The sequence below is a fragment of the Parafrankia sp. FMc2 genome (genome assembly GCF_041008525.1).
Classification (GTDB): Bacteria; Actinomycetota; Actinomycetes; order Frankiales; family Frankiaceae; genus Parafrankia.
Genome location: NZ_JBFLUG010000054.1, coordinates 1 through 50972, shown reverse-complemented (window position 1 = coordinate 50972; position 50972 = coordinate 1). Strand labels below are relative to the sequence as shown.

At 72.5% G+C, this 50972-nt stretch carries 32 protein-coding genes and 4 pseudogenes; 26 read left to right on the top strand and 10 right to left on the bottom strand.

The window, feature by feature from the left end:
• A partial coding sequence (locus AB1460_RS19335; RefSeq protein WP_368963040.1) for an IS30 family transposase occupies window positions 1-296 on the top strand: 296 nt, incomplete at its 5' end.
• Here AB1460_RS19335 and AB1460_RS19330 read toward each other — a convergent pair.
• Window positions 276-1325: a hypothetical protein gene (locus AB1460_RS19330; protein ID WP_368963039.1), complete on the bottom strand. Its 1050-nt coding sequence runs from the start codon at window positions 1323-1325 to the stop codon at window positions 276-278. The genes AB1460_RS19335 and AB1460_RS19330 overlap by 21 nt on opposite strands.
• 205 nt (window positions 1326-1530) lie before the next feature.
• Here AB1460_RS19330 and AB1460_RS19325 point away from each other — a divergent pair, with 205 nt between their 5' ends.
• Both AB1460_RS19325 and AB1460_RS19320 read left to right on the top strand, forming a co-directional pair.
• Window positions 1531-1725, top strand: coding sequence for a hypothetical protein (locus AB1460_RS19325; RefSeq protein WP_368963037.1), 195 nt, complete (start codon window positions 1531-1533; stop codon window positions 1723-1725).
• A gap of 64 nt (window positions 1726-1789) precedes the next feature.
• Entirely contained in the window at window positions 1790-2347 is a 558-nt protein-coding gene (locus AB1460_RS19320) for a hypothetical protein (protein WP_368963035.1), read from the top strand.
• A 91-nt stretch (window positions 2348-2438) separates the two neighbouring features.
• Here AB1460_RS19320 and AB1460_RS19315 read toward each other — a convergent pair whose 3' ends face one another.
• Complete coding sequence (locus tag AB1460_RS19315; protein ID WP_368963033.1) at window positions 2439-3650, bottom strand: hypothetical protein; 1212 nt, start codon at window positions 3648-3650, stop codon at window positions 2439-2441.
• Window positions 3651-4176: 526 nt separating this feature from the next.
• Window positions 4177-8928, bottom strand: coding sequence for an Hsp70 family protein (locus tag AB1460_RS19310; RefSeq protein WP_368963032.1), 4752 nt, complete (start codon window positions 8926-8928; stop codon window positions 4177-4179).
• Between the two features lie 225 nt (window positions 8929-9153).
• Between AB1460_RS19310 and AB1460_RS19305 the strand changes: the two genes are divergently transcribed.
• The 5 genes from AB1460_RS19305 to AB1460_RS19285 all read left to right on the top strand — a co-directional run bounded on the left by AB1460_RS19305 (window position 9154) and on the right by AB1460_RS19285 (window position 15285).
• Window positions 9154-10209, top strand: a complete 1056-nt coding sequence (locus AB1460_RS19305; protein ID WP_368963030.1) for an alpha-hydroxy acid oxidase — start codon at window positions 9154-9156, stop codon at window positions 10207-10209.
• Between the two features lie 262 nt (window positions 10210-10471).
• Complete coding sequence (locus tag AB1460_RS19300) at window positions 10472-11656, top strand: LLM class flavin-dependent oxidoreductase (RefSeq protein WP_368963029.1); 1185 nt, start codon at window positions 10472-10474, stop codon at window positions 11654-11656.
• Between the two features lie 20 nt (window positions 11657-11676).
• The gene (locus AB1460_RS19295) at window positions 11677-12051 is read left to right on the top strand and encodes an ABC transporter transmembrane domain-containing protein (RefSeq protein ID WP_368963028.1); all 375 of its coding nucleotides are present in this window, start codon (window positions 11677-11679) and stop codon (window positions 12049-12051) included.
• Window positions 12048-13427, top strand: coding sequence for an ABC transporter ATP-binding protein (locus tag AB1460_RS19290; protein ID WP_368963026.1), 1380 nt, complete (start codon window positions 12048-12050; stop codon window positions 13425-13427). The genes AB1460_RS19295 and AB1460_RS19290 overlap by 4 nt, the downstream gene beginning before the upstream one ends.
• A gap of 229 nt (window positions 13428-13656) precedes the next feature.
• Window positions 13657-15285, top strand: coding sequence for an ABC transporter ATP-binding protein (locus AB1460_RS19285; RefSeq protein WP_368963025.1), 1629 nt, complete (start codon window positions 13657-13659; stop codon window positions 15283-15285).
• Here the strand turns inward: AB1460_RS19285 and AB1460_RS19280 are convergent.
• Window positions 15233-15940, bottom strand: coding sequence for a TetR/AcrR family transcriptional regulator (locus AB1460_RS19280; protein WP_420497316.1), 708 nt, complete (start codon window positions 15938-15940; stop codon window positions 15233-15235). The genes AB1460_RS19285 and AB1460_RS19280 overlap by 53 nt on opposite strands.
• Window positions 15941-16188: 248 nt before the next feature.
• On the opposite strand from AB1460_RS19280, the gene AB1460_RS19275 reads away from it, so the two are divergent.
• Window positions 16189-17241, top strand: a complete 1053-nt coding sequence (locus AB1460_RS19275) for an aldo/keto reductase (RefSeq protein WP_368963021.1) — start codon at window positions 16189-16191, stop codon at window positions 17239-17241.
• A 79-nt stretch (window positions 17242-17320) separates the two neighbouring features.
• On the opposite strand, the pseudogene AB1460_RS19270 reads toward AB1460_RS19275, so the two are convergent.
• Window positions 17321-17947 (bottom strand): annotated as a pseudogene (locus AB1460_RS19270) (NAD(P)H-binding protein); the annotation flags it as partial.
• A gap of 315 nt (window positions 17948-18262) precedes the next feature.
• On the opposite strand from AB1460_RS19270, the gene AB1460_RS19265 reads away from it, so the two are divergent.
• From AB1460_RS19265 to AB1460_RS19245, 5 genes are all read left to right on the top strand, one after another.
• On the top strand, window positions 18263-19945 hold the full coding sequence (locus AB1460_RS19265) for an ABC transporter substrate-binding protein (protein ID WP_368963019.1): 1683 nt from the start codon (window positions 18263-18265) through the stop codon (window positions 19943-19945).
• Entirely contained in the window at window positions 19942-20877 is a 936-nt protein-coding gene (locus AB1460_RS19260) for an ABC transporter permease (protein WP_368963017.1), read from the top strand. Before AB1460_RS19265 ends, AB1460_RS19260 begins: the two co-directional genes overlap by 4 nt.
• A gap of 13 nt (window positions 20878-20890) precedes the next feature.
• Window positions 20891-21712, top strand: a complete 822-nt coding sequence (locus AB1460_RS19255) for an ABC transporter permease (RefSeq protein ID WP_368963015.1) — start codon at window positions 20891-20893, stop codon at window positions 21710-21712.
• Window positions 21699-23684 carry a dipeptide ABC transporter ATP-binding protein gene (locus AB1460_RS19250; protein WP_368963013.1) on the top strand — a complete coding sequence of 662 codons (1986 nt, stop codon included), beginning with the start codon at window positions 21699-21701 and terminating at the stop codon, window positions 23682-23684. Before AB1460_RS19255 ends, AB1460_RS19250 begins: the two co-directional genes overlap by 14 nt.
• Window positions 23685-24301: 617 nt before the next feature.
• Window positions 24302-26344 (top strand): protein kinase domain-containing protein, encoded by a 2043-nt coding sequence (locus AB1460_RS19245; protein ID WP_368963011.1) that lies wholly within the window; start codon window positions 24302-24304, stop codon window positions 26342-26344.
• A gap of 117 nt (window positions 26345-26461) precedes the next feature.
• On the opposite strand, the pseudogene AB1460_RS19240 reads toward AB1460_RS19245, so the two are convergent.
• Window positions 26462-26782, bottom strand: a pseudogene (locus AB1460_RS19240) (IS6 family transposase); the annotation flags it as partial.
• A 230-nt stretch (window positions 26783-27012) separates the two neighbouring features.
• On the opposite strand from AB1460_RS19240, the pseudogene AB1460_RS19235 reads away from it, so the two are divergent.
• The 3 genes and pseudogenes from AB1460_RS19235 to AB1460_RS19225 form a co-directional block, all read left to right on the top strand.
• A pseudogene (locus tag AB1460_RS19235) lies at window positions 27013-27420 on the top strand (DDE-type integrase/transposase/recombinase); the annotation flags it as partial.
• A 132-nt stretch (window positions 27421-27552) separates the two neighbouring features.
• Complete coding sequence (locus AB1460_RS19230) at window positions 27553-28038, top strand: hypothetical protein (RefSeq protein ID WP_368963009.1); 486 nt, start codon at window positions 27553-27555, stop codon at window positions 28036-28038.
• A gap of 136 nt (window positions 28039-28174) precedes the next feature.
• Window positions 28175-28339: a hypothetical protein gene (locus AB1460_RS19225; RefSeq protein WP_368963042.1), complete on the top strand. Its 165-nt coding sequence runs from the start codon at window positions 28175-28177 to the stop codon at window positions 28337-28339.
• Between the two features lie 53 nt (window positions 28340-28392).
• Here the strand turns inward: AB1460_RS19225 and AB1460_RS19220 are convergent.
• Window positions 28393-28548: pseudogene (locus AB1460_RS19220) on the bottom strand (DDE-type integrase/transposase/recombinase); the annotation flags it as partial.
• A 490-nt stretch (window positions 28549-29038) separates the two neighbouring features.
• Here AB1460_RS19220 and AB1460_RS19210 point away from each other — a divergent pair.
• From AB1460_RS19210 to AB1460_RS19200, 3 genes are read left to right on the top strand one after another with little or no spacing between them, the layout of a single operon-like run.
• Window positions 29039-29464: an allene oxide cyclase barrel-like domain-containing protein gene (locus AB1460_RS19210; protein WP_368963007.1), complete on the top strand. Its 426-nt coding sequence runs from the start codon at window positions 29039-29041 to the stop codon at window positions 29462-29464.
• Window positions 29465-29468: 4 nt separating this feature from the next.
• Window positions 29469-30512 carry a 3-oxoacyl-ACP synthase III family protein gene (locus AB1460_RS19205; RefSeq protein WP_368963005.1) on the top strand — a complete coding sequence of 348 codons (1044 nt, stop codon included), beginning with the start codon at window positions 29469-29471 and terminating at the stop codon, window positions 30510-30512.
• Window positions 30509-32554: an HAD-IIIC family phosphatase gene (locus tag AB1460_RS19200; protein ID WP_368963003.1), complete on the top strand. Its 2046-nt coding sequence runs from the start codon at window positions 30509-30511 to the stop codon at window positions 32552-32554. The genes AB1460_RS19205 and AB1460_RS19200 overlap by 4 nt, the downstream gene beginning before the upstream one ends.
• On the opposite strand, the gene AB1460_RS19195 is transcribed toward AB1460_RS19200, so the two are convergent.
• Window positions 32465-33106 carry a TetR-like C-terminal domain-containing protein gene (locus AB1460_RS19195; RefSeq protein WP_368963002.1) on the bottom strand — a complete coding sequence of 214 codons (642 nt, stop codon included), beginning with the start codon at window positions 33104-33106 and terminating at the stop codon, window positions 32465-32467. The two genes, AB1460_RS19200 and AB1460_RS19195, sit on opposite strands and share 90 nt — an antisense overlap.
• 121 nt (window positions 33107-33227) lie before the next feature.
• Here AB1460_RS19195 and AB1460_RS19190 point away from each other — a divergent pair, with 121 nt between their 5' ends.
• Both AB1460_RS19190 and AB1460_RS19185 read left to right on the top strand, forming a co-directional pair.
• Window positions 33228-34904, top strand: coding sequence for an MFS transporter (locus AB1460_RS19190; RefSeq protein WP_368963000.1), 1677 nt, complete (start codon window positions 33228-33230; stop codon window positions 34902-34904).
• 99 nt (window positions 34905-35003) lie between these two features.
• Window positions 35004-36077 carry an LLM class flavin-dependent oxidoreductase gene (locus tag AB1460_RS19185; RefSeq protein WP_368962998.1) on the top strand — a complete coding sequence of 358 codons (1074 nt, stop codon included), beginning with the start codon at window positions 35004-35006 and terminating at the stop codon, window positions 36075-36077.
• Between the two features lie 165 nt (window positions 36078-36242).
• Here the strand turns inward: AB1460_RS19185 and AB1460_RS19180 are convergent, their stop codons facing one another.
• Together AB1460_RS19180 and AB1460_RS19175 are read right to left on the bottom strand one after the other, a co-directional pair.
• Window positions 36243-39353, bottom strand: coding sequence for a helix-turn-helix transcriptional regulator (locus tag AB1460_RS19180; RefSeq protein WP_368962996.1), 3111 nt, complete (start codon window positions 39351-39353; stop codon window positions 36243-36245).
• A gap of 370 nt (window positions 39354-39723) precedes the next feature.
• The gene (locus AB1460_RS19175; RefSeq protein WP_368962995.1) at window positions 39724-40494 is read right to left on the bottom strand and encodes an AfsR/SARP family transcriptional regulator; all 771 of its coding nucleotides are present in this window, start codon (window positions 40492-40494) and stop codon (window positions 39724-39726) included.
• Between the two features lie 308 nt (window positions 40495-40802).
• On the opposite strand from AB1460_RS19175, the gene AB1460_RS19170 reads away from it, so the two are divergent.
• From AB1460_RS19170 to AB1460_RS19155, 4 genes are all read left to right on the top strand, one after another.
• Entirely contained in the window at window positions 40803-41030 is a 228-nt protein-coding gene (locus tag AB1460_RS19170) for an acyl carrier protein (protein ID WP_368962993.1), read from the top strand.
• A gap of 53 nt (window positions 41031-41083) precedes the next feature.
• Window positions 41084-41962, top strand: coding sequence for a 2-oxo acid dehydrogenase subunit E2 (locus AB1460_RS19165; RefSeq protein ID WP_368963041.1), 879 nt, complete (start codon window positions 41084-41086; stop codon window positions 41960-41962).
• Window positions 41959-43035, top strand: coding sequence for an alpha/beta hydrolase (locus AB1460_RS19160; RefSeq protein WP_368962991.1), 1077 nt, complete (start codon window positions 41959-41961; stop codon window positions 43033-43035). The genes AB1460_RS19165 and AB1460_RS19160 overlap by 4 nt, the downstream gene beginning before the upstream one ends.
• A 7-nt stretch (window positions 43036-43042) precedes the next feature.
• Window positions 43043-50972: type I polyketide synthase (locus AB1460_RS19155; protein WP_368962989.1), on the top strand; the 7930-nt coding region annotated here is incomplete at its 3' end.

Below are 50972 nucleotides of genomic sequence, written 5' to 3'. Positions count from 1 at the left end.
TCCGGTCGATTACCTGGGACCAGGGTACCGAGATGGCCGAGCATGCTCGGTTCACCGTCACGACTGGTATTCCTGTCTACTTCTGCGATCCGCATTCCCCGTGGCAGCGTGGGAGCAACGAGAACACCAATGGATTGCTCCGTCAGTACTTCCCCAAAGGTACCGACCTGTCGGAGCACACACAGGCGGAACTCGACCGTGTCGCTGACCTGCTGAACCGTCGCCCGCGGCAGACGTTGAACTGGGACACGCCCGCCGAAAGGCTCAATCAGCTGCTACTGTCGCAGAGCGGTTGATGCACTGACGGGTTGAGCCCGCCCCTTGCTGGATTTATAGTAGTCATAGAGCGCCTTGATGATTATCGAAAGCATGATCAGGCCCTGTATCGGAAAGGCTATGGACATGAAATGACCATGCGACGTACCGACGTCGATTCCGTCCGGTTTCTGAAAAACCGTGCGGTAGGCCAGCCATAGCACTGCCTCGAGGTACGACTCCGGGCGCCCTTCGCATTTATCCGGGTTGCAGGCATCCCGTTCGACGGAGGCAAGCGGCCACGCGAACGCCAGTATCGGAAGCGCCATCAACAACAGCACCTGCACCGTTCCCTGCATCTGCTGCAGAGGCTTCCTGAGCGGAGTTGCGTGACCCCGCGCGCGCAGCACCAGGATGCCCTTCAGGTCACCGTCCAATCGGGCGACCTCCTCGATGCCGGCGGCCGCAGCCCGGGCAGCGGTGGTCGTGATGCCCCGCTCAACGCACAGGAACAGCTCGGTATCGGCGATCTTCCGACGCGCGGCCCCGAGAACCTGGGGCACATCGAGCGGGTCCTCGACGTGCAGCAGGAGAAGCGTCCAGTTCTCCTGGCGGTACAGGTCAATCGCCCGGCTCTCCACGACCTCAAGTTTGTGCTCGAGAATCCCAAGAAAGGTGATAAACGCGATCGGAATATGCATGATCATGTGCATCAGGGCCCAGCACATGATCGCCACGCAGATAAACAAAGCAGAATAGCCGAACAGCCAACTCGGCTGGACACCCGCATGGTACGCCAGAGCACACACATAGGCAAGCATGGTCGCGATCAACGGAATCGTCGTGAAAACGACGAGTTCCCAGTTTCGGAGAGCCAGCCGGACCACGCGAGCTCGCCAGCCCGGCGAACCGGCCCCATGAGTGACCAACGGACCTTCGACGATCGCGAACGTGCCAACACCGAACCAGAGCAGACAGCCTGAGTACGCCGCCGCGGAGAGGCGTAGAGACAGCCACATCCTCTTCCCCACCAGCAGAGAGAAGAGCCATGGTCGAACGAACCGCAGCACCTCGCGGCCCCGTTCCGACCGCCGGACTGCTCGTGCGGCCATCCAACAGGCACGAAACGTTGGCTTCCTCTCGCTGGCCTCACCCATCGGTTCCCCAGCCATCCACCCAACCATCCCGGCTGTGGGGATCCGTCGACGAGGCCATCCCACCCAGCCATCCCCGCGGGCCAGGCACGACGGCACGCAGTCTACTCTCTGACCTTTCTTGGACAAGCAGCAAACGCGGCGCCAACGGCCAGCCGAGCCGTTCGGGCACGTCACCCCGCGGATACCCGATCCGCATCCGGTGCATCTTCCAACGCCGTTGCGTCAACGTCACAATGTCGACCGCATGACCTGGCTCGATCCCGTCGAATTCCGGGCTGCCGTGCCCGGCACCGAGGCTATGGTCAGCGCCTGAACGGTCGACGCCTGAATGCACGGTGTCGAGGCGACCGCGACGGGATGTCCCAGGAGGAGGGCTGATGGAGTCGCAGGCGCGGCCCACAGGCAGAGATGTCGACCTGCTCGAGTACGAGCGCCTCAAGGACGAGCAGCTCGGCCGCATCAACGTCCGGGACAATCTGGTCTACGCAACGCTCGCCGCCAGTGGCGGAGTTATCGCGATCGCGTTCGGCGGCGGTACGCCTCGGTTTCCACTGTTGCTGCTCCTCCCGCCGGCCTGCCTGGTGTTGGGGTGGACCTACCTGGTCAACGACCAGAAGGTGTCCGCCATCGGCGAGTACATCCGACATGAGCTGTCACCGCGGCTGAGTGCCGCCGCCGGGCACGAGCTGCTGCGCTGGGAGTCCGAGCACCGTCGCGACGCCGACCGTACACGACGCAAGATCACCCAGGTCATCGTGGATGTCCTGCTTTTCTGCGGGTCCGGCGTGGGTGGTCTGGGAGTCTTCTGGGCGCTCTCGCCACGGATACCCTGGCCGCTTCTGACCCTGTCACTCGTCGAGATCGGCGCGCTGCTCCTGCTCGCGGTCGAGATCATCCGCTGTGTCGACGCCTCTCGTCCGGCCGAGGTCACCTGATCCGGCGGGGACCAGCCGAACCGGCATCAAAGGACGTCTGGCGCGCGGCGGCGAACAGGGTGAAAGGTGTCTGGGCCTCGACCTCGGAGGCCTACAGCAGGCGCTGGATCGTGCTGGGTGCGGCACATGCCATCACCAGATCCCGAACTTTGCCGTACAGCACGCTGGCCGCATCGGAGACCAGATAGTGCGGCGTGTCCGCACGGGCGGTCCGGCCTGCGGCCGGCAACGTGAGCCCTACATATGGAGAATACATGATCATACCTTCGTCCGTCTCCGGATCAAGCGCGAGTGCGTGCAGCCCACCGAACGAGTCCGTTTGATGGACGCGGAAACCGGAGGCAGCAGCTCCATACCGACTCTTGAATTCGGCGAACCGATCGAGCGCACGACTGATCTTCATCGGAATATCCTCCTCCCACTGGGCGGTGAGCTCCTCTGCCGCGCGTGACTTCGGGTTGAGCAGAACGCAGTCATAGCCGCCCCCGCGGTGCAGGAAATCCAACACCGCCGCTCGATACCAGTCCGGTCGCTCTGTCGTGGTCAGGTATCGCGAGCAGGTGTTCAGTGCGGTGCCGACGTCGAGAATCCGCTGCGAGGCCGAGTCGACGAGACCTGCCTTGATCTCCTGGCTCGGCCGCTCCGGAAACGCGTGCACCGCCTGCCAGCCCGGCGGGCCGTGCAGGGCGCGCCAGGCTCTCCGCGCCGCCGCGGGCGGGCCAGAGGGCGCCCGGACGTACACCTTGCGCCCCTCATGCAGGCCTACGAGGGTCAGGCTTTCCGCGTGCGGCCCGGCCACCTGGAACGCGTCCGCCGACACGACCAGGCAGTCGCGCGGCGCAGCCTCCTCCAGATGCGCGCCGAAATTCACGTCCGCAGAATGGACCGAACGCTCGTGGTGGTCGCCCAGGTAGTGGAAGACACCCCGATGGATCGCCATACGCATATGCAGGTCGCCGGAAATCCCCATCTGCCGGAACTCGTCCCGCAGATAGGGCAGGTCAAGCCGGAGAAATGTCTCGGCGGCCTCCATCGCCACGTCCCGGGCGACACTCTCGTCGTCGTCGTGAATCACGAAGAAGCCGCCGTCACCACGCCACTGCCAGAGCTCGGACCGCTGACAGCGGTGGCTCACCGCAACCCGGCGAACACGGCTGATCGCCCGCTCACGAAAAAGATTGAACGCCTCGCCCGCGCGGTCCTGGGGATTAAACGCCACGATGGTCGAATAACCGGAGGCATCGAGGAAGATGTAGTAGGCGTACTTGTAGGCCCGACCAGTCTCGAATTCACTCGGCGGCACCGGTACCCCCGCTTGTCCGCGCGATTGTATCTATTCATCGTAGCCGCGTACGACTCGTCCCGCGGGGGATCGGAGGCAGGCCGGTCCCGGGGCAGGCGCACCGGTCTCCCGTGCCAGGTGGCCACCCGACCGGTCAGGGAGCAGCGGGCCGCCGCGCGGCTGCCCCGGGACGTGTACGACTACTTCCGGCAGGGCGCCGGCGCCGACCACGCACTCGACGAGGCGACCCCGGCCTGACCGCCATACGGCTGCGCCCACGGGTGCTGCGCGACGTCACCGAGGTCAGCACCGCCACCATCGTCCTCGGAAGCGCCGTCGACACCCCGATCCTCGGTGATCGCCCGTACCCCTGGCCGGGTGTCGACGCGTCCTGGTACGGCGGACGCCTGCTGACCGACATCGCGCCCGAGGGCATCGCCGCGGCCACCAACGTCACGTTCGACGACATCGGGCGGCTGCGGAAGATCATCAGCCATCAGTTTCTGGTAGGGCCTTCCTGGAGCCTTCGTGATGCCCGCGCGTCGGATCAGGTATCGGTCGCGGGGGTCCCGGAGGTCCCACTGGCACCGGTCCCGGCCGTGAGCCGGCTGAAGCCGGCACGTTCCAGCAGCGGGTCGAGGATCTCGACGGAAAGGGCGAAGACCCCGGGGGCGGCCTCACCGGTCGCGGTGGCCGCCCCGGTGGCGGTCGGCATGCCGCCGATCGTGAGAACGCCGATGACCTCCCCGAGGTCGTTGAAGAGCGGGTTGCCACTGTCCGTGGACGGCACGGCGAGACTGGTGCGAACTACCCGGAGCCGCTGTTCGGGGAAGGTCTCGAACCGTTCGATGATGCCGCGCGACACGGTCCGGGCCTCGCCACCGGCAGCGGCCGTCACGGCGGCGATCTGGTCGCCGATATGGGCGAGGTTCGGGTAGCCGAGGCGGAGCGGGGGCACCTGCGCTGCTTCCGCGAGTCGGAGCAGTGCGACGTCGCAGTGCGGCGCGTCGGGTAGAAGAACATCCTCGACGCGATGGGTCCCCGCGGCAGAGACGATGGTGACGCGAGTCGGGTCGAGATCCTCGGGGCGGCCGCCGGCATGGTCGACAAGCCAGTGCCTGCTGGTGACGGCAAGCCACGCGGAGATCAGGAAACCGCCACCCAGAACCTGGATTTTACCGGCGTGGGTGCCGGCCACCGCCACCTGCGCCAGCCCGATCTCGCGGTGGAACGACTCCGCCTCCAGCGAGCTGCCCGGGCCGAGCGGCCTGGCGGGCCGGACCGGCAACCGGTCCGCGCTGTCGGCGAGAAGCTGCCGGTAACGGGAGGTGTCGCCGACCGCCGCGAGGCACTGCAGGAGCCGCTCGACGTCTTCGGGCTGGTCGGGGGTCCCGGCGCCGAGCACTGCCAGGGCGTGCGCATGATCGCCGGCGGCGTGACGTTCCCGGAACAGCCGCAGCGGGTCGACGGCCGTCACCGCGAATCGCACGAGGGCCGCGTTGTACTGGGTGAGCCGGCCGAGCAGGGGACGTAGGCGATCCAGCTCACGCTCGAGTCTGGACGTCAGGTGTTGCAGCGGGGCCGGATCGACGGCGCTGGCGGCCGTCTCCTGCCCCAGGTGATCCTTCGCGTTCACCACCAGGTCTCTGAGCGTCTCGGCGGTTTCCGCCAGCTCGCGCTCGAGTTCCATCCGACTGATCGGGTTGAACATCTCGGCGAGCAGCGTCTCGGTCTGCGGGTCGCGTGCCTCGCTGGTCGGCCGGAACGTGGCGAGCCGATCCCGGAACTCGGCCAGCAGGGCCACGGCGTCGTCCTGCTCCGCCTCGATCACCAGCTCGTGCAGCTGGTTACGCAGCTCCGCAACCATGGTCTGCCGGTGGATGCGTTCCTCCTGCTCCTCGCGGCGCCGGGCCATCGTGTCCAGCTCGGCGGGTGACAACAGGGTGGCGTCGTCGACCTGGATCGACTGTCTCCGCCCGGTTCCCAGGTCGTGGGCGGTGACTGTGAGCAGGCAGTTCGCGTCGATCGCAAAGGTCACCTCGATCTGCGGCACGCCCCGCGGCAGCGGAGTGATGTCGCTCAGGCGGAACTGCCCGATTCGCGCCGACGCGTCGAGGTCTCCGTTGAAGATCTCGACATTGATCGCGGTCTGGTTGTCGCTGTACGTGGAATAGGTCTCCTTCCGCTCCACGGGAATACGGGTGTTGGGGTCGATGACGACCGAGAAGGTCGCCTGGTCCTTTTCCATCGCCCGGATACCCAGTGGGAGCGGGGTGACGTCGAGGAGAACCTGTTCCCTGAGGACTCCGGCGAGAACCGCGCCCTGGATGGCCGCGCCGGAGGCCACGGCGGTGCGCGGGTCGGCCACGACCGTCGGTTTCAGGCCGAAGGCCTCCGCCACCATGCCCCGTACCTGGGGGGAGAGCATCGGGCCGCCGATCAGCACCAGATGGTCCGGCCGTGCACTGATCTTCGGGTCGTCCACCAGTGTGCTTCTGAACGTGCGGCAGATATCGCGCAGCCGGCTCAGCGGTTTGTCAAGAACGGCAGCGAGGCTGTCCCGGTCGAGGTCCACGCGGACGTCCCGGTTGTCCACGAGGCCCGGCAGCCAGTACTCGGCATGATCCTGCGACGACAGGCAGACCTTGAGGTGTTCGGCGGCGACAGCAAGCCGCCGGCGCGCGGTGCTTTTCGGCTCGACAGGTATGCCGTCCCCGCGCAGCCGCACGCTCAGCGCCTCGGTAACAGCCTCGTCCAGCTCGTTTCCGCCGTAGTTGTTGTCGCCGAGTACCCGGTGCACCTCGTACAGATCCTCGTTGACCTCCACAAGGCTGACGTCGAGGGTGCCGGCGCCGAGGTCCACCACGACCACCCCGCCGGTGAGGCGCCGTTGCCGGGCCACGCTCATGCAGGCCGCCGTCGGTTCGTGAATGAGCCGGACGGCCTGCACCCCGGCGATCCGGCAGGCGTCCCGCGTCGCACGTTTCTGGTTGTTGCGGAAGTAGGCGGGAATGGTGACGACAACCTGTTCCCGGGTGATCCGCAGGTCGTGGTTTCGTTCCGCCCAGGTCAGCCATTCGTCGCGGACCTCACCGAGAGCAGCGCGAGCCAGCTCGCCGACGCGTTCCCTCACCTGGTCGGCCAGGTGGCCTTCGACCAGCCCCCGGGCGTGCCGGATCAGGCGGGCCGCGACCTCCTCCGGCCGGTAGGAACGGTCCCGGATCCGGTAGGTCTGCCGGGTTCCCATCCGCCGCTTCGATCCACTGATGTGGCCGCGGATTCTGCCGCCGAGGATCTCCTCGCCGCGGAGTCCGACCAGCTCGTTGCCGGCGCTGTCGAGGCTCAGCGTCGACGGGAACTGCGTCTCGCCTTGGGCCCGGCACAGGACGACCTGCTCGGTCCGCCGGTCGTAGATGGCTGCGGTGCAGGTGGTGGTCCCCAGGTCGAAGCCCCAGATGCCGGCGAAGCGCTGGTCGGTCTCGCCTCGAGCGGTAGCCACCCACTGGGCCGCGCGTGCTTCGAACGGACGCCGGGCCGTCCGGTCCGCGGCTGCCAGCACGGCGTCCACCTCGGGCAGCAGATAGGAGGGCACCAGCGCGTCGGCCCGGAGCCGGCGCAGTTCGTCGGTGCCCAGGCCGGCGGACCTCGCAGGTGTGCCGGCCGCCGCCGACGATCCGGCTGGCCTGCCCCGTCCCGTGACGTCGGCGGCTTCGGAGGCGCCGTCGGCTTCGGCTGCCTGCAGGCAGCGGCGGACGAGCTGCTCGATGTCGCCCGTGCGGCGCAGGCAGTCGATCAGCCGCGGATCCTCGAGAGCCTCGTCGCCCCGCCACCGGACGAGGCAGCCGGCGGCGGCCGTGAAGTCACCTGCCGCGATGAACAGCCCGGTGGCCTCCTCGAACCGCCCCGCCTCCTCGAAGAGCCGGGCAGCGGCCACCAGATCCCCACCGGTTTCGAGGGATGCGGCCCGGGTGGCGAGGGCTTCCGGTGAACGCTCGTCCTCGATCACCCGGTCGGCCTGCCCGAACTGACCGGCCCGGCAGTAGAGGCGGTGGGCCCGGTACCGGTCGCCGGCGTCCTCGGCCCGCCCGGCCGCCTCCGTCCACGCACCAGCCGCCTCCTCGAAGCGGCTCCAGCTCTGGAAGGCCGCGGACCGGTCGGCTGCCGCCGCCTCCCGTACCCGATCGGCGAAGTGCCGGCGACCGGTGGCCATGATGGCGGCCCGCTGGCGGCTGATCTCCTCCCGGCAGGCGGTGAGGCCGGCGGTCGACACGCGTGCCCGGTCCAGGTGGTGGACAAGCTCGTCCACCTGCCGCAGGGCCTCATCGAGGTCCCGTCGCTCGACCAGTTCGTCGATCTGCGGCAGGCGCAGCCCCGCCAGCCGGATCAGACGGTCGGGCTCGCCGGCAGGACAGGCCGCCAGTGCCGCGCCGATGTCGCCGAGCCGCTCGTGGCATTCACTCGCCCGGCCCGCATGCCCGGCCGCCTGGTGGTGAGGCAGCGCCTCGGCGTACCGGCCCGCATCGAACAGCAGCTCGCCGGCACGACCGTGCAGCACCGGGGCCAGCGTGGAGGCGACCTGTTCCGCCAGCTCCAGACCGGCGATGACCTCGCCGAGCTGTCCTGACCGCAGGCAGCATTCCAGCGCCGTCTGCTGACGGGCTGGCGTGTCAGCCAGCCGTACCGCGTCGGCGCCCCGGTCCAGGAAGAGCCTGACCTCGAAGATGTCGGGGAGCAACGCGACGGGGAGGTGCGCGAACAGGTCCGACCAGGCGGCCGCGTTCTGCTCCAGCGAGGAATGCCGGAGGTGGTCCCGGACAACCGTCTCCAGTACCCGGACGTCCAGCAGCCGCATGTCCTGCCAGGCCAGCAGCTGCCCGACCAGCTTTCCGGCGTCTTCGTGCCGGCCGAGCAGGCCCGCCAGCCGGTCACGTGCGGCGACCAGCGGGGCGTGCAGGCTGAGCCGCGCCGACAGCCCCATCACGAGCCGCAGCGCATCCTGGTCCTCCTGGTCTGCCAGCCGACGCAGCCAGCCCTCGTCATCGGGGCGGAACGCGAGCGGGTAGCTTTCCGCGGGGAGACGGGTGTCGAAACACCGGAACAGGCAGAGCGCCAGCGCCGGCCGTGCCTCCACGGCGGCCCGCACCACCTCGCCATACAGAGTGGCCGCCTGCCGGAGGTCCTTCTCCGTGCGCAGGTCCGTACGGAAGGCGGCCTCGACCTTTCCGACCTTCCGCCGTAACCGCCACCCGACCCCCTGGGTGACCGCCGCGATCACGGCCGCGTTTTCCTCAGACGACATCGCAGAACCCCCGGCAGGCAGATCCGGACTACGGCCGTTCCGTGCTCGACCCCAACATAGATGATCTATCGGACAGCGTCCGGGTCCACCACAAGGACGCGGCGACAGATACCGGACACTCACCGATCTCGGTCATGCCAGAAGCTCGACCCACGGTTCTCGGTTGCGGTGGCACCCGAACCACATGCTCTCCACAAACTCGGTAGAGAAGTGAATAATTGGCCGGTGACCTGGGTTGACGAACTCGAGCAGCGGGCCGCCGCACGGCTGCCCCGGGACGTGTACGACTACTTCCGGCAGGGCGCCGGCGCCGACCACGCACTCGACGAGGCGACCCCGAGCTGGGCCGCCCTACGGCTGCGCCCACGGGTGCTGCGCGACGTCACCGAGGTCAGCACCGCCACCACCGTCCTCGGAACCCCCGTCGACACCCCGGTACTGGTCGCCCCGACCGCCGCCCAACACGTGATCGACACCGGCGGCGCGGCGCCCGGCGACATAACGTCCGGCGGGGTGATCGCCACCGCCCGGGGCACGGCGAAGGCGGGGTCGCTGATCTGCGTCTCCTGCCTGACCGCCACGCCCTACGCCGAGGTGCGCGACACCAGCCCCGCCTGGTGGGCGCAGGTGTACCTCCTGCGCGATCGGGCCGTCACCCGCGAGCTTGTGGCACGAGCTGTGGACGCCGCCGCCGGCGCGCTGGTGCTCACCGTCGACACCCCGATCCTCGGTGACCGCCCGTACCCCTGGCCGGGTGCCGACGCGCCCTGGTACGGCGGACGCCTGCTGACCGACATCGCACCCGAGGACATCGCCGCGGCCACCAACGTCACATTCGACGACATCGGGTGGCTGCGGGAGATCAGTGGTCTTCCTGTCGTCGTCAAGGGGATCCTGCGGGCGGATGACGCGGTGGCCGCCGTGCGGGCGGGGGCGGGCGCAGTTGTCGTCAGCAATCACGGCGGCCGTCAGCTGGACGCCGCCGTCCCCACCGCCGTCGCCCTACCCGAGGTCGCCCACGCCCTGGCGGGCACCGGCGCCGAGACCTATGTCGACGGCGGGATCCGCGGGGGCGTGCACACCCTGGCGGCGCTCGCCCTCGGCGCCCGGGCGGTGCTGCTCGGACGTCCGACCCTGTGGGCGCTCGCGGCGGGCGGCGCGGACGGCGTCCACCAGCTGCTGGAGACGGTGACAGGGGAGCTTCGGCGGGCGATGGCGCTGGTCGGAGCCCGGCAGGTCGGCGAGATCACCGCGGACCTGGTGGCACCGCGGAACCGGTAGGTAGTGCCGGAGCGCCTGCCGCTGCGCGTCGAGTCCGTGACCGATTGTCCGCGTGTTGACAAAAGTGTCCAGGTCAGCGAGCCTGCAGCCTTAAGTTCACTTTTCCCATCGACTTATCGGGATGTAGGCGGGCGCCGCCCCACGGCTCCCCCTTCGTCCCCGTCGCCATGCCGTTGATCGCCATGCCGCCGCGCCGCCGGGCCGCCACGTCGCCACACAGCCACGTCGCCGCCAGGTCACCAGCGTGGAGAGAGGTACCGCCATGCCGGTCGAGTTCATCGGTCTGATCGCCACCCGCCCCGGTTCCGAGGCAAGCCAGTTCACCGCCGGCCCGGTCGTGGACCGCGAGTTCACCCGCCGGTTCGCCGTCGCGCACGAGGACGCCGGCTTCGACCGCGTCCTCATCGGATACAGCAGCGGGTCGGTCGACAACCTGCAGGTCGCCGCGTATGCGGCGGCGCACACCGAGCGGCTCGGCTATCTGGTCGCGCACCGGCCCGGGGTCGTGTTCCCCACCGTCACGGCACGGTACTTCTCCACCCTCGACCACTTCTCGGCCGGCCGGGTGGCGATCCACATCATCACCGGCGGCAGTGACACCGAGCAGCGGCGCGACGGCGACTACCTCGACAAGGACGAGCGTTACGACCGCACCGACGAGTACCTGGACGTGGTGCGACGGACGTGGACCGCGACCGAGCCGTTCTCCCACCACGGCCGGTACTACCAGCTCGACGACCACGTCTCCGGAGTGCTGCCGGTGCAGCAGCCGCACCTGCCGATCTACTTCGGCGGCTCCTCCGAGGCCGCCTACCGGGTCGGCGGGAAGCACGCGGACGTGTTCGCCCTCTGGGGTGAGCCGCTGGCCGAGACCGCGCAGCAGATCGCGGCCGTCAACGCCGCCGCGGCCGCCGCCGGGCGCACCACACCGCCGCGCATCAGCGTGTCGTTCCGCCCCATCCTCGGCGCGACCGAGGAGGAGGCCTGGGAGCGGGCGCATCGCATCCTGGCGTCGACCACGGAGAACGTGGGCCGCGCCGCCGAGTACTTCAAGGAGTTCCGTGGCTTCACCGGCACCGCCGGCGCGCCGCAGAACGTCGGCTCACAGCGGCTGCTCGCCGCCGCGGCCAGTGGTGAGCTGCACGACCGCGCGCTGTGGACGCCGCTGGCCGCGGCGATCGGCGGCGGCGGGAACTCCACGGCGCTGGTCGGCACGCCGGAGACGGTCGCCGCGGCACTGCTCGACTACGTCGACATCGGCGTCACGACCCTGCTGATCCGCGGCTACGACCCCTACGACGACGCGATCGACTACGGCCGCCACCTCATCCCGCTGGTGCGCGAGGAGGTCGCCCGGCGTGACCGCGGTGAGGCTGCCAGGCGTGACGACATCGCGCCGGTCCCGGCAGCTCTGGCCGCCACGCTGTCCCGCACCGCTGGCGGGTGAGGGGCGGCCCGGGACTGGCGTTGATCACAGCAGCGGTGGGCCGCCGACGGCGGCTGATGGCCGCCGGGATCGGTGCCGGCCTGCTCTGGACGGGCACGAAGCTGGCCGCGCCGCTGCTCGTCGCGCACACGGTCGACGCCGGCGTCCTCGGCGGTGGCTCGGGCCAGCTGTGGCTCGGGGTCGCGCTGTTCGCCGGTCTGGCGGTGGTCGGCGACGGGTTCGCCGGGCTGCGCCGTTACTACGGACAGCGCCTTGCCTTCGTCGTGGAGGCGGATCTGCGGGACCGGCTGCTGGCCCGGGTGATACGGCTGCCGGCGGCGTTCCACGACCGCCATCCCAGCGGAGTGCTGGTCGCCCGGGCCACGACCGACCTGCAGCAGGCCCAGCAGCCGTGATCAACGTTGCGATCATGGTCTCGAACCTGGTGATGCTGATCGGCGCCGCGGTCCTGCTCGCCTGGATCGACGCGGTGCTGGCGGTGGTCGCCCTGGCGCCAGCCGTCGCGGTGTTCGCGATCGCCGTCCGGTTCACCCGGGCGCTGGGGCCGCGCGCGCTGGATCTGCAGTCCGAGCTCGGCGGGCTGGCGAGCGCCGTCGAGGAGTCGATCTCGGGGATCCGCACCGCGAAGGGTCTCGGCACCGAGGACGACACCCGGCGCCGCGTCCACGACCAGGCCGGTCAGGTGCAGAGGGCGGCGGTGCGGCTGAACTCGGTGCGGGCCGCGTACCTGCCGCTGATCGAACTGCTGCCGGCGTTCGGGCTGATCGGCGTGCTGTGGATCGGTGGCCTGCGGGTCGCCGGCGGGGCGCTGGCCGTCGGCGAGCTCGTCCAGTTCAGCTATTTCGGCCTGATGATCGTCAGCCCGCTCCGGATCGCCGGCATGACCGCGTCCCAGCTGAAGCGCGCCGTGGTCTCGGCGGGCCTCATCGCCACGGTCCTCGACGAGCCGCAGGAGGCCACGTCGCCCACGCCCCTGACGCCCCCCACGCCACCCACCTCACCGGCGGAGCCGACGTCGCTGGAGGAGCCGACGTCGCTGGAGGAGCCGACGGCGGCGCGAGAGCCGGCGGCGCGGCCCGCCGGCCTCGCCGCCCGCGGGCCCGGCGGCGGCCTTGAGGTGCGGTTCGAAGCGGTCACCTTCGGCTACGCCCGTGGCCGGGACGTCCTGCGCGGGCTCGACCTGGTGGTGCGGGCCGGCGAATGCGTCGCCGTGGTGGGTGCGACCGGCAGCGGCAAGAGCACTCTCGGCGCGCTGGTTCCCCGGTTCTACGACGTCGGTGGCGATCGGATCCTCGTCGGCGGCCGCGACGTCCGGGAATGGCCGCTGCCCGAGCTGCGGGCCCGGCTGGTGGTCGGCTTCGAGGATGCGTTCCTGTTCAGCGGGACGGTCCGCGACAACCTTCGGTTCGGCGCGCCGGCGGCCGGCGAGGAACAGCTGCGGGCGGCGGTCCGGCTGGCCGGCGCGCAGGACGTGGTGGACGGACGTCCCGGCGGCTACGACGCACCGGTCGGTGAGCGCGGCCTCGGCTGTCCGGCGGCCAGCGCCAGCGGCTGTCGCTGGCCCGCGCACCGGCCCGCCGTCATCGGTCTCGCCGACCGCGTCGTGCTGCTCGACGACGGCCGGGTCGTCGCCACCGGCACCCACGATGATCTTCTCGCTCGCTCGCCGCACTACCGGCAGGTGCTGGCCACCCAGCCCGCCGGTGTGTCCCGTCAGGATGTGCCGGGCCTCGGCGTGCCCGTGGACAGCGCCGTACCGGCGGTGCCGTGATGTCGCGTCCCGGCGGAGCGGCTGCCGGCGGCCCGCGCGGTCTCGTTCCCAGGCCCAGAACGGAGCAGGACACGGCCTCACCGCAGTCGGCGCGGCCTCCGCGACCCGGCAGACCCGGCAGACCCGGCAGACCGGGCAGACCGGGCAGACCCCGGAGACCGCCGCGACCGGGGCGACGCGACGGACGGCCCGGCCGCCGCGCCACGACGGGCTGCTGGGACGGACGCTGGTGGTGCTGCGGCCGCGCTGGCCGGCCGTCGCGCTGGCTGCGCTGCTGCTGGTGACGACCACGGCGGCGGCGCTGGCCGGCCCGTGGATCCTGCGCTACGCCGTCGACGAGGGGCTGGTGGGTGACAGGCCCGACACCGGCGTCATCACGCGGGCCGGTGCCCTCTACCTCGGTGTGGCTGTCGCCGGCCTCGTGCTCGCGCGGCTGCAGCTCGAGCTGGTGGGCCGGATCGGCGAATGGTTCGTGCGGGAGCTGCGGGGCCGCGCCGTCGACCACATCATGGCGATGTCGGTGCGCTACTTCGACCGCACTCCGGCCGGGGTGCTGGTGTCCCGGCTGACCGCCGACGTCGACGCCCTGCAGGACGCCGTCCAGCTCGGTGTCGTGCCCTTCGCCCAGGCGGTGCTGACGCTCGTGTTCCTGGCCGCGGTGCTCGTCGCACTGTCGTGGGAGCTCGCGCTGGTCTGCCTGCTGCCGGCGCTGGGGCTGTTCGCCGCGACCGTGTGGTTTCGCCGCACCTCCCGCGCGGCGTTCGCCACCGTGCGGGACCGGGTCTCGGACACGGTGAGCGCGCTGACCGAGCAGCTCGCCGGCCTGCGCGTCGTGCGCGCCTTCGGCCGGGAGGCGGGCGCCGCCGACGCCCTGGTGGCGCGCAGTCGCCGGCAGCTGGACGCGAACATCACGGCGGTCCGCATCCAGTCCGTCTATCTCACCGCGATGGAGTTCGCGACCGTCGGCAGCATCGCTGCGGTGCTGGCCGCCGGCGGCAGCCTCGCCGCCCGCGACGCGGTGACGGTGGGCACGCTCAGCGCCTTCGTGCTCTACCTGCTGCTCGCCTTCGAACCGGTGCAGTCGCTGAGCTTCCTGGTCACCGTGCTGGAGTCGGCGGCTGCCGCACTGCGCAAGATCTACGCGCTGCTCGACGAGCCGGTGGACCTGCCGGAAGGCACCCGGGAGCTGCCGGACGTCGGTCCCCTGCACGCTGACGGCGTCGGTTTCCGCTACGGCGACGACCAGCCCGACGTCCTGCGTGCTGTGCACCTGGCGCTCGCGCCCGGCGAGCGGGTGGCGCTGGTCGGGCCGACCGGGGCCGGCAAGTCCACGCTCGCCAAGCTGATGGCGCGTCTGTTCGACCCCACCGCCGGCACCCTCGCGCACAACCCGCGCGCCGTGCGCCCCGCCGCCACCGACGGCGAGCTCACCGGGGCCGTCGCGGCGGTCGGCGCCGGCGACTGGCTGGCCGCCCTGCCCGACGGCCTCGCCACCCAGGTCGGCGAGGGCGGCTCCCTGCTCTCGGCGGGCGAGCGGCAGCTCGTCGCACTGGCACGGGTGTGCCTGCTCGACGCGGACGTCGTCGTCCTCGACGAGGCGACATCCGGCCTCGACCCGGGGACGGAGAAAGTCGTGGAGGCCGCGGTCGCCGCGGCGACCGCCGGTCGGACCGTGCTCGTCGTCGCCCACCGGACGTCGACCGTGCGCGGCGCGGACCGGGTTGTCGTCGTCGACGACGGCGGCGTGGCCGAGGTCGGCACCCACGACGAGCTGCTGGCCCGCGGCGGCCGCTACGCCACGATCTTCACGGCGTTCGACGGCGCCCCGCGGGACGCCGGTGACAGGCTGCGTCGATGAGGATGGTGGCCGCCGCCCGGGCGTCGGCGATCGGGGCGAGGTCGTTCAGGGAGGTGGCCAGGGCCGTCGCGCCCTCGAACAGCACTGCCAGCTGACGTGCGAGCACGGGCGGGTCGACGGCGCCGGCAGCCTGGGCGGTGTCGGTCAGCAGGTCGGTGAACGCCTCCTTGTGCCTGATCACCGTCCGCTCGACGGCGGGCAGTGTGCCAGCGGTCTCCACCGCGGCGTTGTGGAACGGGCAGCCGCGTACCCGGGCCCGCTGCGGCCGTGCGCCGACGCTGCCCGTCCCCTTTTCCAGCCCCCCGTCGGGATCACCGTCCGCGTCCTGGCCGCCACCGTCGCCGTCGCGGGTGGGGTCTGCGGTGAACAGGGCGAGCAGCCGGTCGCGGGGGGCGAGGTCGTCGCGCCGCAGGACGCGTTCGTGCGGCACGAGGTCGGCGTCGAGGCGGCGCAGGTACTCCTCGACCAGCGCGTTCTTGCTGGGAAAGTGCTGGTAGAAAGTCCGCCTGGAGACCTCGGCGGCTTCGGTGAGCCGTTCCATGCCGGTGGCGTTGATGCCCTCGGTGTAGAAGAGCCGTTCGGCGGTGCGCAGGATCCGTTCCCGGGCGCCCCGCCCGCCGCGCCTCGCAGGTGGCGGTGCTGGTGGCGGCACCAGCGGAGATGCCGGTTCCTGGCCCGGCGGCGCCGGCTCTGGTGCCGCCCGCGGTGCCGGCGGCCCGGACGTCACGGGCTGCCGGTCGGGCGCGGTCAGGTCGCGTGACATGGCGCCAACGTAGACCGATCGTTGTACTTCCGTCCAGGCCTTGCTACGGTCGCCGGGTAGCCATACGTAAACCGATCGTTCTACTTGTGGGCGACGCGACGTGCCATCGCGGCGCGCGGTCCACTCGTCGGGAGACTCAGATGAGGCATACCACCTTCGGCCGCACCACCGGTCTGCGGGTCAGTGAGCTGGCGCTCGGCGCCGCGAACTTCGGCACCCGGTGGGGCACGGGCGCGGAGCCCGAGGAGGCCGCCCGGATCCTCGACCGGTTCGCCGACGCCGGCGGCACCTTCCTCGACACGGCGGAGAGCTACCAGTTCGGCGAGTCCGAGGAGATCCTCGGCCGGCTGCTCGCCGGCCGGCGCTCCCGGTTCACCCTCGCCACCAAGTACGGCCTCGGCCTGACGCCCGACAGCGGTGTCCTCGACACCGGCAACGGACGTCGCCCGCTCACCCGCGCGGTCGAGGGTAGCCTCACCCGGCTCGGCACCGACTACATCGACCTGCTCTGGGTGCACTTCCCCGACGCCGTCACACCGGTCGAGGAGATCGTCCACGGCCTGGACGACCTGGTCCGCGCCGGCAAGATCCTCTACTTCGGGCTGTCGAACTTCCCGGCCTGGCGCACCGCCCGGGCCGCGACCCTCGCCGAGCTGCGCGGGCTCGCACCCGTCACCGCCGTCCAGTTCGAGTACAGCCTGGTGGAGCGCACCGCCGACCGCGAGATCCTGCCGATGACGGAGGCGCTGGGACTGGGTGCCGCGCTGTGGTCCCCGCTCGGCGGCGGCCTGCTCACCGGCAAGTACCGCACCAGCAGCGCGGGCCGGCTCACCGACCTCGGCCGGGTCATCCACACCGAGGACAGCGCCCACAAGACCGCCGTCCTCGACGCGGTACTCGAGACCGCCGCCGAGCTCGGTGCGTCACCCGGGCAGGTCGCGACCGCCTGGCTGCGCGCCCACGCCGACCGGACGTCGACCGCGCTGGTTCCGGTGATCGGCCCACGCACCGTCGCGCAGCTGGAGGACTACCTCGGCGCGCTGGACGTCCACCTCGACGAGAAGCAGTACGAGCGGCTCGCCGAGGTCAGCCAGGTCGGCCTCGGCCAGCCGCACGAGGTCGCCGCCGAGCAGCGCCCGGTAACCCTCGGCGGCGTCGCCGCATCCTTCCGAACCTTCGTCCCGGTCGCCTGACGGCACCATCTCCCCACCCCCGGGCGCTCCACCCTCAGGCGCTCCGCAACCGGTCGGTCGCGGCAGGCAGCAGCCCGGGCAGCCCGGACACGAACTCCTCGGCCACCCCGTCCATGTCCTGCGAGCGCGGGCCCGTCAGCTCGTACACGTGCTCGCGGTGGTCCCCCGGATCCGCGAGAAGCTCGGTGGCGACCCAGGCGACGTCCGCGGCGGCGATCGGCGACGTCCGACCACGGCCGAACGGGAGCCGGATGGTCGCGTCGGCGGCGATCGACCGCGCGGCCAGCGTGGTGAACAGCGGGTTGTCGAGGAACACGGTGGGACGCAGGTGCCGCACCGGCAGCCCGGACCAGTCGAGCACCTGCTCGGCGAGCCAGTGCAGCCGCTGCTGGTGCGACTCCTCGGTGCTGACCGCGGTCATCTGGGACACCGTCATCTGCGACATGGCGACCAGCGCCTCGAGGGTTCCGGCCGCCCGGGTGACTGTCGCGACGGTGGCCGCGGCCTCGAGGTAGTCCGGTGACACACTCATGCTGAAGAGCATCCGGCGGCAGCCGTCGAGCGCGCCGGCCACGTCGGTCGGGCGCGTCGGGTCGCCCACGACGACGTCGGCGCCCCACTCCCGCAGCACATCGGCACGCTCGTCGTCCCGGTGCACCAACGCCTGTGGCAGTACCGAGGCCGCCCCTACCGACGGCGGCCCCAACGAGAACGGCGTCCGCCGGCTGTGGTGCGTGCCGGCCGACGTCTCGTCACAGGTACGTAGTTCTTCTGATGTGGAGCAGCCGCGCGGTCTGCGAACCTTGGCCCGCGGCACCACCGGGCCCACCCGGCACCGGGCCCACCCGGCTCACACGTACCCGCGCGGCTCGGTGCCGATGCGGCCGGTTCGCCAGGTCCAGGTCCAGGTTCGGTTCCGGACCCGGACCCGGACCGGCGCGAGCGCGCCATGGCCGCCCCGCCAGCGCGGCGAGGCACCGCACCACCCGCCGGCACCGCCACACCGACTGATAGGGAAGTCATGAACACCAGGTTTCAGGGGGGTGGGCGGCGCACGCGGGCCGTCCGGCGAACGACCGGCCTCGTCGCCGTTCTGGCGCTGGCGGGCGTCACGGCCGCCGCGTGCGGCGGCGCGGACAACGCCGCCGGCACGCCGGCGACCGACGCCACGCCGGTCGCGGGCGGGAAGCTCACCTACGCGACCATTCAGGAGCCGGGCTGCCTCGACCCGGGCTACGACCCGAGCACGGTCACCGGCGTCATCAACCGGAACATCTTCGACTCGCTGGTCTCGCAGACCGCGACGGGCGAGACGAAGCCGTGGCTGGCGACCAGCTGGACGGTCTCCCCGGACGGGAGGACCTACCGGTTCTCGCTGCGTGACGGCGTGCGGTTCCACGACGGGTCGGTGTTCGACGCCACCGCGGTGAAGGCGACCTTCGACCACGCGGTCGACCCGGCGACGAAGTCGCTGTACGCCGGTGCGCTGCTGAGCGCCTACCAGGAGACCCGGGTGATCGACCCGCGGACGGCCGAGGTGGTGCTCGAGCGGCCGGACGCGACGTTCCTGCAGAGCGTCGGAACGCCGTCGCTCGGCATCCAGTCGCCGGACTCGCTGCGGCGCTCCGCGGAGGAGCTGTGCACCAGGCCGGTCGGCTCCGGTGCCTTCACGTTCGTGAGCTGGACGAAGAACCGTGACCTGGTGCTGGCGAAGAACACCGCCTACCAGTGGGCGCCGGACGCCGCGAGCCACGACGGCCCGGCCTACCTGGACGGGATCACCTTCCAGTTCATCTCCGACGACACGGCCCGGTTCGGTGCGCTGACCTCCGGCCAGGTCCAGGTCGTCAACAACGCGCCGGCGGCGAACATCCGCACGCTGAAGGCCAACAACTCGCTGCAGTACCTGCGCGCGGACTCGCCCGGCCTGGCCTTCTCGCTGCTCCTCAACCCCACCCGCGAGCCGCTGTCGGACGTGCGGGTCCGCCGGGCGCTGCTGCGGGCGGTGAACCTCGACGAGCTGGTCACCTCCGTGTACTTCGGCGAGTACCGGCGTGCCTGGAGCCTGCTGAGCCCGACCACCATCGGCTACGACAGGTCGCTGGAGGGCACCTGGAAGGTCGACCAGGCGCTGGCGAACCGGCTGCTCGACGAGGCCGGCTGGAGGGAGCGGGACGGTGACGGCTTCCGCACGAAGGACGGGAAGCGGCTGACCGTCGTCTGGCGGACCGGTGCGCAGCTGGACCGCGACAGCCGCGGCGTGGTGGCGCAGGGCGTGCAGGCGGACGCCAGGAAGGTCGGCATCGACCTGCAGTACGTCAGCGAGGACGTCGGTACCTTCAGCCAGCACATCTTCGCCGCCGACCTGGACGTCTGGGGCGGCAGCTACCAGCGGCCGGACGGCGACATCCTGCGCTTCGCGTTCGCCTCCGACCAGGGGATCACCAAGGGCGGCGGCAACCTGTTCGGGCTGAACGACCCCACGCTCGACCGGCTGCTGAACGAGGCGTCGACGACCACGGACACGGCCGTGCGGACGAGGAACTGGGCCGAGGCCCAGCAGTACATCATCGACAACGCACTGGCGGTGCCCCTCACCGTCGGGGCGAACCTGGTCGGCGCGTCGGACCGGGTGCACGGCCTGCGCTTCGAGCAGTCGTCGAACCTGGCGTTCTTCGACACCTGGCTGGACCCCACGCGGTGACGCCCACCGCGCGGTGGCTGGCCCGCCGGCTGGCGCTGTCGGTCCTGGTCGTCGTCGGAGCGGCGACGGTGGCCTTCGGCGCCCTGCAGATCGTGCCCGGCGATCCGGTGCACGTGATGATGGGCGGCGCGGCGCCCAGCCCGGAGGTCTACCAGCAGACCCGCCACGAACTCGGGTACGACCGGCCGCTGCCCGTCCGGTACGGCAGGTTCCTCGGTCAGCTGCTGCGCGGTGATCTCGGCCGGTCCTACCAGTTGCACCGGCCGGTGGCGGAGGTGATCGGAAGCCAGCTGTGGCCGACGGTCCAGCTCGCGCTGGCCGCGTTCGGGCTCGCGTTCGTGGCGGCGGCGGCGCTCGCCGTCGCCACGGCCGGCCGCCGGTCCGGATGGCGGCGGCTGTCGTCCGCGGCCGAGCTGGTGATGATCTCGACGCCGGGTTTCTGGGTCGGTGTGCTGCTGCTGACGGCGTTCTCGTTCCGGCTGCAGCTGTTCCCGGTGGCGGGCGGTGACAGTCTGGAGGGGATCGTGCTCCCCGCCGTCACCCTGGCCCTCGGCCTGATCGGCGTCTTCGCGCAGGTCATGCGGGAGGGCCTGGAGCGGGCGCTGGAACAGCCGTTCGTCCTCAGTGCACGCGCGCGGGGCACCGGCGAGACGGCGGTGCGGCTGCGGCACGCCCTGCGGCACGCGCTGATCCCGATGGTGACGCTCGCCGGCTGGATCGTCGGCACGCTGCTCGGCGGAGCCGTGCTGGTCGAGACGATCTTCAGTCGGGAGGGGCTCGGGCGGATCACCGCGACGGCCATCGCCGGGCGCGACCTTCCGCTCGTCACGGGTGTCGCGGTGGTGGCGGCGACGATCTTCACGCTGCTCAACATCGCCGTGGACCTGCTCTACCGGGTCATCGACCCGCGGATGAAGGAGGTCATCCGATGAAGGAGGTCATCCGTTGAGGAGGATCGGGCCCGGCGTGGCGATCAGCGCCCTCCTGGTGGCCCTGGTGGGCCTCGCCGCGATCTGGCCGGGCCTGCTCGCCCGGGCCGACCCGAACGCGGTCGAGCCGGTGGACGCCCTGCTCGGGCCGAGCGGCGCGCACTGGTTCGGCACCGACCAGCTCGGCCGGGACGTCTACAGCCGGGTGGTGCACGGGGCCCGGGTGTCGCTGTTCATCGGTGTCGGCGCGACCGCCATCGCGTTGCTCCTCGGCTGCCTGGTCGGGATGCTGGCCGCCGCCTGCGGCCGGCTGGTCGACGAGATCCTGATGCAGATCACCGACGTCCTGCTGTCGTTCCCCGGGCTGCTGCTGTCGCTGCTCGTCGTGGCCGTCCTGGGCCCGAGCAGCACCAACGCGGCCATCGCCATCGGCCTGTCCAGCGCGCCCGGGTTCGCACGGCTGGTGCGGGGCGAGGCGCTGGTGATCCGCCAGGCCGGTTATGTGCGCACCGCGGTGACGTTCGGCGCCGGGCGCGCCCGCGTCCACCTGCGCCATGTGCTGCCCAACGCGTTCGCGCCGCTGCTGGTCCTGGCGCTGCTGAGCGTCGGCGCGGCCGTCATCGCGGGTTCGTCGCTGAGCTTCCTCGGGCTCGGCCCGCGGGTGCCCACCGCCGAGTGGGGCTCGATGCTCGCCCAGGGCAAGGACTTCCTGACCATCTCCTGGGCGATGGCGGTCTTCCCCGGGCTCGCGATCACCGTGACCGTGATCGCCATCAACATCGTCGGCCGTGATCTGCAGCGGCGCTTCGAGGGGAGACATCCCGGTGGCACGTTCTGAACGGACCGCCACGGCGAGCCCGCTGCCCACGGCCGGTCGGGCGCTGCCCACGGCCGATGGCGCACAGCCCTCGGCCGGCCGCGTACAGCCCACGGCCGGCGCGGGGCCGCTGATCACCGTGGAGGATCTGCGGGTCACGTTCGCCACCCGAGGGGGGCCGCTCGCGGCTGTCCGCGGGGTGAGCTTCACGCTGTCGCCCGGCGAATGCCTGGCGATCGTCGGCGAGTCGGGCTCGGGCAAGAGCGTCACCGCCCGCGCGCTGGTCGGCCTGGTGGGCGCCGGTGGGTCGGTGTCGGCGGGCCGGCTCGAACTCGCCGGCCAGGACCTGCGTGACCTGCGCGAACGCGACTGGCGGCGGATCCGCGGCCGGCGGGTCGGGCTGGTGCTCCAGGATGCTCTGTCCTCCCTCGACCCGGTCCGTACGGTCGGCGCCGAGATCGCCGAGACCCTGGGCAACCACCGCCTGGTTCCCCGGGCCGCGCGGGCCGCCCGGGCGGTGGAGCTGCTGGCCGAAGCCCGGGTGCCGGAGCCCGCGGTACGCGCTCGGCAGCGCCCGTACGAGCTGTCCGGCGGGCTGCGCCAGCGGGCGCTGATCGCGTCGGCCCTCGCCGGGCAGCCCTCCGTGCTGGTCGCGGACGAGCCGACCACCGCGCTGGACGTGTCCGTGCAGGCGCAGATCCTCGACCTGCTCGCGGCCCGCAAGGCGGACGGGGAGGCCCTCCTGCTGATCAGTCACGACCTCGCCGTCGTCAGCCGGCTGGCGGACCGGGTCGCGGTGATGTACGCGGGTGCGCTCGTCGAGGAAGGCAGCGTCGAGGACCTGTTGCGCTCGCCGCGTCATCCCTACACCCGCGAGCTGCTCGCCGCCATCCCGTCCGCGCACGCCCGCGGCACCCGGCTGGCGATCCGCCGGGACGCGGCAACGGGGCCGGCCGTCACCGCGCCGGACGCGGCCGGGTGCCGCTACGCCGCCCGCTGCCCGCTGGTCCAGGCACGCTGCCGGTCAGCGGAGCCGGAGCCGGTGGCGGTCGAGGCCGAGGTCGGGTCCCGGCCCGACAAGGCGGGTCCGCGGGACACCGCCGCCGCGGTCGCGGTCGCGGTCGCGCATCGCGCCTGGTGCTGGCGGACGGACGAGCCGTGGCCGGCTCCGCAGGCAGGCCCGGCGCGCGGCCGGGTGCGGCGCGCCGACGACGTGGTGATCGAGGTCGACACGGTCTGGAAGAGCTTTCGCGGGCCGGACGGCTCGCGCCGGCCGGCCGTCCGCGGCGTCTCCTTCGAGCTGCGGGCTGGCGAGACGGTCGGGCTGCTCGGCGAGTCCGGCTCCGGCAAGAGCACCACGGCGGAGATCGTCCTGGGGCTGCTGGAGCCGGACGACGGGGCGGTGCGGCTGCACGGAAGACCCTGGTCACGGCTGCCCGAGGCGGCCCGGCGGCCGGACCGGCACCGCATCCAGCTCGTCCCGCAGGACCCGCTCGGTTCCTTCGACCCGCGTTACACCGTCGAACGGATCGTCGGGGAGGCGCTGAGTGCGCCGGGCCGCCGCGCGGCAGCGCGCCGACGGGACCGGATCGTCGAGCTGCTCGGCCTCGTCGGGCTCGGCGCCGAGGTGCTCCCGCGCCGCGCCACCCAGCTCTCCGGAGGCCAGCGGCAGCGGGTCGCCATCGCCCGGGCGCTGGCGCCCGAGCCGGAGGTGCTGGTCTGCGACGAGCCGGTGTCCGCGCTGGACGTCTCCATCCAGGCGCAGATCCTCGACGTGTTCGCCGACGTCCAGGACACCCTCGGTGTGGCGATGCTGTTCATCTCGCACGACCTGGGCGTCATCTACCACGCCTGTGACCGGGTCCTGGTAATGCGGGACGGCGAGCTGGTGGAACAGGGCGACGTCGAACAGGTGCTGCGCGCACCCGCGCACGACTACACCCGCGCGCTGCTCGCCGCCGTCCCGCGTCTGGACACCGCGACCTTCGCCTGATCCACCGGGCGAGCATGCCACGATCGAAAAGGGCGCTCCGTGCGTGCGCGCGGTTCTCGTTGCCCGACCACGAACGCGGCGTCCCCAGGTGCCGCCGGTCATCAGCTGTCCGATCTGCTCGGCGGTCAGGCACATCCCCGGTCCAGGCAGGCGGTACAGGGCCGTTCAGCGCTTCAATACATCCACGGACCGCCACTCCGGCGAGTCGCTGGACGATCACGATCCGAAGCATGCCGACGGCCCCTCTCCACCGTCATACGCGGGCATGTCCGACCCGCAGCACGAAGGTCCTGTCCTGACCGGAAGCAACAGCGCCCTCGCCCACAAGTAGACGACCCGCACCCGCCTGCATCCGCCTGCATCCGCTTGGCTGGAATGCGCCGGTCCTGACTGGTTCGGGAAGGTCCGGATTGCGGCGTTGACATGCCATGCCCCGATACGTTGAGGGTCCCACTACGATGGGATGATCACGGCGAGTCGCTCGTCGAGCAGCGGGGTACGAGCCCTGGGACGGCGACTCACTGGTCGGCACGGAACCCAGGCCACCTGGTGGCCATCGGGTTCTTGGCGCGGGGGGCGTCTGGTGATCGAGGTTCGTTTTGATACTTGACCGGGCTGTGCTGGAAGCAGCGCTTCCTGACTACGAGATGGGCGCCGAGCTCGGGCGCGGTGCGTTCGGGTTGGTCGTGGCTGCACGACACCGGCATCTGCACCGCGACGTCGCCGTCAAAATCCTTGCCGGGTTCGGTGGCGCCGACGTCGCGGCATTCGCAGCGGAGGCGCGCACGCTCGCCGAGCTCGACCATCCGCATGTTGTGCGTGTCTATGACTACCGGGAACACAGTGGCCTCGGGCTGATCATCATGGAGGTGCTTCCCGGTGGGAACCTGCGCGCTCGGATGCGCACGGTGGCCGCGCCGGGGCCCGGTCCTGCGGCGGTCACCCGCCCGAGTGTCGAGACGGTGTGCGCAGTCGGGTTGGCGGCGGCTGGTGGTCTCGGTGCCGCGCATCGCCGAGGCGTGCTCCATCGCGACGTGAAGCCGCAGAACATGCTGTTCACCGCGGACGCGAAGCTGAAGATGACCGACTTCGGTATCGCCAAGGCGCTGGACGGCACGGCGGTCGCTGCCAGCAGGGTCATCGGGACACCGCAGTACATGGCCCCCGAGCAGTGGAACCTGGGCACGCTGCGCCCCGCCACTGATATCTACGCCCTGGGCATGATCCTCCATGAGCTCCTCACCGGCCGGCATCCGTTCGCTCATCAGCCCTCGACGCTGGAGTCCCTGCGCGGCGCCCACCTCGACGAAGATCCGCAACCCCTGGAACCACTGGGGATACCGCGGGCTATCGCCGAGGTCGTGGCCCGCGCCGTAGCGAAAGATCCAGGCGACCGCTACCAAGATGCCCAGGCGCTGGCCGTGGACCTCGCGGGTGCCGCCGCGTTCTCGCTCGGCACCGACTGGCTCAGCCGTTCCGCCGTGGATCCGGAACTTGAGCAGACAGTGCGCTCGGCTGCCGCCGGCACCACCTCACGGCCCCTAGATCGTCTGAGTCCCGGCGACCGGCAGAATCCGACGGGCCACGCCAGTAGCGATCTACACGCCGGCGCGCACGAGCCCGTAGCGATCACTGAACGGGTGGCTCCGCCGCCCGGCGACGACACACGCATCCAGCCAGGCAACCCGCCGCTGCCCGCTGGGGCGACCCCATGGACAGCGACCTCGCTGCCAGGACTAGATGTCCAGCACACACCTGCTGCCCCCTACGGCACACCACCCGCGCAGGGCAGACCGGGAGACCGAACGCCAGGCCCGCCTGGTGGTGGGCCTCGCCGCAACCAGCGGGCCGTCGTCGCCGCCGTCGTAGTTGTCCTGGTCCTCGTCGGGGGCATCGCCACGCTGATCGCGACCAGTGGCGGCGACACCGACGACAGGACAACGGCGAACGCGGCCGCCCTCTCACCGACCGCCGGTGCTCCGGGCGCCACCGGCGACATCAGCCGGGCAGAGACCAGCACCAGCGATGAGACCCCGACCGCGAGTTCCGGCGGTACCGCACCCCCGCAAAAGACGGGCACGGCGACCTGCCTCTACACCCCGACCGGGGAGCAGGCATCACGATCAGCGTCGCTCCCGCCCGGTGAAGGCGTCTCCACCGCGACAGCCACCATGGTCATCGCCACCAGCGAGGGCACGATCACAGCCACCCTCGACGGCGCGAAAGCACCCTGCACCGTCAACGCGCTGCGCTCCCTCGCAGCATCCGGCTACTACACCGACACCCCGTGCCACCGCCAAACCGGCGGCGCCGCCGCCGGCATCTCCGTCCTCCAATGCGGCGACCCAACCGGTACCGGCACCGGTGGTCCTGGCTTCGGCTACGCGAACGAGAACACCACAGACGTGAACTACAACCGCGGCGTGCTCGCCATGGCCCACAGCAGCCAGCCGGACAGTAACGGCAGCCAGTTCTTCATCAACTACGCCGACCCGACCCCCGCCGGTACCTCCGCACTCGCTGGCAGCTACACCGTCTTCGGCTACATCGTCCAAGGACTCGACGTCCTCGACGCACTGACCTCACCCGGCATCGCAGGCGGCACCTCGGACGGCGCACCCGCCTCCCACGCACGAATCCTCTCCATCAAAATCACATAAAAACCAGGGTGTGCGGGGCTGTCGCATTGCGGAGGATGCAGCCCGGGCAGTCGCGGCGGACGGCCTGAAGAACCGCGGCGACCAGCCCCCGCTGTGGGTAGAGGCCTCGGGGAGCAGCTCGTCGAGGAGCCGCATGAGATGGGTGCCTTGTCCATGGTGGCCTTCGCCCCCGGCGACCTTGACGGAGGTCTTGTCGAGGAACCCCCTGCCGCGCGGGACAGTCCGGCAGGGCAGGGCCGCCTCGACGAGCAGGGTGCGAAGCCCCGCACCCACCGGTACACGGTCACGTGATCAATACAGAACCCCTTCAGCGAGCAGCTCCTTGACGTCCCGGCACGACAGCGTGAACCGCAGATACCAGCGGACCGCCAGCAGGATCACCTCCGACAGAAACCGGAATCCCGCGAACTCCGACGTCGGAACCGGTGCGACGGACACGACGGAAAGATCGAGAGAATGGAGGCGTCACAGTGACAAAATTCTGCCCGAGTAAAAAACATCAGCACCGCAGCTATGGATCCGCTGTCGGCGCAGCACTGCGCCGATCCCGCGATGCGGGGGAACTACGTGTCTACCGCTGCTCAATCTGCCGCCACTGGCACCTGACAAGCCAGAAGAAAAGCCCTTGGAAAAGACGCGACGGCGATATCGGAATGGCTCGCTGACCCAGCACCCACCGCGATCAGGCCGCCGCCCGCCGGTTCATCACCGCGGCGCTGTCCCCTGGCCGGCGGCCGGTCGAGGTCACCACCGACAAGGTACCCGTCTACCCGCAGCTCCTCGACGAGCTCCTGCCCGAGGCCTGCCACGTCGACGCGGCTCGGGAGAACAATCGAATCGAAGCCGATCACGGCCGGCTCAAAGCCCGACTACGGCCGATGCGCGACCTGAAACGCCTCCGCTCGGTCCAGACCGTCAGCGCCGGACACTCCCTGATCCAGAGCATCCGCCGCGGCCACTACGAGCTCGCCGTCGACATTGACCCGAGGCTGCGGCTGGCCGCCGCGTTCGCCGAACACAACACTGCCCGTCACTGTCTACCGGTGGGTACGGCGCTTCAGCGGCAGATCCGATAACAGGACCAACGCCCGCGCGAGCCCGGCCCCGCCTCCTGCCTCCCACCCGCTCACCCCCCCAGATCATCAACGAAGGCATCGGCTGATGATAAGAGGGCTGTCCGCGCGGGCGGCGGGGGGTTCGTTCCACTCGTGCGCGGGATGCGGGCTGTCTGGAAGATCCGTGCGGCGACAGAGGACATGGCCGCGACTCCGCCCCTGCTGGTGGCCGCAGGGGTGTTCCGGTCAGACCATCGGCAGGTCGGGATCATGGTTCGGGGGCGGGTGGCGATGGTGGATGTCGGAATCGCCGAGCTGATCCGGACGCTATGGCGCCACCGGATCGAGACCCGGTACTCCTGCCAGGGCGGCTTCGACCCGAAAACCGGTGAGGTGGCGGAGGCCTACATCGCCTTCCCCCACCCGATCGAGTTCGCGCGTTTCGAGTGTCTCGTCGAGAACTGCCCACCGGCCTGGAAGGAAACGGGGAGCCCACACCTCCCACACGTCCTGCGGTTCCCACCCGCCGGCATCGACTGGCTGACCGCCCAGCTCAAGGGAACCGCCCTACCTCCGGAGGGTCACTCTTCCCCACCTGATCACGGCCGGAGCGGCCCTGCTGTGCGCTGTACGCTCTGAACACGCACCTGCACCGGCACAACGGTTGCTGCACCCTGGATCCAGGCCGTCCACGGCTGACAGGTCCCACGGCCCGGAGGGCCCCGCTGGTTCCCTGACCAGCAGCGACACTGCAGGCAGGCCGTAGGATCACGGCGTGCCGGAGTACGAAATCGAGTGGACCACCGGGGAAGAGGTAGTCCCGGGATTTCTGGCGATATGGTCTGCCACTGTCGAAGCAGAGGACCTCGACGCGGCACAACGGGTGATCGACGAGCTGGAGCGCGAGCAACGGGAGATCGAGAACCTGTGGGATGGGTGACCAGCCACGATCTCGCGCCTGGTCGTCGGACGGCACTGTTGCGTTCTGAGGGGGCGGGGCCGGGCTTTCAACCGGCCGTGATCGGTTTCGATCCGGTTGTTCTCCTTGGCGGCGTCGACGTGGCATGCCTCGGGCAGGAGCTCGGAGAGGATCCGCGGGTAGACCGGTGCTTTGTCCGTGGTGACCTCGACCGGCCGACGCCCACTCATCTCCTTGAATACCCTCGCTGGGCATCGCTCCGCACCCCGGAGGTTGCGCCGGCCAACGTACGAAGCCGGTGCAGGGCGCGGCATCGGCGTCGGGCGTCTTTCCGACGGACGGGACGTTGCATCATCTGGAGATTGGGATTCAAGCAATCCAGCCTTCGCCGTATCACGCGGGTCCCCCAGCACGTCGCCCCATACGCCTGGGCACAGCCGCTGGTTTCCTGGCATGCTGTTGTCCCCTTCGGCCTTTCGGCCTCGGGTAAGCCATCAGACCCAGGAACCTCCCTCCGAGTCCCTCCCAGCTGAGCTCTGGGGATACGGCCAAGCGCCTCGTGGCGCACTACGTCTCATCGACGAACCATCTGTCGCTGGGTCGGTGCCGGCACGGCCGGGCCGCCTCGGCGAGTAGGGGCGTGAAGCGCTGCGCCTGGGCACGATCGCTGTGGTCTCGTGCGCTTAGCCCGCCTTTAGCGGCCCCTCCCATCCTGGGGCCATGTCACAGCACCCCAGCGGTCTCATCATCATCGGGCCCCTCACCGAGGTGACCACCGAGCTCAAGCTTGGCGACGGGGTCCTCGGCGCACCGAAGGTCGGCGACTACGGCACCTACCAGGACGATCTCATCGACGCGGACGACAAGAAGATCGGTGAGGTGTTCGGGCGCGCCGAGGGCGTGTACCAGCGTCCGTCCGACGGGCACCTTTTCAGCTGGTACGTCGAGGACATCACGCTGCCCGACGGCACGGCCACCTACGAGGGGCCGCTCGACGTGACCGCGGCGCAGTCCTCCGTCCTGCTGCGGTTCCCGATCGTCGGTACCGGCGGCCGGTACGAGGGCCTGCTGGGTGTCCGCGAGGCGCGTGTGCTCAACCCGAAGCTGTACGTCGACGTGCGGTTCGTGTTCTTCCCCGAGGTCTGACCCGATGACCGGCCAGGAGGTTCAGCTGCGCTCGGTCGGCACCGCGCTGCCCGGGCCCGCGATCGACAACGCCGCGCTCGCGCGGCGCTTCGGGCTCGGCGACGTGTGGGAGCAGTGGGTCGAGACGTTCCTCGGCACGCGCACCCGGCACCTCTCCGTCGACCTCAACACGGGCGAGGTCGACGGGTGGCTGGCCGACCTCGGCACGCTGGCGGGGCAGCGGGCGCTGGCCGCGGCGGGGGTCGCGGCGGGCGACGTCGACCTGCTCGTGCTCGCCACGTCCTCCCCCGACCAGCTGATGCCCGCCACGGTGAACGTCATCGCCGACCGGCTCGGCATCGACGACATCCCGAGCTTCCAGCTCCAGTCCGGCTGCTCGGGGGCGCTGCAGGCGCTCGACCTGGCCCGTCAGCTGCTGCTGGGCGGCCGGCACCGGACGGCGCTGGTGCTCGGCGGTGACGTGTCGGCCAAGCAGTGGGACCTCACGGCCGACCCGCGCTCGGTGCCGCAGGGCGAGCTTGTCAGCGCCGCGATGTTCGGGGACGGCGTCGGCGCGGCCGTGCTGGGCGTCGGTGACGCCACCCCCGGTGCGGTGGTGCTGCGGGAGGTGCGGGTGCGCCTCGGCGGTCTGGGCCGGCCGTCCGGGCACGTCGTCGAGTGGTTCGGCATCGCCGACCGGGACCGCCTGCGCTCCGGCGTCACCGAGGACTACAAGGCCATCGAGCAGCTCGTCCCGGGGCTGGCCGAGCAGGTGCTCGACGAGCTGCTCGACGACGTCGGCTGGAAGCGCTCCGAGATCGACTACCTGCTGCCGCCGCAGTTGTCCGGGCGGATGACCGCGAAGATCGTCGAGCAGCTGGCGGTCGAGGGGGCGGCGGAGGTCACCGTGGTGCCCGACACCGCCAACACCGGCAACGCGCTGCCGTTCTTCCAGCTTGAGCGGCTGCTGCCACGGCTCGCTTCCGGCGAGCGGGCGGTGGCGGTGGCGATCGAGTCGAGCAAGTGGATCCGCTCCGCGTTCGCGCTGGAGAAGGCGGCGGCGCCGTGACGGCCACGGCGGATGGTCGCGTCGCGCCCGCCAGGCGGGCGGCTGCCGACGAGCTGACCGTGCTGGCGCGGGCGGGCGGGCTGGCCGGCGCGTTCCCGCGGCTCGCCGGGCTGTTGGCCGAGGCGGCCGAGGAGGAGCTGGCCCGCGCCGGCCGGCTGCTGGCCCGGCTCGACCCGGCCGACGTGCTGGCCGCGCATCCGGCGACGCCCACCGTCCGGATCGCCGTCACCGGGCACGGCACGCTCGCCCCGCTGGTGCCGGCGCTCACCGGGGAGCTGGCCCGGCACGGCCTGCTGGCGGTCCCCCGGCTCGGCGACTTCGACTCCTGGGTCTTCGAGCTGAGCGATCCCGAGAGCGCCCTGTACCGGCACGGGCCGGACCTGACCCTCGCGGTGCTCGACCCGGCGATCGTGTTCGACGAGGTCGGGCTGCCGTGGGGGCCGGACGACGTCGCGCGGGTGCTCGAGGAGAAGCTCGATCTGGTCGAGCGCCTGGTCGCGGGCTTCACCGCGGCCAGCCGCGGCACACTGGTGCTCAACACCCTGCCGCTGCCGCGGCGGTACGCCGCCCAGCTGGTCGACCACCGGTCCCGGGCCCGGCTCGGGGCCGTGTGGCGGGCGGCCAACGCCCGGCTGCTCGGCCTCGCCGAGCGCGAGCCCGCCGTGGTCGTGCTGGACCTCGATCCGCTGCTCGCCGAGGGCGTCCGGGCCGTCGACCCGCGGCTCGCCGCCTACGCGAAGGCGTACCTCTCCGGCGAGCTGCTGGCCGGCTATGCCCGGGAGGTCGGCCACCTCGCCCGCGCTGTCGCCGGACGGACCAGCAAATGCCTCGTTCTCGACCTGGACGGCACCGTGTGGGGCGGCATCCTCGGCGATGACGGCATCGAGGGCATCGAGGTGGCCGACAGCTTCCGCGGTGAGGCGTTCCGGGCGTTCCAGCGCGTCGTCCGCCAGATCGGCTCGCAGGGGGTGCTGGTCGCCGCGGTCAGCAAGAACGAGGCGGCGAACGTGCGCGCCGCCCTCGCCGATCACGCCGGCATGACGCTGCGCGCGGACGACTTCGTGCGGGTCATCGCGAACTGGGAACCGAAGCACGACAACCTGCGGGAGCTGGCCGCCGGCCTGAACCTCGGGGTGGACAGCTTCGTGTTCGTGGACGACAGCGCCTACGAGCGCGGGCTGGTTCGCGAGACGCTGCCCGGCGTCGCCGTGGTGGCGGTGGATGAGGACCCCGCCGGCCACGTGGACGCGCTGCTGCGCGACGGCTGGTTCGACACCCGCGAGCTGACCGCCGAGGACCGCGCCCGCCCCGGCGCCTACCGGGCCGAGGCGGCCCGACGGGACTTCACCGCGTCGGCATCCTCGCTGGAGGACTACCTGCGCGGGCTCGGCGTCGAGGTGTGGCTCGGGCCCGTGCGCGACGACGAGGTGCCGCGGGTCAGCCAGCTGACCCTGCGCACGAACCAGTTCCACACCACGACGCGCCGGCTGCAGCAGGCCGAGCTGCGCGCGTACGCCGACACCCCCGGCAACGCCGTGCTCGCCATCCGGTCACGAGACCGGTTCGGGGAGAACGGGCTGGTGGGAGCCGTCTTCCTGCGCCGGCAGGCCGGCGCGGCACCCGAGGCCGACACCGTCGTGCTGGAGAACTTCCTGCTGAGCTGCCGGGTGTTCTCCCGCGGCATCGAGCAGGCGGTGCTGGCCGCCGTGCTGCGCCACGCCCGCGAGGCCGGCGCCGCGGCGGTCATCGCCCGCTACCGGCCGACAGCGAAGAACGTCGTCGTCGCCGACCTCTACCCGCGGCACGGCTTCGCCGGCCCGGGCGGCACCGGCGACGGCGACGGCGACGGCGACCAGAGCTTCAGGCACGACCTCGTCACGCTGCCGGCCGTACCGGGGCACCTCACCCTGCACGACACGGTGGCGCTGGACGCCAGGACCGCTCCGGGCGATCTACCGGGTGGCCGCTCGCCCGACCACCCCGCACAGGGTGAGCAGGACGTCGTCGACGACCGAGACCAGGTACCGGTCGGGGACGGGTGACCCGTCCACCATCGAGCGGCGCAGCACCATGGCCGGGCCTATCTCCGCCACCAGCGGCGACACGGCCGCCGGCCGGACCTCACCGCGTGCGGCGCCGGCCTCCAGGATCTCGAGGATCCGGCGCTCGCACGGCCCCATCACCAGATCGCCGATCAGCGACTGGCAGTCCGCGCCGGAATCCACCGCGGCCATCTGCAGCACCGAGCCGTGGGTGGAGTTGACCGTCCGCTGCACGCAGCCGAGCACCGCCAGCAGGTCCAGCCTCAGATCACCGGTGAGCACGACGGCGTCGGGGGTGGGGAGCACGTGGCGGACGGTGGCGAGGACCAGGTCCTCCTTGCTGGGCCACCGGCGGTAGAGAGCCGCCTTGCCGGTGTGCGCCGCGGCCGCGACGCCGTCCATCGTCAGGCGGACGTAGCCGACCGAGGCCAGCTGGTCGAGCACCGCCTCGAAGATCGCCGCCTCCAACGCCGAACCGCGGCGGCGGGTCGACGCCGGCGCCGGCGCTGGCGCCGCTCTGTCAGTAACCGAAGACGACGGAGTGGCCGTCACCCCACACACCTCCCCCTACCCGGTCATCAGGTCGTTGCCGTCGGCGACCGGGCACCTCTATAGTAGACGCCATCGTTCCTTAGTCGCGCTACCCGCGGGTGGCCACTGCTTGGAGGTACCAGTGTCCACGTCAACGACACCGGGCGCGGAGGTACGCGCGCCTGGCGGCGGATTCACCCGCCGGCCGGGGATCGCACTGGTCGTGATCGCCATCTCCGAGCTGATGGTCGCCCTGGACGCGACGATCGTGAACGTCTCGCTGCCGGCCATCCAGCAGGACATGGGCTTCTCCGCCACCGACCTGTCCTGGGTGCCGAACGCCTACACGCTCGCGGCCGGTGGTCTGCTGCTCCTCGGCGGCCGGATCGGCGACATCTACGGTCGCCGCCGGGTCTTCCTCACCGGCGTCGCCGTGTTCACCGTCACCTCCGTGCTGGCCGGCCTCGCTCCCGACGCGGGCTGGCTGCTGGCCGCGCGGGCGCTGCAGGGGGCGGGCGCCGCGCTCACCGCACCGAACGCGCTCGCACTGATCGCCACGAACTTCCGGGCGGGCCCCGAACGGGACCGCGCGGTCGGTGTGTACGCGGCGGTGACCGGTTCCGGTGCCGTGATCGGCATGATCGGCGGCGGCATGATCGCCACCTGGGCGTCCTGGCCGTGGGTCTTCTTCATCAACGTGCCCATCGGCATCCTGGTGCTGGTGCTCGCGCCGAAGTTCCTCAGCGAGGCCGCGCGCACCCCGCACCGCCTCGACCTGCCAGGGGCCTTCACCTCGACGCTCGGCGTCGGCGCCCTGGTCTACGGGCTCGTCCGGGCCGCGTCGGACGGCTGGAGCGACGGCCAGGCGCTGATCGCCTTCGCCGTCGCCGTGGTGCTGCTGGTGTCCTTCCTCATCATCGAGCCACGCACACGCGAGGCCCTGACCCCGCTGTACCTGTTCCTGAACCGCAACCGCTCCGGCGCCTACGCCGTGAACCTGTTGATGATCGCCAGCATGCTCGGGATGCTGTTCTTCCAGACCCAGTTCTTCCAGGAGGTTCTCGGGTTCAGCCCGCTGCGCACCGGCCTGGCCTTCCTCCCGATGACGTTGGTGATGCTGCCGGCGACCCAGCTGGCGGCACAGCTGATGATGCGGGTCGGCCCGCGGCCTGTGGTGTCCGCCGGTGCCCTGGTCGCCGCCGGGGCCGCGATCTGGCTGGTCCAGGGCATCTCACCGGACAGCGGCTACGTCGACACGGTTCTCGGCCCGCTTCTGCTCATCGGCCTGGGCATCGGGCTGATGATGGTGCCGCTGACGGCGGTGGCCGTCTACGGCATCCGCCCGGAGCAGGCCGGCGCCGGTTCCAGCCTGCTCAACGTCACCACCCAGGTCGGCGGCACCCTGGGACTCGCCATCCTGGTCACGGCGTTCGGGTCGGCGAGCCGTGACGCCGCGCGGTCCCCGGTCGGCGACACGCCTACCGACCAGGCCCACTACGTGCTGTCCGAGGGCATCGTCGGCGCGTTCCGGCTGGCCGCGATCTTCCTGGTGGTCGCGACGGTCCTGGCGATCGTGGTGATCAACGCGAAGGCGTCCGAGCTCAGCTCGGCGGACCCGCACGCACTCGCCGTCGGAGCGGCCGACGCGGCCACGCCGGACACGAACCTGCCGGACTCGAACCTTCCGGGCGCAGACCTGCCGGAGCAGTCCGTGCCCGACCCGGAGGTCACACCCGCTGGCACAACCAGCGGCAGCACTGGAGCGGCCAACGGGCGGGCGCGCACCACGGCGACGGACGCCGCGACACCGAGCGCCTAGCCGGCCAGCCCCTCCCGGCCAGCCCCTCCCGGCTCGCCTCCCGCTCGCCCGCGGCCCGGCCGGGAACGCGCGACCGACGATCTGAAGGGAACCACGACCTTGCCCGACGACGCATCGTCCCCCGCCCGCCGACCGACGTTGTCCGTGCTGGACATCGCGCCGGTGATGAGCGGCACGTCTCCGTCCACGACGCTGCGCAACACACTCGACCTGGCCCGGCGGACAGAGGCCCTCGGCTACCACCGCTACTGGCTCGCCGAGCACCACAACACGCCGAGCATCGCGAGCTCGTCGCCCGCCGTCCTCATCGGCCAGATCGCCGCCGCGACCTCGACGCTGCGGGTCGGTGCCGGCGGCGTCATGCTGCCCAACCACCAGCCCCTCGTCGTCGCCGAGCAGTTCGGCACGTTGGCCGCGTTCCACCCCGGCCGGATCGATCTCGGCCTCGGCCGGGCGGCGGGCACCGACCCGCTGACCGCCCAGGCTCTCCAGCGCGGCGGCGGGCAGCCACGCGGCGACACCTTCGGCTCGCAGATCAGCGAGGTGCTGGGCTTCCTCGGCGCCCCCGGCGGCGGCAGGCGGGGCCCGGTCGCCGCCTACCCGCAGGCGGAGACCCCGCCACCTGTGTGGGTGCTGGGGTCCAGCCCGAACGGTGCGCGGCTCGCCGCCGAGCTCGGCCTGCCGTTCGCCACCGCGCACCACTTCAGCCCGCAGAACACGGTGAACGCGGTGACCGCCTACCGTCGCGCGTTCCGGTCGACCGGGAACCTCGCCGCGCCCTACGCGGTCGTCGCCGCCGTCGTGATCGTCGGGGAGGACGACGCCCAGGCGCAGCGGCTCGCCAGCTCGGTGGAGATCGCCCATCTGGAGCTGTTCACCGGCAACCTCGGCCCCTACCTGAGCCCCGAGGAGGCCGACCGGGCGCCGTACTCCCCCCAGCAGCGCCAGATCGCCCGGGACTCGTTCGCACCGCAGCTCATCGGTGGTCCCGAGACCGTCCGCCGCCGTGCGCTGGAGTTGCTCGCGGCCTCCGGCGCGGACGAGCTGATGGCCCTGACGATCGTGCACGACCACACCGCCCGGGTCCGTTCCTACGAGCTGCTCGCGCAGGCGCTCGCGGGCGGGGCCGCCGCCGTGTCGAGCCAGCCGGCCGCCGCGCTCGGCGCCGGCTGACCGGCTCCGGGGGAGATCGTGGCACCGGCCCCACCGCGGCGGGTCACCCGTCCCGGACCCGACGGCTGGCCCGCGCCGGACGGCGCGGTCACCATGATCTCTCCCGGACCCCCGCGACGGTTCCAGCCCGGGGCGGCGGGGCCTGGCCGGCCCGGGCGGCCCGGCTCAGCCGAGTTCGCTCATCAGCCGGGCCAGCGCCGCGCGGGACGGAACGTTCAGCTTCCGGTAGATCCGGGTCAGGTGCACGTCAACGGTGCGCGGGCTGAGGTGGAGCTCCGCCGCGATGTCCCGGGTCTTCTTGCCCGTTCCCGCGATTCCGGCGATCTCCCGCTCCCGCTCGGTGAGGACGGACAGCGGGGACTCGGCGGCCCGACCGGCGCGGACGCCGCGCTCGGTGCCGGTCCGGTCGGCGCCGGTCCGGTCGGCGGCGACCTGCGCGAGGCGGCGCTGTTCCTTGTCGGCCTCCTCGTAGATCGTCGTCGCCCCGCACTGGCGGGCCAGCTCACGAGCCCGCTGGAGCATCATCGCCGCGTCCTCGCCCCGGCCCGTCGCGGCGGCGCACCGGGCCGCCAGGGTGAGCGCCCAGGCCTCGAGATAGATCATCCCGGCTGTCGCGAACGACGACGCGGCTGCCTCGTACAGCTCGGCGGCCGCCGCCGGCCCCAGCCGGGCGCGCACGACATGCGCGTGCACCGTGCGCGCGTAGCCGTGCTCGCAGGAAACCCCCAGGGCGTCGGCGTCCGGCCGCTCGTCGAGCTGCTCGGCCCAGCCGGGCGCCGGCCGGCTGCCCTGGATGTTCTCCAGGCCGGTCATCAGCAGTTCCTGGAAGGCCGAGCGCAGGAACGAGGGCACTGACGGAAGGTCCGGGCCGCCGCCGGCGGTGACCAGCAGCCCGACGCAGCGCTCCGGGTCCCCGGCGATGGTGGCCGCGTTCGCCAGCGAGATCGTGGCGATGTAGCTCCACCAGGAGCCGCTGCCCCGCAGCGTGTCGACCGCCTGCTCGGCGAGCGACACCGCGCGGGCGGCCCGCGGCTCCGTCCAGGAGCTGCACAGGGAGGCCAGCGCCAGCGCCAGCCCGCGGATGTGGTGTGCGTCGATCTCCCGGGCGACGTCCCGGGCCTCCCCCGCGGCCTGCTGCGCCTCGGTGAGCCGTCCCACCCGGTAGCACGTCACGCTGAGGCCGACCAGCAGCAACGGTCGGATGTGCCGCTGCCCGCCGCGCCCGGACAGCGCCATCCCACGCCGGAAGTGCCGCTCCGCGCCGACGGTGCGGCCCAGATAGGTCTCCGTCCAGGCCAGGGCGGCGATGTACTCCGGGTGATGCTCGAGCTCCGTGTCGGGCAGCCCGTCCACCAGCGGCGCGCAGGACGTCACGGTGCGCAGCGCCCTCGCCTTGTCGCCGCTGAGGCTCGCGTTCAGGCCCGCCAGCGCCAGCGCGCCGACCAGCGCCGTCCGGTCGCCCAGGGCCCGCGCCGTGGCGACGACGGAGGCGACGTCGGCCTCGCAGGTCAGCCTTCCGTCGAAGACTCCGACGATCCCCTGGGCGGTGATGAGCCGCAGCGCGTGCGCCGGGCAGTCGCGCGCGCCGAGATCGAGCTCCGCGGCGACCAGCGCGCGAGCCTCCTCGTACCGGCCGAGCAGGCACTCCATCAGGGCGCAGAACGTCACCGCCGCGACCCGCGTCCCCGGTGACTCCGCCGGGGAGGCCCGCAGGACCTCGTGCAGGATCTCCCGGCTTTCCGCCAGCCGTCCCGACACGCCGAGCGCCTGCGCGAGCAGCAGCCGCAGTTCCAGCTCACGACCGGGGTCGGCGGCGTTGCCCCGGGCGTCCCGGGGCAGCACCCGCAGCGCGACCCGCAGCCACCGCGCGGCCAGCCGCGGGTCGGACTTCACCGCGTCCTGCGCCGCCTGGGTGAGGACGGCGAGATCCTCGGCGTCGGGGCCGGCGAGCGACCGCTCGATGTGCACCGCGACCTCACCGGCCGGCGCGCCCTGCTCGACCAGCAGCGTCCGGGCCCGCCGGTGCGCCAGCACCCGCCAGCACGGGTCGATGTTCGCGTAGACGACCATCCGCAGGAACGGGTGGCGGAAGCAGTACAGCGGGGTGCCCTCGACCGGGCGCACAGCATCCCGCCGGACGAGCTCGGTGAGCGCGGCGCAGGTGGTGTCGACGTCGAGATCCGCGACGGCGGCGAGGCCCGGCAGGTCGAACCGGTCGCCGAGCACAGCCGCGGCGTCGATGACACCGCCCTGGAGGCCGCCCTGGAGCGGTGGGTCGCCGAGGACCAGCGCCATGTACCGGTCGAAGACGGCGTCGCCGAGCGGCAGCCGCAGCCCCGACCCGGTGTGTGCACCGGCCCGTGCCAGCGCGAGCAGGTAGAGCGGGTTGCCACTGCTGTCGCGGTGCAGGTCGCGCAGCCGCTGGCTGCGTGCCGGCAGGCCCGCGACGGTGGCCGCCTCGGCCAGCGACAGGCCCCGCAGTTCCAGGCGCTCGACCGTACCGAGCGCCACGCCGCGGGCGAGGCTGCTGCGCAGCCGGGCGGACGCCTGCCGGCTCCGGTGCGCGACGACCACCAGCAACGGCGCCTCGACCGGGCGCCGGATCAGGTAGTCGAGAAACTCCACCGAACTCTCGTCGGCGCAGTGGAAGTCGTCGAGGACGAGCAGCAGCCCGCCGGCGGCCATCCGCTCCAGCATCGTCCGAGCGGCCCGGTACAGGGAGAACCTGGCCGAGTCCGCGGCGATCAGCGGGACCTCGCCAGCGCCCGGCGCGCCCTGCGGGCCCAGGTTGCGGGCCAGCACGTCGGCGGTCAGCGGCGGCAGCGCGGCGAGCATCTCGGTGGTGAGCCGTTCCGCGAGCATGCCCACGAACGCGCCGAACGGGACGTCGTGCTCGAACTCGGTGCACTGCTCGGAGAGCACGGTGACACCCTGTCCGCGGGCGTGCCGCTCGATCTCGGCAAGCAGGAACGTCTTGCCGATACCCGGCTCACCCGAGATCTCCAGGATCCGGCCGGCCGTGCCGGGGACGGGCCGACGGAGCCGGTCGACCTGCCGTACGACCCGCTCCCGGTCAGCCGCTCGCCCGGTGACCGCGCCGGCGGCCGCCGGGCCTGGTCGGCCTGGTCGGTCGGGCCGGTCCGGCCGTTCCCCTGGGCCTGCCTCCTCATTGCCGGCGCGAGCGCGGGTGAGACTCGCGGCCGCGCGGGGGTTCGCCGCCCGGCCGCCGGGTGAGCGGTCAGATGGTGCTCGGCTGATCGTGTCGACGCGGCTCACAGCGGAACAACGCTCCCTTCGCCGAAGTTACCGCCCGGCTGGTCGTCCGTCTCGACGCTCGCGGGCCAGTGCGGTGGTGACTGGTCCCCCACGACGAGATGTGGCCGCGCACGAACCACGGCAGCGGGCGGTATGATCGCCTACCGAGCAGACTGTGCGGCGCGGAGCAGACTCTGTGCGCGAACTACGCGGCGATCCGACAACAGAGCGAAGACGCGCCATGCACGCTGTAGCAGTCATGACGCCTGGTCAGGATCCGGAACCGGCCCATGGGCAGTGACGCTACCTTTCCCCGGCGCGACGTGCTGGCACTTTACCTCTTTCTCGATCGACGTGGTGGTAATCACGTATCATGGCGGCGTCCTGACCCTCAGCCAGCCCTCCGCAGGTCCAGCCGCCCGTCGGCGGCGAGGATGGCATCGTGCAGCTCACGCAGCGGCAACCCCGGGTCCAGACCCAGCTCACCGCGCAGGATGTCGCGCACGCGACCATAGGCACGCAGGGCGTCCGCCTGCCGTTCGGAACGGTAGAGAGCCAGCATGAGCTGACGGTGAAATGATTCACGCTGCGGATGCTCGGCCGTCAGGGAATACAGCTGGCCGACCAGTTCGCGATGCTGCCCGAGCAACAGCGCCGAATCGATTCTGGCCTCCACGCATTCGAGGCGCATTTCGTCGATCCAGGTGACGAACGCGGAGATCATCGCGCTGTCCCGTAGATCCGCGAGCACCGGCCCGCGACCGATCCGCAGAGCGGCGTCGAAGTTCTCGACGGCCTCGGCATGCCGACCCGCACGGGCGTCGGTGCGGCCACGCTGCATGAGCCGCTGGAAATCGTGGAGATCGATGTCGTCGTCCCCCCGCATCAGCTGGTAGCCACCGGGGCGAGTACCGATCGGGTTGCCCGGCACGTTCGGCCTGAGCAGGAATTTTCGCAGCTGGGACACGTACACGTGCACTGCCGCCGTGGCACGCCGCGGCGGCTCGCAGTCCCAGATCTCCTCCATCAGCCGGTCGACGGTGACGAGCTGGTCGGCCCGGATGAGCAGGACCGACAGCAGGATCTTCACCTTGCGAGCGCCGATCGTCGGGCTTCCCGGCTTCCCGAGAACCCGCAGCGGGCCCAGTACCTCGTATCTCACGACGCGGCTCTCTTTCGACCGATGAAACAGGCAACCGAACCGCCCGGGACGGCGGGCAGCTCATCCCGGGATGCAGGTGAAGATGTCCGGCGACCGGACCGACGCGCGAAGCTGGCGAGCCCATCGTCACACACGGGCCAACACACCACATCCGAGAAACTACGTACTTCTACCGGCCGGCATCCGCCATGTCGCCGCCGGGGCCGACCCGAATGTGACGCCAGTCACCGGTTCAGCGTCCAAGCAATTAGCCGCGCTTTAGCGGGTGCCCGCAGCATGCGGTCGACCGACCCGACGGAGGACGACGTATGGACAGCATCGAGGACTTCCTGGACCTCGTCCGTGACGAGCTGGGTATCCCGGTGGCGACCCCGGAGGCGGGCACGGCCTTCGACGAGCTCACCGGCTGGGACTCCGTCCACCTGCTTGCCCTGGCCACCGCGCTGGAACGGGAGACCGGCCGGCGGCTGTCGCTGCCCGACGTCCTGGAGACCACCAGCCTGGCGGAGCTGTACCAGCTCGCGGCGAGCCGATGAGCCCGCTGAGCCCGCGCGGTCGGGCACCGGGCACCGCATCCCCCGCAGCCGCTGTGGACGTCCGCCGCATCCGCCGGGAACGCCGGCACACCCTGTACTTCCTCGGCAACCTGCGCCGGTTCTCCGCCGTCCACCTCGACACCGAGGTGGACATGGGTGCGGTGCTGCGGCACCGGGCGACCGCGGCACACGCGGGCCGGCGGTACTCGGTCGTCAGCTACGTCCTGCACGCCGGCGGCCGGACGCTGGCGGCACACCCCGAGGCGAACGCGGCGATCGGTGGCCGGCTTCGTCCGAAGATCGCGAGGTTCACCTCGGTCAGCGGAAAGCTGACCCTGGACCGGACCCTGTCCGGGCAGCGGGTCGTGCTGGCCGCCGTGCTCCCGGGCCTGGAGCAGGCGACGCTCGACGAGATCCAGGCGGTGGTCGACCAGTACCGGGACGGTGACCCGGAGACGATGCCGCAGTTCGCCGGCACCCGGGCTCTGCACCGGCTGCCCGCCCCCGTGGCGCGAGCCGCCTACCGGCGCGCCTCCAGCCCGCTGGTCCGGCGCGCGGCGGTGCGTGGAACCTTCTCCGTGACCTCGCTGGGGCACCGCCCGGTGGACGGGTTCCACTCCGTCGGCGGCACCACGATCACCCTCGGCGTCGGCCAGATCGCCGAGCGCCCGGCGGTGCGCGGTGGCGCGGTGACGACCGCCCCGCTGCTGCGCCTCAGCCTGACCTTCGACCATCGGGTGATCGACGGCGCGGAGGCCGCCGACGTGCTGGCCGACCTGCGCACGGCCCTGGAGACCTTCGGCGCGGCGGAGGCCGGCGGCACGGACGCGACCGGCGCGAGCAACAGCGTGCCGGACGGCGTGCCGGACGGCGTGCCGGACGGCGTGCCGGACGGCGTGCCGGGCGGCGTGCCGGGAGGACAGCCCCGGTGAGCGACGTGGCGCAGCTGCGGGAGTACGCGCTGGTCCACGCCCGCAGCCAGGGGATCGGCGCCGACGTCCACGGTCCGGTGCTCGACGGCATCGACAACGACGTGGACGGCGCCGAGGGCTCGTGGGCACTCGCGTGGAGCCGGGTCGCTGCCGACGCCGAGCGCCGCGGCGAGCTGCTCGACGCCGTCCGGCTCTACAACCTGGCCCGGTTCCCCTATGTGGACGGCCCGGTGCGCCAGGAGGCGCACGCCCGGGCGGTCGCGGCGTTCGACACCTGGCGCCAGGCCGCCACCGACATCCAGTTCCTGGAACTGGACCTGCCCGGTGGTCGCCTGCGGGCGTGGAGCGCCGGGCTGTCCGCCACCGAGCGCCGTCCCCTGGTGATCCTGATGGGCGGCATCGTCAGCACCAAGGAGAGCAACGCGCCGGCGCTCACCGACGCGGACATGCTCGGGGTGGCCGCGATCGCGACCGAGATCCCGGGTATCGGCGAGAACGGCCTGGCCTACGGCCCGGAGAGCTGGCGGATGCTGCCCGACCTGCTGGACGCCGTCGCGGACCGGGCCGACGTGACACAGACCTACGCGCTGACGCTGAGCTTCAGCGGCCATCTCGCACTGCGCGCCGCGGCCGCCGACCCGCGCATCCGCGGCGTGGTGACGACGGGCGCGCCCGTGCACGACTTCTTCACCGACGCCGAGTGGCTGGCCCAGGTCCCGCGGATCACCCTGGACACCCTCGCCCAGCTGACCGGGGCCAAGGTCGCCGACCTGCCCCACCACCTGCGCGGCTGGGCCATCCCGGACGCACTGCTGGCCGGCCTCGACATCCCCGTCGCCTACGCCGCGAGCCGGCGCGACGAGATCATCCCGCCCGGTGACGTCGCCCGGCTCCGCCGCCACCTGTCGCGGCTGGAAGTGCTGGAGAAGGACGACGTGCACGGATCCCCGCGGCATGTGGACGAGGTCCGCCTCTGGACGGTCCTCACCCTGCTGCGGTTCCGGGGCGTCACCGGTCCCGTCGTCGACGGGCTGACCGCCGCGCTCGAGGCGGCCCGTACTAAGGAGCACTGACCCCGCAATGGGACCCGAGGAACTCCGCGCGACCACCGACGCGACCACCGACGCGACCGTTCAGGCGACGCCCCACGGCAGCGGCGCCCGCGAGCCGATCGCGGTGGTCGGCCTGTCCTGCCGGCTGCCCCAGGCCGCGAGTCCCGCCGAGTTCTGGCGGCTGCTGCGCGACGGCGTGGACGCGGTGACCGACGCGCCGGCCGACCGCTGGGACTCCGGGCTGCTCGGCGAGCTCGGGCTGTCCGGGTACGCCCGGGGCGGATTCCTCGACGCCGTCGACCGTTTCGACCCGGGCTTCTTCGGGATCTCACCGCGCGAGGCCGCTGCCATGGACCCGCAGCAGCGCCTCGTGCTGGAGCTGGCCTGGGAGGTGCTGGAGGACGCCGGTGTCATCCCGGAAGCACTGCGCGGCAGCCGGACCGGCGTGTTCGTCGGGGCGATCGGCTCGGAGTACGCGAGCCTCGCCGGGCGGTACGGCCCGGCGGCGATCGACCGGCACACCCTGACCGGCCAGGCCCGCGGCCTGATCGCCAACCGGGTCTCCTACCTGCTCGGGCTGCGCGGGCCGAGCCTCGCCGTCGACGCCGCCCAGTCGTCCGGTCTGGTCGCTGTCCACCTGGCCTGCGAAAGCCTGTGGCGGGGCGAGACGACGCTGGCGATCGCCGGCGGTGTCAACCTGAACCTGCTCACGGAGACCAGCGTCGCGGCGGCACGGTTCGGCGGGCTGTCCCCGGACGGCCGCAGCTACACCTTCGACGCCCGCGCCAACGGCTACGTGCGCGGGGAGGGCGGGGCGACCGTCCTGCTCATGCCGCTGTCGCGGGCGGTCGCCGAGGGCCGGCACGCCTACGGGGTGATCCTGGGCGGCGCGGTGAACAACGACGGCGGCGGCGCCGGTCTGACGGTGCCCGACGGGGCCGCACAGGCCGCCGTCCTGCGGGCGGCCTACGCGGACGCCGGGGTGGACCCTGCCGACGTCCGCTACGTCGAGCTGCACGGGACGGGCACGAAGGTCGGTGACCCGGTCGAGGCGGCGGCGCTGGGCGCGGTGCTCGGCGCCGGCCGCTCCGGTGACCGCCTGCTGCGGGTCGGCTCGGTGAAGACGAACATCGGGCACCTCGAAGGGGCAGCCGGCATCGCCGGGCTGCTCAAGGTGCTGCTCGCCCTGCGCCACCGCCGGCTGCCGGCGACCCTGCACCACGCCACGCCGAACCCGGCGATCCCGCTGGCCGATCTCGGCCTCACCGTCCAGGACCGGCTCGGAGCCTGGCCGACCGGCGCGGACGCCGCTGGCACCGGCCCGTCCGGCGCCGGCCCGTCCGGCACCGGCCCGTCCGTCGCTGGCGTCGGCGACGTGCTCGTCGCGGGTGTCAGCTCGTTCGGCATGGGCGGCACGAACTGTCATCTTGTCGTCGCCGAGGCGCCGCCGGGCGCCGCGGCGGCACGCGGCGAGGGAGCGGCCGCCGACACAGACCGCGAGCCCACCGGAACCAGGCGGGCGGCCGGACCCGCCGTCCTGCCGTGGGTGCTCTCCGCGCGCGGCGAGGCGGCACTGACGGCGATGGCCGCGCGGCTGCTCTCCCACCTCGATGCCCACGAGACCGGCCACGCGCCCCGCCCCGAGGACGTCGCCTGGTCGCTGGCCACCACCCGGGCGACGTTCGAGGACCGGGCTGTCATCCTGGGGACCACCGACGCCCAGCTGCGGGCCGGGCTCGGGGCACTCGCCGCCGGACTCCCGGCCGCCGGGCTGCACGACGGGCGCGCGGCCCAGGCGAGCCGGGTCGTGCTGGTCTTTCCCGGGCAGGGTTCGCAGTGGGTCGGCATGGCCGGCGCGCTGCTCGAGCAGGCGCCGGTGTTCGCAGCGGCGGTGGACGACTGCGCGCGGGCACTCGCCCCCCACGTCGACTGGTCCCTGCACGACGTGCTGGGCGGCGCCCCCGGGGCCGCCTCGCTGGATCGGGTCGACGTCGTCCAGCCGGCACTGTTCGCCGTGATGGTCTCGCTCGCCCGGCTGTGGGAATCGCTGGGCGTGCGGCCGGACGCGGTGATCGGCCACTCGCAGGGCGAGATCGCCGCCGCGCATGTCGCCGGGGCGCTGACCCTCCACGACGCGGCCCGGATCGTGGCCCTGCGCAGCAGGGCCCTCGTCGCGCTCGCCGGCCGTGGCGCGATGGCCCAGATCGCCCTGCCCGCCGACCAGGTGCGTGCCCACCCGCTCGCCGATCCGGCCCGGGTCTCGGTCGCCGCGGTGAACGGGCCGGGGTCCACCGTCGTCTCGGGCGACCCGGCGGCCGTCGCCGCGCTGGTCGCCGACCACGACCGGCGTGGCGTGCGGGCCCGGCTGATCCAGGTGGACTACGCCTCGCACTCGCCGCAGGTGGACACGGTCGGTGCTGACCTGCGTACGGCGCTCGCCGGCATCCGCCCGGTCTCCTCGACGGTGACCTTCTACTCCACGGTGACCGGCGGCCCGCTGGACACCGCCCGGCTCGACGCCGACTACTGGTACCGCAACCTGCGCCAGACCGTCCTGCTGCAGCGGGCCACCGAAGCCGCGCTCGCCGCCGGGCACCGGCTGTTCATCGAGGTCAGCCCGCACCCGGTGCTGACCGGCAGCCTGCAGGAGACGTTCACCGAGGCCGGATCGGCGGCAGGCGCGGAACTGGCGGAGCTGGCAGAGCTGGCGGAACTGGCAGAGCTGGTGGCACCCGGCGACGCCCCGGCCGCGGTCGGGACGCTGCGACGCGACGAGGGCGGCTGGGAGCGGCTGCTCGCCTCCGCCGCCCAGGCGTTCGCCCGGGGCGCCGGCGTCGACTGGGCCGCGGCGCTGCGCGGCCAGTCCGCCGTCGCTGCCGTCCGTCCGATTCCGCTGCCGACGTACCCGTTCCAGCGCGAGCGCCACTGGCTGGACGACTCCCACCGCGCGCCGGCCGCCCTCGGTGTCGCCGCCGCCGCGCGGCCGGCTGGCCCGGCCGCCGGAGCGACGTCCGCCGGAGCGACGTCCGCCGCCTCGTCCTGGGCTGGTCGGTTCACGGCGCTCGGCACCGCCGAGCAGGGCCGGACACTGGTCGAGCTGGTCCGGACCCACGTGGCGATCGTTCTCGGGCATGTGACACCGAACGCGGTCGACCCGGACCGGGCCTTCCGGGACCTCGGCTTCGAGTCGGCGTCCGCGGTCGAGCTGCGCGACCGTCTCGCCTCGGCGACCGGACTCCCGCTGGCGCCGAGCATGTTGTTCAACCATCCGACGATTGCCGCGCTGGCCCGGCATCTGGGCGAGGTGGCGCTCCAGCGGGCGGGTGCCGGCCGGCCGGCGGACAACGCCACGGGCGGCACCGCGGCAGCCGCCGACGATCCGATCGCGATCGTCGGGATGGCCTGCCGCTTCCCCGGTGGGATCGGGTCGCCGGAGGACCTGTGGCGGGTCGCCGTCACCGGCGCGGACGTCGTCTCCGACTTCCCGACCGACCGTGGCTGGGACCTGGCCCGCCTGTACGACCCCGACCCGGCCACGCCCGGCGCCAGCTACGTGCGGACCGGCGGGTTCCTCACCGCGGCCGGCGCGTTCGACGCGGACTTCTTCGGCGTCTCACCGCGGGAGGCGCTGGCGATGGACCCGCAGCAGCGGCTCCTGCTGGAGGTGGGGTGGGAGGCCATCGAGCGGGCCGGACTCGACCCCACGGCGCTGCACGGAAGCCGCACCGGTGTGTTCGTCGGCGTCATGCCGCAGGACTACGGCCCACGCCTGCACGAGCCGGCCGGCGGCCTGGACGGCTACCTGCTCACCGGCAGCACGACCAGCGTCGCCTCCGGGCGCCTGGCCTATGCCCTCGGTCTGGAGGGGCCGGCGGTCACCGTCGACACCGCCTGCTCGTCCTCGCTGGTGGCGCTGCACCTGGCCGCGAGCGCGCTGCGTGCTGGCGAGTGCTCGCTGGCCCTGGTCGGCGGCGTCACCGTGCTCACCAGCCCGGGCATCTTCGTCGAGTTCAGCCGCCAGCGCGGGCTGGCCCCGGACGGCCGGTGCAAGCCGTTCGCCGCCGCCGCCGACGGCACGGGCTGGGCCGAGGGCGTCGGCATGCTGGTCGTGGAACGGCTCTCGGAAGCACAGGCCCACGGCCACCGCGTGCTCGCGGTGATCCGCGGATCCGCGGTCAACTCGGACGGCGCCAGCAACGGGCTGACCGCGCCGAACGGCCCGTCCCAGCAGCGGCTGATCCGGGCGGCGCTGCACGGCGCCGGCCTGGCACCGGCGGACGTCGACGTGGTCGAGGCGCACGGCACCGGCACCCGGCTCGGCGACCCGATCGAGGCCGAGGCCCTCCTCGCCACCTACGGCCAGGACCGTCCCGCGGACCGGCCGGTCTACCTGGGATCGGTCAAGTCGAACATCGGGCACACCCAGGCGGCGGCCGGAGTCGCCGGTGTGATCAAGATGGTGCAGGCGCTCGAGCACGGTCTGCTGCCCGCGTCGCTGCACGTCGACGCGCCGTCCCCGCACGTCGACTGGACGGCCGGCGCGGCGGCCCTGCTCACCGAGCCGACGCCGTGGCCGCCGCTCGAGCGCCCTCGCCGGGCCGCCGTCTCGTCCTTCGGGATCAGTGGTACCAACGCGCACGTCATTCTGGAACAGCCGGCGGCCGAGCGGCCGGCCGATCTCCTCGGCGCCGCTGATCCCGCCGGTACGGCCACCGCACCAGTGCCGGCCGCGCCGACCGCGGTGCCGTGGCCCCTGTCGGCACGCGGCGAGGCGGCGCTGCGCGCGCAGGCCGCCCGGTTGCGGAGCACGCTCGCCGCCTCGGCCACCGCCGCCGACCCCACCGGCGACCCGGCCACGGCCGACCAGGCCAGCCAGGCCGACCCGGACGACCCGGACGACCCGGCAGCCGGTCCGCCGGCAGCCGACCGGCTGGGTGATCCGCGCGCCGTGGGCTACGCCCTGGCGACCACCCGCGCCGCGCTCCCGCACCGGGCGGTGCTCGTCGGACGGACCACGGCGGACTTCGCCGCCCAGCTCGAGGCCCTCGCGGCCGGAACCAGCGCCCGTGGGCTGACCCGCGGGGCGGCCGGCAGCCCCCGGACCGTGGCGTTCCTGTTCTCCGGACAGGGCAGCCAGCGGCCGGGGATGGGCCGGGCGCTCTACACGGCCCATCCGGTCTTCGCCGACGCCCTCGACGAGGTCTGCGCGGCCCTCGACGCGCACCTCGACCGCCCCCTGCTGAGCGTCCTGCACGCCGAACCCGACGGCGACGCCGCGGCACTCATCCACCAGACCCGCTACACCCAGCCCGCGTTGTTCGCCTTCGAGGTCGCCCTGCACCGGCTGGTCACCGCGCACGGCATCGAGCCGGACTACCTGACCGGCCATTCGCTGGGCGAGCTGACCGCCGCCCATCTCGCCGGCGTGTTCAGCCTCGACGACGCCGCCCGACTCGTCGTCGCCCGCGCCGCGCTCATGCAGAACCTGCCCGCCGACGGCGCGATGCTCGCCCTCGACGCCGACGAGTCGACCGCCGCGGCGCTGCTCGCCGGCCATGAGGCCACGGCCTCGATCGCCGCGACCAACCACCCGACGGCGACCGTCGTCTCGGGATCGGGGGACGTCCTGGAGTCCGTGGCCGAGGACGCCCGTGCGCGGGGCATCCGCGCGCGCCGGCTCACGGTCTCCGGCGCGTTCCACTCCCCGCACACCGACGGCGTCCTCGACGAGTTCGCCGCGGTGGCCACCGCCGTCCGCTACGCGGCGCCGCGGATACCCCTCGTCTCGAACCTCACCGGTGACCTCGCCGACCCGGCCGAGATCACCACGCCCGGTTACTGGGTCCGCCACGTCCGCGACACCGTCCGGTTCCACCAGGGCATCCAGACGTTGCGCCGGCTCGGCGTGACGACCTACCTGGAGCTCGGCCCGGACGGCACGCTCACCGCCCTCACCCGCGGCACGCCTGAGCACCCCGCCGACGAGCTCGTCCTGCCGCTGCTGCGCCGCGACCGCGACGACACCGAGACCGTGCTGGAGGCCCTCGCCCGGCTGCACACCGCAGGGCACACCGTCGACTGGGCCGCGGCCTTCCCCGGCCCACGACCGACGCGGGTCGACCTGCCGACCTACCCGTTCCAACACCGGACGTTCTGGCTGTCCACCGCCACCACCGCCGGAACCGGCGCCAGCCTGGCGGGAGCCGGGCTGCGCGGCACCGGCCATCCGCTGCTCGGCGCGGCGGTCGAGGTCGCCGACATCAGGGACCTGGCACGGGAAGCCGACCAGCCGGCGGTCCAGCCCGCCGAACGGCGCGACGGGCTGGTGCTCACCGGCCGTCTGTCGGTCGCCACCCAGCCGTGGCTCGCGGACCACACGATCACCGGGACGATCCTGCTGCCCGGCACCGGGCTGGTCGAGCTGGCCCTGCATGCCGCCGGGCACACCGCCCAGCAGCACCTGGCCGAGCTGACGCTGGAGGGCCCGCTGCCGCTGCCGCCGGACGGTGCGGTCCTCGTACAGGTCACCGTCGGGGCCGTCGACGACGCGGGACGCCGGGACGTACGGGTGTACTCACGGCGGGACACCGCCACCGCGCCGTGGACCCGGCATGCGTCAGGCGTCCTGACGGCGGAGCCGACCGGAGCGGGGCAGGCAGCGACCTGGCCGGCGGAGACGAGGCCGGCGGAGACGAGGCCCGGCGCGGGCGGCGCGGATCCGGAGCAGGGCGCGCGGGCCGCGTGGCCGCCTGCCGGCGCCGCGCCGGTGCCGCTCGACGGCCTGTACGAGCGGCTCGCCCGGTCCGGTTACGACTACGGACCCGCCTTCCAGGGACTGCGGGCGCTGTGGAGCGGCGGCCCGGACGACCGGACCCTGTACGCCGAGATCGCCCTGCCGGACGCGGCGGAATCGACCGCACCCGGCCAGGACGACGGCCTGGAACTGCACCCGGCGCTGCTCGACGCGGCGCTGCACCCGGTGGTCGGAGGCCTCGCGGTGTTCGCCGGGCTCGCCGGGGCGGATTCCGACGCCGATGGTGCGGGCGACCCGGCGGCAGGGTCGATGCTGCTCCCGTTCTCGTTCAGCGGCGTGAACCTCGTCGCCACGGGTGCCCGCGAGCTGCGCGTCCGGATCACCGCGCTCGGCGCGGGCCGCCCCGGCAGCGGCAGCGGCAGCGGCAGCGGCAGCGGCAGCGGCAGCGGCGCCAGGGTCGCACTCGCCGTCGCGGACGGCGACGGGCAGCCGGTGGCGACGATCGAGTCGGTCGTGCTGCGGCCGGCGGCCCGCGCCCGGCTCACCGCGCTGCACCCCGGCGCTGCCGCGGCAACCGTGGCCGTGGGTCTCTACCGTTCGGCCTGGCAGCCCCTGCCGCCGCTCGCGACGGTCCCACCGGCCCCGGCCGGTGACCTCACGCTGCTGACACTGCCGGCGCAGACGGAGCCCGGGCCGGCTGCCGCCCACCGACGCGCCGCCGACGTCCTGGGGAGCCTGCGGGAAGCGCTGCGGTCGGACGGGCGGGGCGCCGCCCGGCTGGCGGTCGTCGTGCCGGCGACCGACCTCGCCAGCGCGCCGGTACGGGGCCTGGTGCGATCCGCCCAGGCCGAGTACCCGGGCCGGTTCGTGCTGGTGGAGCATGACCTGCCGGCCGGTGAGGCGCCCGACGAGGCCACCGTGCGCGCGGCTGTCGCCGCCGCGTCGGCGGCCGGCGAGAACGCGGCGGAGCTGCGCGGCGGGGTGGTCGGCGTGCGACGCCTCGAGCCGGTCCACACCCTCCCGGCCGTTCGGGACGCGCAGGTGCCCGCCGCGGCAGGCACGGGGGGCCAGCTGGATCCGGCGGGGACGGTGCTGATCACCGGTGGCACCGGCACCCTCGGCGCCCTCGCCGCCCGCCACCTCGTCACCCACCACGGCATCCGCCACCTGCTCCTCGTCAGCCGCCGCGGCCCCACCGCCCCCG

What these genes read in the sequence shown, in the direction of transcription:
- AB1460_RS19210 (WP_368963007.1), top strand. Translation starts at nt 29,039, where the DNA reads ATGTCACAGCACCCCAGCGGTCTCATCATCATCGGGCCCCTCACCGAG.
- AB1460_RS19265 (WP_368963019.1), top strand. Translation starts at nt 18,263, where the DNA reads ATGAACACCAGGTTTCAGGGGGGTGGGCGGCGCACGCGGGCCGTCCGG.
- AB1460_RS19170 (WP_368962993.1), top strand. Translation starts at nt 40,803, where the DNA reads ATGGACAGCATCGAGGACTTCCTGGACCTCGTCCGTGACGAGCTGGGT.
- AB1460_RS19300 (WP_368963029.1), top strand. Translation starts at nt 10,472, where the DNA reads ATGCCGGTCGAGTTCATCGGTCTGATCGCCACCCGCCCCGGTTCCGAG.
- AB1460_RS19320 (WP_368963035.1), top strand. Translation starts at nt 1,790, where the DNA reads ATGGAGTCGCAGGCGCGGCCCACAGGCAGAGATGTCGACCTGCTCGAG.
- AB1460_RS19205 (WP_368963005.1), top strand. Translation starts at nt 29,469, where the DNA reads ATGACCGGCCAGGAGGTTCAGCTGCGCTCGGTCGGCACCGCGCTGCCC.
- AB1460_RS19275 (WP_368963021.1), top strand. Translation starts at nt 16,189, where the DNA reads ATGAGGCATACCACCTTCGGCCGCACCACCGGTCTGCGGGTCAGTGAG.
- AB1460_RS19310 (WP_368963032.1), bottom strand. Translation starts at nt 8,928, where the DNA reads ATGTCGTCTGAGGAAAACGCGGCCGTGATCGCGGCGGTCACCCAGGGG.